This is a genomic window from Faecalicoccus pleomorphus DSM 20574 (genome assembly GCF_000420345.1).
Taxonomy (GTDB): domain Bacteria; phylum Bacillota_I; class Bacilli_A; order Erysipelotrichales; family Erysipelotrichaceae; genus Faecalicoccus; species Faecalicoccus pleomorphus.
The window spans coordinates 1-57,671 of the sequence record NZ_ATUT01000004.1; the positions used below are offsets into that span (position 1 = coordinate 1).

Annotated in this window: 48 protein-coding genes, 1 tRNA gene, 1 riboswitch and 1 other annotated feature (1 of these 51 running past the window's edge); of the genes, 9 read left to right on the forward strand and 40 right to left on the reverse strand. The window is 39.9% G+C overall.

Annotated elements, in window-relative coordinates; translation table 11 throughout:
* From G413_RS0103040 to G413_RS0103060, 5 genes are all read right to left on the reverse strand, one after another.
* The coding region (locus tag G413_RS0103040) for a transposase (protein ID WP_022789467.1) at positions 1 to 232 on the reverse strand (232 nt) is incomplete at its 3' end.
* Between the two features lie 725 nt (positions 233 to 957).
* Complete coding sequence (locus G413_RS0103045) at positions 958 to 1,497, reverse strand: DUF1697 domain-containing protein (RefSeq protein WP_022789468.1); 540 nt, start codon at positions 1,495 to 1,497, stop codon at positions 958 to 960.
* A 206-nt stretch (positions 1,498 to 1,703) separates the two neighbouring features.
* Positions 1,704 to 3,572 (reverse strand): PTS mannitol transporter subunit IICBA, encoded by a 1,869-nt coding sequence (locus G413_RS0103050; RefSeq protein ID WP_022789469.1) that lies wholly within the window; start codon positions 3,570 to 3,572, stop codon positions 1,704 to 1,706.
* Between the two features lie 34 nt (positions 3,573 to 3,606).
* Positions 3,607 to 4,368: a DeoR/GlpR family DNA-binding transcription regulator gene (locus G413_RS0103055; RefSeq protein ID WP_022789470.1), complete on the reverse strand. Its 762-nt coding sequence runs from the start codon at positions 4,366 to 4,368 to the stop codon at positions 3,607 to 3,609.
* 39 nt (positions 4,369 to 4,407) lie between these two features.
* On the reverse strand, positions 4,408 to 5,673 hold the full coding sequence (locus tag G413_RS0103060) for a zinc-binding dehydrogenase (RefSeq protein WP_022789471.1): 1,266 nt from the start codon (positions 5,671 to 5,673) through the stop codon (positions 4,408 to 4,410).
* A 165-nt stretch (positions 5,674 to 5,838) separates the two neighbouring features.
* Between G413_RS0103060 and pfkB the strand changes: the two genes are divergently transcribed.
* A complete protein-coding gene (gene pfkB / locus G413_RS0103065; RefSeq protein ID WP_022789472.1) occupies positions 5,839 to 6,747 on the forward strand; it encodes a 1-phosphofructokinase in 909 nt (302 codons plus the stop codon).
* A 56-nt stretch (positions 6,748 to 6,803) separates the two neighbouring features.
* Here the strand turns inward: pfkB and G413_RS0103070 are convergent, their stop codons facing one another.
* Both G413_RS0103070 and G413_RS0103075 read right to left on the reverse strand, forming a co-directional pair.
* Positions 6,804 to 7,130, reverse strand: a complete 327-nt coding sequence (locus G413_RS0103070; protein WP_022789473.1) for a branched-chain amino acid transporter permease — start codon at positions 7,128 to 7,130, stop codon at positions 6,804 to 6,806.
* Positions 7,127 to 7,837: an AzlC family ABC transporter permease gene (locus G413_RS0103075; RefSeq protein WP_022789474.1), complete on the reverse strand. Its 711-nt coding sequence runs from the start codon at positions 7,835 to 7,837 to the stop codon at positions 7,127 to 7,129. Before G413_RS0103075 ends, G413_RS0103070 begins: the two co-directional genes overlap by 4 nt.
* Positions 7,838 to 7,899: 62 nt before the next feature.
* Between G413_RS0103075 and G413_RS10810 the strand changes: the two genes are divergently transcribed.
* Entirely contained in the window at positions 7,900 to 10,404 is a 2,505-nt protein-coding gene (locus tag G413_RS10810) for a translation factor GTPase family protein (protein ID WP_022789475.1), read from the forward strand.
* 11 nt (positions 10,405 to 10,415) lie between these two features.
* On the opposite strand, the gene G413_RS0103085 is transcribed toward G413_RS10810, so the two are convergent.
* Both G413_RS0103085 and glgB read right to left on the reverse strand, forming a co-directional pair.
* Complete coding sequence (locus tag G413_RS0103085) at positions 10,416 to 11,012, reverse strand: class I SAM-dependent methyltransferase (protein WP_027969019.1); 597 nt, start codon at positions 11,010 to 11,012, stop codon at positions 10,416 to 10,418.
* Positions 11,013 to 11,069: 57 nt separating this feature from the next.
* Positions 11,070 to 12,896, reverse strand: a complete 1,827-nt coding sequence (glgB, locus tag G413_RS0103090; RefSeq protein ID WP_022789477.1) for a 1,4-alpha-glucan branching protein GlgB — start codon at positions 12,894 to 12,896, stop codon at positions 11,070 to 11,072.
* A gap of 203 nt (positions 12,897 to 13,099) precedes the next feature.
* Here glgB and G413_RS0103095 point away from each other — a divergent pair, with 203 nt between their 5' ends.
* The gene (locus G413_RS0103095) at positions 13,100 to 14,377 is read left to right on the forward strand and encodes an L-cysteine desulfidase family protein (RefSeq protein WP_022789478.1); all 1,278 of its coding nucleotides are present in this window, start codon (positions 13,100 to 13,102) and stop codon (positions 14,375 to 14,377) included.
* Positions 14,378 to 14,478: 101 nt separating this feature from the next.
* On the opposite strand, the gene G413_RS10815 is transcribed toward G413_RS0103095, so the two are convergent.
* From G413_RS10815 to G413_RS10825, 26 genes are all read right to left on the reverse strand, one after another.
* Positions 14,479 to 16,206 (reverse strand): leucine-rich repeat protein, encoded by a 1,728-nt coding sequence (locus G413_RS10815; RefSeq protein ID WP_276329714.1) that lies wholly within the window; start codon positions 16,204 to 16,206, stop codon positions 14,479 to 14,481.
* Between the two features lie 5 nt (positions 16,207 to 16,211).
* A complete protein-coding gene (locus G413_RS11700) occupies positions 16,212 to 17,084 on the reverse strand; it encodes an Ig-like domain-containing protein (RefSeq protein WP_022789480.1) in 873 nt (290 codons plus the stop codon).
* 239 nt (positions 17,085 to 17,323) lie between these two features.
* Positions 17,324 to 21,226 carry a DNA-directed RNA polymerase subunit beta' gene (gene rpoC / locus G413_RS0103110; protein ID WP_022789481.1) on the reverse strand — a complete coding sequence of 1,301 codons (3,903 nt, stop codon included), beginning with the start codon at positions 21,224 to 21,226 and terminating at the stop codon, positions 17,324 to 17,326.
* 3 nt (positions 21,227 to 21,229) lie between these two features.
* Positions 21,230 to 25,324: a DNA-directed RNA polymerase subunit beta gene (rpoB, locus tag G413_RS0103115; protein ID WP_022789482.1), complete on the reverse strand. Its 4,095-nt coding sequence runs from the start codon at positions 25,322 to 25,324 to the stop codon at positions 21,230 to 21,232.
* Between the two features lie 188 nt (positions 25,325 to 25,512).
* Positions 25,513 to 25,914 carry a GNAT family N-acetyltransferase gene (locus G413_RS0103120; protein ID WP_027969020.1) on the reverse strand — a complete coding sequence of 134 codons (402 nt, stop codon included), beginning with the start codon at positions 25,912 to 25,914 and terminating at the stop codon, positions 25,513 to 25,515.
* A gap of 61 nt (positions 25,915 to 25,975) precedes the next feature.
* Complete coding sequence (locus G413_RS0103125; protein ID WP_022789484.1) at positions 25,976 to 26,797, reverse strand: Cof-type HAD-IIB family hydrolase; 822 nt, start codon at positions 26,795 to 26,797, stop codon at positions 25,976 to 25,978.
* Between the two features lie 16 nt (positions 26,798 to 26,813).
* Entirely contained in the window at positions 26,814 to 27,449 is a 636-nt protein-coding gene (locus tag G413_RS0103130; protein WP_022789485.1) for a metallophosphoesterase family protein, read from the reverse strand.
* A 39-nt stretch (positions 27,450 to 27,488) separates the two neighbouring features.
* Entirely contained in the window at positions 27,489 to 27,989 is a 501-nt protein-coding gene (locus G413_RS0103135; protein WP_022789486.1) for a DUF1307 domain-containing protein, read from the reverse strand.
* A gap of 29 nt (positions 27,990 to 28,018) precedes the next feature.
* The gene (locus G413_RS0103140) at positions 28,019 to 29,113 is read right to left on the reverse strand and encodes an aminotransferase class I/II-fold pyridoxal phosphate-dependent enzyme (protein WP_022789487.1); all 1,095 of its coding nucleotides are present in this window, start codon (positions 29,111 to 29,113) and stop codon (positions 28,019 to 28,021) included.
* Positions 29,110 to 29,841, reverse strand: a complete 732-nt coding sequence (locus tag G413_RS0103145) for an amino acid ABC transporter ATP-binding protein (RefSeq protein WP_022789488.1) — start codon at positions 29,839 to 29,841, stop codon at positions 29,110 to 29,112. The genes G413_RS0103140 and G413_RS0103145 overlap by 4 nt, the downstream gene beginning before the upstream one ends.
* On the reverse strand, positions 29,834 to 30,517 hold the full coding sequence (locus G413_RS0103150; RefSeq protein ID WP_022789489.1) for an amino acid ABC transporter permease: 684 nt from the start codon (positions 30,515 to 30,517) through the stop codon (positions 29,834 to 29,836). The genes G413_RS0103145 and G413_RS0103150 overlap by 8 nt, the downstream gene beginning before the upstream one ends.
* A 19-nt stretch (positions 30,518 to 30,536) precedes the next feature.
* The gene (locus G413_RS0103155; protein ID WP_022789490.1) at positions 30,537 to 31,304 is read right to left on the reverse strand and encodes a substrate-binding periplasmic protein; all 768 of its coding nucleotides are present in this window, start codon (positions 31,302 to 31,304) and stop codon (positions 30,537 to 30,539) included.
* A 136-nt stretch (positions 31,305 to 31,440) separates the two neighbouring features.
* Positions 31,441 to 31,647: a binding site (T-box leader), on the reverse strand.
* 82 nt (positions 31,648 to 31,729) lie between these two features.
* Positions 31,730 to 33,085: a PFL family protein gene (locus G413_RS0103160; protein WP_022789491.1), complete on the reverse strand. Its 1,356-nt coding sequence runs from the start codon at positions 33,083 to 33,085 to the stop codon at positions 31,730 to 31,732.
* A gap of 8 nt (positions 33,086 to 33,093) precedes the next feature.
* Positions 33,094 to 33,363, reverse strand: a complete 270-nt coding sequence (locus tag G413_RS0103165) for an ACT domain-containing protein (RefSeq protein ID WP_022789492.1) — start codon at positions 33,361 to 33,363, stop codon at positions 33,094 to 33,096.
* Between the two features lie 11 nt (positions 33,364 to 33,374).
* A complete protein-coding gene (locus G413_RS0103170) occupies positions 33,375 to 33,860 on the reverse strand; it encodes a hypothetical protein (RefSeq protein WP_022789493.1) in 486 nt (161 codons plus the stop codon).
* Positions 33,861 to 33,922: 62 nt separating this feature from the next.
* Positions 33,923 to 34,897, reverse strand: a complete 975-nt coding sequence (pta, locus tag G413_RS0103175) for a phosphate acetyltransferase (protein WP_022789494.1) — start codon at positions 34,895 to 34,897, stop codon at positions 33,923 to 33,925.
* An 886-nt stretch (positions 34,898 to 35,783) separates the two neighbouring features.
* A tRNA-Glu gene (locus tag G413_RS0103185) sits at positions 35,784 to 35,859 on the reverse strand.
* Positions 35,860 to 35,931: 72 nt separating this feature from the next.
* Positions 35,932 to 36,348: an Hsp20/alpha crystallin family protein gene (locus G413_RS0103190; RefSeq protein WP_022789496.1), complete on the reverse strand. Its 417-nt coding sequence runs from the start codon at positions 36,346 to 36,348 to the stop codon at positions 35,932 to 35,934.
* A 127-nt stretch (positions 36,349 to 36,475) separates the two neighbouring features.
* Complete coding sequence (locus G413_RS0103195) at positions 36,476 to 37,024, reverse strand: folate family ECF transporter S component (protein WP_022789497.1); 549 nt, start codon at positions 37,022 to 37,024, stop codon at positions 36,476 to 36,478.
* Positions 37,025 to 37,082: 58 nt separating this feature from the next.
* Positions 37,083 to 37,179: riboswitch (THF riboswitch) on the reverse strand.
* Positions 37,180 to 37,230: 51 nt separating this feature from the next.
* Positions 37,231 to 37,395, reverse strand: coding sequence for a hypothetical protein (locus tag G413_RS12050; protein WP_022789498.1), 165 nt, complete (start codon positions 37,393 to 37,395; stop codon positions 37,231 to 37,233).
* Positions 37,385 to 37,558 carry a hypothetical protein gene (locus G413_RS12055; protein ID WP_022789499.1) on the reverse strand — a complete coding sequence of 58 codons (174 nt, stop codon included), beginning with the start codon at positions 37,556 to 37,558 and terminating at the stop codon, positions 37,385 to 37,387. The genes G413_RS12050 and G413_RS12055 overlap by 11 nt, the downstream gene beginning before the upstream one ends.
* Positions 37,559 to 37,700: 142 nt before the next feature.
* A complete protein-coding gene (locus G413_RS0103210) occupies positions 37,701 to 39,245 on the reverse strand; it encodes a hypothetical protein (protein WP_022789500.1) in 1,545 nt (514 codons plus the stop codon).
* Positions 39,246 to 39,538: 293 nt separating this feature from the next.
* Positions 39,539 to 40,444 carry an SPFH domain-containing protein gene (locus tag G413_RS0103215; RefSeq protein ID WP_022789501.1) on the reverse strand — a complete coding sequence of 302 codons (906 nt, stop codon included), beginning with the start codon at positions 40,442 to 40,444 and terminating at the stop codon, positions 39,539 to 39,541.
* 12 nt (positions 40,445 to 40,456) lie between these two features.
* A complete protein-coding gene (locus G413_RS0103220; protein WP_022789502.1) occupies positions 40,457 to 40,702 on the reverse strand; it encodes a hypothetical protein in 246 nt (81 codons plus the stop codon).
* Between the two features lie 84 nt (positions 40,703 to 40,786).
* Positions 40,787 to 41,497, reverse strand: coding sequence for a response regulator transcription factor (locus G413_RS0103225; RefSeq protein WP_022789503.1), 711 nt, complete (start codon positions 41,495 to 41,497; stop codon positions 40,787 to 40,789).
* A complete protein-coding gene (locus tag G413_RS10825; RefSeq protein ID WP_022789504.1) occupies positions 41,494 to 43,020 on the reverse strand; it encodes an ATP-binding protein in 1,527 nt (508 codons plus the stop codon). Before G413_RS10825 ends, G413_RS0103225 begins: the two co-directional genes overlap by 4 nt.
* An 87-nt stretch (positions 43,021 to 43,107) precedes the next feature.
* Between G413_RS10825 and G413_RS0103235 the strand changes: the two genes are divergently transcribed.
* The 3 genes from G413_RS0103235 (at position 43,108) to G413_RS0103245 (ending at position 50,220) form a co-directional block, all read left to right on the forward strand.
* Positions 43,108 to 45,669: a PD-(D/E)XK nuclease family protein gene (locus G413_RS0103235; RefSeq protein ID WP_022789505.1), complete on the forward strand. Its 2,562-nt coding sequence runs from the start codon at positions 43,108 to 43,110 to the stop codon at positions 45,667 to 45,669.
* Positions 45,659 to 48,778, forward strand: a complete 3,120-nt coding sequence (locus tag G413_RS0103240) for a UvrD-helicase domain-containing protein (protein WP_022789506.1) — start codon at positions 45,659 to 45,661, stop codon at positions 48,776 to 48,778. The genes G413_RS0103235 and G413_RS0103240 overlap by 11 nt, the downstream gene beginning before the upstream one ends.
* A 116-nt stretch (positions 48,779 to 48,894) precedes the next feature.
* A complete protein-coding gene (locus G413_RS0103245) occupies positions 48,895 to 50,220 on the forward strand; it encodes an NCS2 family permease (RefSeq protein ID WP_022789507.1) in 1,326 nt (441 codons plus the stop codon).
* Between the two features lie 50 nt (positions 50,221 to 50,270).
* Here the strand turns inward: G413_RS0103245 and G413_RS10830 are convergent, their stop codons facing one another.
* Both G413_RS10830 and G413_RS0103255 read right to left on the reverse strand, forming a co-directional pair.
* Positions 50,271 to 50,948, reverse strand: coding sequence for a cytidylate kinase-like family protein (locus G413_RS10830; RefSeq protein ID WP_022789508.1), 678 nt, complete (start codon positions 50,946 to 50,948; stop codon positions 50,271 to 50,273).
* Positions 50,949 to 51,073: 125 nt separating this feature from the next.
* Positions 51,074 to 51,373 carry a hypothetical protein gene (locus G413_RS0103255; protein ID WP_022789509.1) on the reverse strand — a complete coding sequence of 100 codons (300 nt, stop codon included), beginning with the start codon at positions 51,371 to 51,373 and terminating at the stop codon, positions 51,074 to 51,076.
* 170 nt (positions 51,374 to 51,543) lie between these two features.
* Here G413_RS0103255 and G413_RS0103260 point away from each other — a divergent pair, with 170 nt between their 5' ends.
* Both G413_RS0103260 and G413_RS10835 read left to right on the forward strand, forming a co-directional pair.
* A complete protein-coding gene (locus G413_RS0103260) occupies positions 51,544 to 52,557 on the forward strand; it encodes an SPFH domain-containing protein (RefSeq protein ID WP_022789510.1) in 1,014 nt (337 codons plus the stop codon).
* A complete protein-coding gene (locus G413_RS10835; RefSeq protein ID WP_022789511.1) occupies positions 52,557 to 52,802 on the forward strand; it encodes a type II toxin-antitoxin system antitoxin in 246 nt (81 codons plus the stop codon). Before G413_RS0103260 ends, G413_RS10835 begins: the two co-directional genes overlap by 1 nt.
* A 55-nt stretch (positions 52,803 to 52,857) precedes the next feature.
* Here G413_RS10835 and G413_RS0103270 read toward each other — a convergent pair whose 3' ends face one another.
* The gene (locus tag G413_RS0103270) at positions 52,858 to 54,999 is read right to left on the reverse strand and encodes a Tex family protein (protein ID WP_022789512.1); all 2,142 of its coding nucleotides are present in this window, start codon (positions 54,997 to 54,999) and stop codon (positions 52,858 to 52,860) included.
* A gap of 304 nt (positions 55,000 to 55,303) precedes the next feature.
* Positions 55,304 to 56,155 carry a type I methionyl aminopeptidase gene (map, locus tag G413_RS0103275; protein ID WP_037614337.1) on the reverse strand — a complete coding sequence of 284 codons (852 nt, stop codon included), beginning with the start codon at positions 56,153 to 56,155 and terminating at the stop codon, positions 55,304 to 55,306.
* A 151-nt stretch (positions 56,156 to 56,306) separates the two neighbouring features.
* Here map and G413_RS0103280 point away from each other — a divergent pair, with 151 nt between their 5' ends.
* Positions 56,307 to 57,062, forward strand: coding sequence for a Tim44 domain-containing protein (locus G413_RS0103280; RefSeq protein ID WP_027969023.1), 756 nt, complete (start codon positions 56,307 to 56,309; stop codon positions 57,060 to 57,062).
* 384 nt (positions 57,063 to 57,446) lie between these two features.
* Here G413_RS0103280 and prmC read toward each other — a convergent pair whose 3' ends face one another.
* Positions 57,447 to 57,671, reverse strand: the final stretch of a protein-coding gene (gene prmC, locus G413_RS0103285) for a peptide chain release factor N(5)-glutamine methyltransferase (RefSeq protein WP_022789515.1). 627 nt of this gene lie beyond the right edge of the window; only the last 225 of its 852 coding nucleotides appear in the window; its start codon lies off the right edge, out of view; its stop codon occupies positions 57,447 to 57,449.

Here is a 57,671-nt window from a genome sequence, read left to right on the forward strand (position 1 = left end):
TTCCATATTTTGTATCAAACTTTCTTTGATAGGAACCATTTCTAGAATTTTCGTTATTGGTTCTAGCGTATGGTTCATAATCAAGAAAAGCCGTCAACTCATATGCGAGTATTTCATTGAGAGATTTCTCCAACTCTGAACGAAACAGTTCAGTTACAGCCTGTTCAAAAGCTGGAAGATTGTTGTCATTAGAAAATAGGTTTTTCATTAAAGATGTAGTAAAATAGTTCATGGGTATATTCCTTTCGTAAATTGTTTTTGGTCGAACTAATTTTACTAAGGATATACCTTTTTTTCTATATTTCCAGAAAAACGAATTTACACAAGATATTTTATGCTATCAAAATTAGTAGAATTAAATAAATTGACAGAATTTCATAAGGATTAAAAGAAAATATTAACAACATATGCACAAAATTTTTTTCTATCAGTTATATATGATATAGGATTATTCAGATCCTAATTTGGATTTTTTCATTTATGCGACCACCAGCCCTTTATTGAAGGCTATAAAAAACAATCAATACGAAAATCACCATGATTCTTTTTCTTTACTTGATCATTCAAGCATGGTCTTAACGACAATCTACTACATAATCCATATAAACTTTATTTAATTATTACGTGTAGCGGCATAAAGTTATACCCGAAAAGGTATAACTGAATAAAATCAGAGATAAAATATACCCGATCGAGATGAAAAGTCGGAAAGTTTTATCAACTGTACTATTAAATTGGGGAGATAGAAATTAAAGAAATTCATGTTTCCCCTTTATTTATGCGATTTTCTAAAAAAAATCCAAATAGATTGGAAAATTATTTTTTATACTTTTTAGTTATTCGAATTGAGCTGTTCATAACTTGTTATATGCTTATGAAAAAAGAGTGGTCAATCGTAAAGACTGACCACTTTGTGCGATACTGGATATACCTGTTAAAACAGGCTTTGAAAAGCAACTACATACAAACGATTTTTCTAACTGTATTTGCTGTCCTTATCGTTAATTTTTTACTGATATTTACATTTGCCGTCTTAGACCACCAATTTGTCTTTTGATATTCTTTTCGACTAAAAGACCAGAATACAATTTCTTTGTATTCCTTTATTTTTTCCAATCCCTCTTTAGGCTCTCCGATTTCGTTATATACATCTTTGTATGTAGCAGGTGGAATGATAAAAACCAAATTGTCATAAATCTCCTTATTTTCATTTCCCCACCAGTCAGGCGCATGATGTAAAATGTCCTCAAGCTTTTCCTTCGATGTGATAAAAACAGGAATATCTAAATGAAACTGATTTTTAATCATTTCCTCAATTTGACTTGTAATCTTAATTCTATCAGTTTCATCACTTGAAAAAATCACATTGCCACTGTTCAAATAGGTTTTAACCTCTGTATAATCAAGTCTTTCAAAACATTGTTTTAATTCTATCATCGAAATTTTATTTTTACCGCTTATATTGATACCTCTTAATAAGGCAACGTATCTTTTCATGTTTACATACTCCTTCATAACTTCTAATTTATAGAGATATTATACCTTTTTTCAATATTACCAAACGGGTTTTAGGGCAAATATACAAAATGTTATTTTGCCAAATTACTAAAAAGTGTTATCTTACCAATTCATTAGTACAGTTTAAAAGCCAGAATCCTATGTCCTGGCTTAAAGTGTATATTATGATTGATTGTTTAAAATCTTTACTTTGTTAAAATCTGTAAGATCCAGTCTTTATCCTGTGTAGTCTTCATTTTTTCTAAGACCGCTTCATCTTCCAGTGCAGTACAAACTTTGGATAAAACTTCCATATGTTCCCCACCTTTACCGGCAATGCCAATGACTAGTTGTGCTTTTTCTTCACCGAATGTTACACCATCTGGATACTGCAACAGCACGATACCGGTTTTCTTGATGGTATCATCTCCATGTGTTGTACCATGCGGAATAGCCAATCCCATACCGATATAGGTCGTGACAATTTTTTCACGCTCTAACATTGCAGGTACATAATCTTGCGTAACATAACCTAATTGAACTAACAGCTCGCCGGAAGCAGTAATAGCTTCTTCTTTAGAAACTGATTTTTGTCTTAACAAAATACCATCTTTGATCAATACATCTGATGCGAATAAAGAACTTGTTTCTTCTTCTGGTTCTTCCGATGTTGCCTCTGTCACTAAGGCATCTCCTGTAGAAAGCTGGAAATACAATTCATCAAGGGCCGGATCCGCCAGGAAATTCTTAATAGTAACCAAAACCGCCTGTGGCGCACAGACTTTGGCCCGATCCTGCAGTACAGTTTGCACAACGGCAATGTCACAATCTGAAGGTATATTATCGACAGAAGTATTTGTCACTACAATATCCGGACGAACCGATTTTAATCGATTTCTAAATTTTGTTGCACCCATTGCACTGGATCCCATACCGGCATCACAGGCAAAGACAATTTTCTTCGCATTGAAAATATTTTGTGCACTGATCAATCCTTTTGCCTGTGCTTTCATTCCACTGACTTGATTTTTGGCTTCTTCCAAAGACTGTGATTTTGTACTTGTCATTTTAATGATCGGACTGGCAACCGCAAAGGATACACCGGCGCCAAGTATAACACCTATTGCGGTAGGAATGATCGCATCCTTGGGAGCCATCGACATAAACGCAATGATCGATCCCGGAGAAGCCGGTCCCTGCAAGCCACATCCCATCAATGCATAGAAGGCAATTGCACATATGTTTCCTAAAATCGGTGCAACGATCACAATCGGATTCATTAAAATATAAGGGAAATAAATCTCATGAATTCCACCAAAGAAATGAATGATGATCGCACCCGGTGCGGAATCTTTAGTTGCCTGATCCTTGGAAAAGATCCAATAAGCTAACAACACGCCGAGTCCCGGCCCAGGATTGGCCTCCAACATATACATGATCGAGCGACCGGTTTGGGAAGCTTGTTCAATACCAATCGGTGTAAAAATGCCATGATTGATCGCATTATTTAAGAACAGTACTTTGGCCGGTTCCACAAAAATTGCGACCAACGGTAAAAGGGCATGATTGATGAGAACGTTGACCCCCATCGTTAATATTGCTAAGATAGCTTCCATCAATGGACCAATCAGATAGTATCCAAAAATCGCCAGGATCATACCGAAAATGCCGACCGAGAAATTATTGATCAACATCTCAAAACCGGCTGGCATATGGCCTTCCATCATCTGATCGAATTTTTTGATGATCCATCCGGCCAATGGCCCCATAAACATCGCTGCCATCAACATCGGCTGTCCATCGACACCGCCTACACCGGCAATACATCCCATGATGGCAATCGCACCCATAACCATTCCACGATCTTTTCCAATCATTCGACCGCCTGTTGCGGCAATTAAAACCGGTAATAGATACGTTAACATATATGGTTGAATGGATGCCAGCTGCTCATTAGGAAACCATCCATCCGCTATAAAAAGGGCTGTGATAAATCCCCAGGCAATAAAAGCGCCAATATTTGGCATGACCATCGCCGATAGGAACTTACCAAATCTTTGAAGTGCATTTTTCATATTATTCTTCCTTACTAGAAAGTTGGGGAAGAGCTTATAGAATCGTTACCCCCATACTTTCACATTCTTCTTTAAATGATTCAGGAAGATGGAAATCACTGACTATGATATCGGCTTCTTTCATCGAACAGAATTGATAGGAGCCATCTTTATCGATTTTAGAAGAATCCATCAAGATCACGACCTTGCGAGCATTTTGAATCGCAATTCGTTTGACCTGTGCATCCTGATACGATTCACAAGTAAAACCAGAGTTTTTGCTGAAACAAGTTACGCCCATAAATACAGTATCAAAATTGACATGTTCCAAAAATTGAACCGCATCGACACCTGTCACTGACAAAGAATTTACATTGATGGTGCCCCCAGCTAACATACAATGAGCCTGTTTCAAACGAGACAGCTCTACTGCACAGGAAATCGAATTAGTAAAGATGGTGCAAGGCTGATCCTTTAAAACATTCGACAACATGGTTGTTGTGCTGCCAGAATCAATAAAAATTGTTTGATTTGGTTTCACCAGTTCTAACGCCTTACGGGCAATTATCTTCTTTTCTTCTGTATTTCGAATATAACGTTTCTTTAGTACATCATCATTTCCTGTAACGATTTCCAGAGACTTAGCTCCTCCATGGATACGAACCAGCTTTTGTTGTTCATCCAATGCTTTTAAATCGGTTCTTAATGTCATATCCGAGACTGAGGGAAAATGTTCCTTCAATTGATTAAACGTTACATTTCCTTGTTCATTGACATAGCGAACGATATCATTTCTTCGCTTTTCCATACCTTCCATATATAAACCTCCTGCAGCCTATCTGCAGGAGCAGACAGACTAAGCTTCTTCTTTAAAATGATGCAACAGGTATTCTTCAGCTTCCGGGCACCATAATCCTTTATTAGCTTCCACAATGTCCGCCAGCTTTCCATAACGAGAATCCTGTGCCTCTTTGGAACGCAGATCTTCCAATGCAATTAATGGCATAGAGATATGCGTATAGATCAATTTCTTTCCTCCGGGGATCTTTGGCAAATTTAATGTCGTTTCGGCAGCCGCATCCAAACCGCCAATATGTGTTACCATAACAGCCGGGTTGATTCGTCCTTGTGCCGTCAACTCCAAAGATTCTATCATATCCGCTGTATTTCCACCGGTTGTTCCCATCACATGCGTAGAATTATAATGCACATCATAGAAATTCATCTTTGCGCTAAACTGATTATCCGTTGGACCGGCAAAGAAATTCAAACAGCCATCTCTGCCTAATACGCCGCTGGATTGTTCGACAACAGCCGCAACCGGTGCATAACAGAATACATCATCAAAGCCTGTTCCACCTGTCATTTCGCGTAAATATGCCACTGGATCTTCTAATTTACCTGTATTCACAAAGTGCAAGTCAATGCCGTCTTTTTTGGCATCTTCGATTGGAAATAAATGGGCTGCCCGATCCAAACGTTCCTGATTTACATCCGTCACTACAATCATACTAGGACGAATATCACGATGCAAAGCATAGGTCAATGCGCCTAATCCCATCGGTCCGGCCCCAGCCATGATGGCAAGCTTTCCACCTTTTTTGATGCCCATCTCATGGGTATAGACGCCCATTTTTGTATGATAGGCTGCATTAAATGCCCCAATACTGCATGACATCGGTTCAGCCAGGGAAGCTTCGTAATATGCTTTTCCTTTATACTCTAACAGACATCCTAACTCCATAACTTCGGCAGGAATGATACAATATGTCGCATCACCTCCGAAAAACTCATAAGAATAACCCGGTGACCACATTGTTCCTTTGTAGTTTAGCGCCGGCTGCAGTGTAAATTTCATGCCCGGTTTAAACTTGTCTTGGTGTTTGGCGCCGACCTTGACGATATCACCGGCCATTTCATGTCCCATAATAGCCGGATGATCGGCTACATCTTCATGCACTCTCTTGTGTTTCGTTCCTAGAATAGCACATTTATAAGTGGACATACAAATGCTATCGGAGACAACCTTGACCAAGATTTCATCTTCTTTAATTTCCGGTAATTCAAATTCATCTAACCGTAAATCATTCGCACCATGTAAGCGTACTGCCTTAACTTTCATTTTAACAACTCCTTTCCCTTTTTATTGTCGTTTCAAAAGTTACAACCCTATATTATCACGATTATTCTTGTTGTCAACTGTTAAAACAACAATTTTTATTTGACTTTCAACAATTCTAATGCTATTCTGTACTTGTCAATCAGATAGATGAAAAGGAGACACATTATGATCTATACCGTTACTTTTAACCCCTCATTAGATTACATTATTCAAGTCGATCATTTTACCACCGGTCAAATCAACAAAACCACCTATGAAAAGATCCTTCCCGGTGGAAAAGGAATTAATGTAGCTATCGTTTTAGCCAATTTTGGTCATGAAAGCACAGCTTTAGGCTTTATGGCTGGTTTCACCGGAAAAGAAATTGAACATCGTTTGGAAAACTTTGGTTGTTCTTCATCCTTTATCCAAGTCAAAGAAGGACTTTCCCGTATCAATGTCAAAATGAAATCCGATGAAGAAACCGAAATCAATGGAATGGGCCCTGCTATCCAGCAGGAAGATATTGATAAACTGTTTGATCAACTCAAAGTATTAACCGATCAGGATGTTTTAGTTATCTCCGGAAGCATCCCAAAAACATTACCCGATACAATGTACGAACAAATCATAGAATATGTACAGCCGAATCACTGCAAGGTTGTAGTCGATGCCACGAATACGTTATTGATGAAAGTCTTGCGCTATCATCCATTTCTAATCAAACCCAATAATATTGAATTAGGTGAAATCTTTGATGTAACCTTAAACACGCAGGAAGAAGTCCTCCCTTATGCACATAAACTGCAGGAACTAGGTGCTCGTAATATTCTAGTATCGATGGCTGGTCAAGGAGCCGTTTTATTGGATGAGAATGGTAAAGAATATCGATTGCCGGCTCCGAAAGGAAATGTGATCAATTCCGTTGGTGCCGGTGATTCTATGGTAGCTGGTTTTATCTCCGGTTGTATTGAATCTAATTATGATTATGAATATGCATTTTTAAAAGGTGTGTGCAGTGGCAGTGCCAGCGCTTTTTCAGAAAACCTTTGTACCAAAGAAGAAGTAGAGACTTTAATGAACATCATGAAATAATAAAAAAGAAGGAGCTGTGATGGATAGTATCAAATCCATTCCAGTTCCTTCTTCGTTTAAAATACTATTTGTACCAATAACATATAAAATACTGTTCCTGTCGCAATAGACAACAACATATTTCGTTTCCAAAGATGAATACCAATCACCACAAGGATTGCCAAGAGTTCCGGAATCGCATGATTGCCACTCCATAAGCTGACATTTCTTAAACAGTAAATGATCAAAAGTCCAAATAAAGCTCCCGGTAACACTTTTCCTAAATATTGAATATATTTTGGGGTTTCTTTGTGGGCCGGAAAGACTAAAAAAGGAAGAAAGCGGGTAATCATCGTTCCCAAGACACACATGGCAACCGTTATGATTTGTTGTACAAGGCTCATACTATATCCTTCTCCTTTTCTTCCATGCTTTTTCTGGCAACACTCAAACAAACTAATATGCCGGAAATGGCAGGAATCATAAAATTATCCGCACCAAAGAATATCAACATCAACAAAGAAACACTCAATCCAATATATGAACTCAAATGGTTCTTGTCTTTTAGATACTGTTCTAAAAAGATCACCACAAACATAGCAGTCATCACAAAATCTAAACCTTCGGTATTAAACATGATCAAAGAGCCAAATAAACCACCTAACGTAGCTCCCAATACCCAATAAATCTGATTCAGTAAAGTCACAAAGAACATGAACCAGCCTGAATCCACATCTTTGGGAATATCGGCTGTATAGTTCACAGAAAAAGTCTCATCACACATACCAAAGATCAAATAGATCTTTTTCCAACCCATTCCTTTAAATCGATCCAACATGGAAATTCCATAAAAAATATGGCGCGCATTTAAGATCAAAGTGACAATAAATGCCTGCAAGGGATTAAAAGCCCCCAACAAAAAATTGACACAGACAAATTCCACACTTCCCGCAAAGATCGTCATGGCCATCAACATCGGATACCAGAAGCTAAAACCGGATACATGCATATAAATTCCATACGACATCCCCAAGAATAAGAAACCCGTCATAATCGGAATGGTATGGGGAAAAGCACATTTCAACGCTTTCATTTTTACATTTGTTTTCATGCACAATACCTTACCACCAAGTTTTTATTCATTCAATATGAAACCATGATAAAATAGAAACCATGAAACAAGTAACCGTAGGTATTTTAGCCCATGTCGATGCCGGAAAAACCACCAGTATCGAAAGTATGTTGTATATAGCCGGAAAGCTGAAAAAGACCGGGCGTGTCGATCATCAAGATGCATTTTTAGACTACGATTCCCAGGAAAGAGAGCGTGGGATCACGATCTATTCCAAGCAGGCCTTTTTCCACTATAAAGATACTGATATCACCATTATAGATACACCCGGCCATATTGATTTTTCCAGTGAAATGGAGCGTTCTTTACAAGTGTTAGATCTGGCCGTATTGTTGATCAACGGGCAAGATGGAGTACAATCCCATACCAAAACCATCTGGGAATGTTTAGAACACTATCATGTTCCTGTTTTGATCTTTGTCAATAAGATGGATATATCCTATCAATCTCAAGCTGATCTATTACAAGATCTACAGACGCATTTATCCTCGAATATCATTGATATGACATTAGATGATGCCCAAGAACAAATCTCTTTATGTGATGAAGCGCTATTGAATGAGTATTTAGAGAACAACACATTATCCAAAGACAGCTTACAAATCAGCTTTGCCAAACGAACATTTTTTCCGGTTCTTTTCGGAAGCGCCTTAAAAAATGAAGGCATCGATGTATTAATGGATACGATCATTGATTTATCTCTGGAAAAAGAATATCCAGATGAATTTGGTGCCCGCGTCTTTAAGATCACAAAAGATGAACAGGGAAATCGTTTAACCCACATCAAGATCACCGGAGGAAGCCTAAAGCCAAAACAAATGATTACAGAAACAGAAAAGGTCGATCAGATTCGATTGTACAATGGTCAAAGCTATCAGCTGCTTACACAAGCACATGCCGGTATGATCGTCAGCTTAAAAGGAATAGAAAATCTTTCTATTGGCCAGGGACTTGGTTTTGAAAAAGACAGTCTTGCCCCTTCTCTATCTGCCTATTTAAATTATCGTCTTTTGTTGCCGCCGGATAAAAAACCGATTGAAATGATGCCGGTCTGTGATCAACTGATGAAAGAAGATCCCAGTCTTGAAATCGAATATAATGAAAATACCCATCAGATTTCTTTACGCCTGATGGGCGAAATACAAATGGAGATCCTCCAAAAGAGGATTCAGGAACGCAGTGGTGTAACTGTCGGATTTGGTTTGGATCATGTACTCTATAAAGAAACCATTGCCGATAGTGTCATAGGTATGGGGCACTTTGAGCCTTTGCGTCATTATGCCGAGGTTCATGTACGACTTGATCCATTACCTCGAGGAAAAGGGTTGCAGTTTGAAAACGAAGTCAAAAGCGATGATTTAGCTTTAAACTGGCAAAGATTGATCCTAGGCCATCTACAGGAAAAAGTACATCGAGGGGTGTTGACCGGTTCACCAATCACCGACATGAAAATCACACTGATTGCCGGCAAAAGTCATTTAAAGCATACCGAAGGCGGTGACTTTCGACAAGCCACATATCGCGCTGTACGCCAGGGATTAAAAATGGCACAGTCCATCCTGCTAGAGCCGTATTATCGATTTATATTGACTTTACCATCGGAGCGTTTAAGTAAAGCTCTCTATGATTTAGATCTAAGAAAGGCAAAGGTAGAAATCAAAGAAGTCGGTTCACAACAGATGGAAATCACAGGGATTGCCCCGGTACGTACCATGATGAACTATCAAAATGAAGTCATTGCCTACACAAAAGGACTAGGAAAATTCAGTTGCGCACTCGATGGCTATTATCCTAGTGAAGAACAGGATAAAATCGTTGAGGAAATTGGATATGACAGCGAATCCGATCTCAGAAATCCAACCGGATCTGTTTTCTGTGCCCATGGTTCCGGTTTCTATGTTCCTTATGATGAAGTCCAGGAATATATGCATATTCAAACCAAGAATCAAAACACTTCCTCTTATCAGGCAGTTAAGCATACAGTCAAAGAAGAGGAACTGAAGAAAGTCTTCAACAGTCTTGGTGGGCGAAATAAAAAAGAAGAAAAGAAACCGAGAAAGCCTAAAAAGAAAATTGATTTTGATACACAGCCAAAAGAAGTTGTGCAAAGAAAAGAAGACTGCTTGATCATTGACGGCTATAACATGATCTACAGCTGGGACAATTTAAAACCTTTGGCTGCTCATAATATCGAATCGGCTCGTGATGCCCTGATCGATGCGATTTCTAATTATCAAGGCTATCGACAAATTAAGATCTTGTTGGTGTTTGATGGATATCGGGTTCCTAATAATTATGGTTCATCTTATCGACAGGGTGGATTGGATGTCATCTATACAAGAACCGGACAAAGTGCCGATCAGTACATTGAAAGAAAGGTTCATGAGCTAAAGGATAAATATCGCATCACGGTCGCAACCAGTGATGGCTTGATTCAAAATTCCATCTTAGCGAACGGAGCTCGTCGTATGTCCAGCAAAGAACTGGAAAACCAGGCATTATCGATCAACAAAAAAGCATTGCATCATCTGCAGCAGAATCACTAAATTCTGCTTGCCTACGCAATGCTTTTCTTTTGTGCCGCAAAGACCCAAAAACCTTTATCACGATTTACTTTTCGTACTGCGCATCCTTTTTCTTCCAAATACTGAATAGCGCTTTGAGCACCATGTTGTTTACGCATCACCAGCCAAAAGCGACCATCATTTTCCAAATGTTCCAAACATTCATCAAACAAGCGATAAATCACTTTTTTCCCGGTGCGAATCGGTGGATTCAATAAAATACATTCAAATTGACCTTCGCACACACCATCCTGACAAAACACATGCGCTTGTACATGGTTTTCGACTATGTTCTTTTTCGCAAGTTCAACAGCCTTTTCATTGATATCGATCATAGTCACCCGGGCATCCCATTCTTTTTGGCAAACGATACCAACAGGTCCGATACCACATCCAAGATCCAACACCGAAGAAGGTCTGTTCTCTTCTTTTAACACCGTTTCCAACAAGATCCTTGTTCCGGTATCCAATTTATCCTTACTGAAAACTCCGGAATTTGAATGAAGTCTATAAGATTTTCCGTTTATCTGAAAAGAAAGAATTTGTGGCTTATCTTGTAAGGTCTTATCATTTTCAAAATACTGACTCATGCGTTTATTATACATTGGAAAATAAAAAAGCGCCAACACTAAGTCAGCGCAATTTCTTTACTTTTCTACTTCAAAGACAACAGCTCCTAAAGCCGGTACATTCACTTCAATCATGAATGGTTGATTATGTCTAGGAATACGGATAGAGTGACATGTCTGTGGTGTCTCATTATCCCAGGTACCATGGTATTTCTTCCATTGCGTATTCAATATTTCTTTATAGACCCCTTTATCCGGCACACCGAACTGTTGGTGATCATAACCATTGGTAGAGAAGTTTAAAATAATGACATAATCTTTCTTCTCTCCTCGACGAATATAGGAGAACATATTTTGCGATTGATTATCGGCATCGATCCATTGAAAACTGGACCAGTCATAATCTTTATTCCAGAAGGCATCATTTTCGTAATATAACTTACCTAAGTCTTCAAAGAAATGTTCAAAGGCATCATGCATCGGATATTCACGCAAGAACCAGTCACAGCTCTTTTGTTCATCCCATTCACGCAGCTGTCCGATATCATTTCCCATAAAGTTCAGTTTCTTACCAGGATGCGTAAACATATACGTATATAAAGCACGTGCCTGAGCAAATTTATCATCATAGCTTCCCCACATCTTATCTACGATCGTACACTTTCCATGTACCACTTCATCATGGCTAAACGGCAAGATAAAACGTTCTGAATAGAAATAAGCCATAGAGAAAGTCACATCATAATGATGCCATTGACGATAGATTGGGTCTTTCTTTAAATAAGCTAAGGTATCATTCATCCATCCCATATCCCATTTATAGTCAAATCCAAGTCCACCATCCAATGTAGATTTTGTAACATTTGGAAAATCGGTAGAATCTTCCGCAATCAACATAATGTTTCCGTTATGTGCTTCATTCAGCATATAATTCATCCGCTTCATGAAATCACAGGCGCCTTCATTAACCCCATTGTTTTTATTGCCGTGCCAATAGATCGCATTAGAGATCGCATCCATGCGCAATCCATCAAAATGATACACTTCCAGCCAGAAATTGGCAGCACTCATTAAGAAAGAACGTACTTCTTCTTTCCACAGGTTAAAGTTTAATGTATCCCATTGGGAATTGGCATCTTCTTCTCGATCGTACTCATACGTTGGTGTTCCATCAAACAGACGAAGTGCATAATCATCGCGTACAAAGTGAACCGGCACAAAATCCATGATGACACCGATACCCGCCTTATGCAGTTCATTGACAAAACGCATCAGCTGTTTATTTGTTCCATAACGTGATGTGCTGGAGAAATATCCTGTACACTGATAGCCCCATGAACCATCAAACGGATATTCATTTAAAGGCATAACTTCTACATGAGTATAATGTTTTTGCTTACAGTGAATAATCAATTCTTCAATGATCTGGTCATAATGTACGAAGTCTTCCATATCTTCGTCCTTAATCCAGCTTCCTACGTGCATTTCATAAATATTCACTGGTGAATCAAAACCTTTGTTTCGCTTCTTCATCCATTCGTGATCTTCCCATTCATCAAATTTCAAAGAAGAAATGATACTGGCATTATTGGGTCTTAACTCACTGTAAAAGGCATATGGATCGACTTTATCGATCGTATCTCCATTTGCACGCACGACACGATATTTATAAGAATCTCCTTCTTTGGCATTTCGTATCGTGCAAGACCAAATACCCTGATCGTCTTTCTTCATGACATTCTTTTTTTCATCCCAGTTGTTAAATGTTCCGATAACGGAAATGGATTGAGCATGAGGTGCCCAAACTTTAAATTCAACAGATTTTGGTTTAACATGCGCTCCGAAAATATTATACGCTCTTAATTCTCTTCCTTCAAAAAAGGCTTTTGTCTTTTTATGGTCCATAAAACCCGAACCTCCTTAACTTCATCTTCTATTTTACAACGCTTTAAAACGTTAGAAAAGATGCTTTTTAGACAAAATGATAACGATTACACAAATAAAACAAAATGTCTAATAAAAATTGGACTCTTTTTAAGTTTCGTATAATCGTATTGAAACTCTTAAAAATCTATGGGAAAATATCTCTTGCGAAAGGGTGTTTAACTATGAATCAATCCGATATCAATTACCAAAATTATGTGAACGCATTAAAAAATGAACTGGTTCCTGCCATGGGATGTACCGAGCCGATTGCCATCGCCTATTGCGCTGCCACAGCCTTTAAAAACTTAGGTGAAAATTGTGATCAGGTTCTTATTGAAGCCAGTGGAAATATCATAAAGAACGTTAAAAGCGTGACAGTGCCGAATACGGATGGATTAAAAGGAATTGAAGCGGCCGCTGCTGCCGGCATCGTTGCGGGAGATGCCGATAAAAAGCTGGAAGTCATCAGTCAGGTAACCAAAGAACAAAAAGAAAACATCCATTCTTTTTTGAAATCGATTCCTATTACCGTTAAACCGTTAGATTCTGTCATTCCTTTAGATCTGATTGTGACGGTGCATAGTGAATCACATTCTGTTTCAGTTCGTATTGCCGGTGGGCATGATCATATCCTATGGATCAAAAAAGATGGAGAGCTCATTTTTGATGGGAAAACCATTTCTGAATCAAGTACTGTTGATCATTCCTTTATGCGCGTTAAAGATATCATTGATTTTGCCAACTGCGCAAATTTAGAGGATGTCAAAGAAACCTTGGATCGTCAGATTTCTTACAACATGGCGATTGCCCAAAAAGGAATAACAGAAAGCTATGGAGCAAATATTGGTAAGATCCTTTTAGAAAGAGATCCTGATAATCTTCTCAACAAGGCAAAAGCCTATGCGGCAGCTGGCAGTGATGCGCGAATGAGTGGATGTGAGTTGCCTGTTATTATCAATTCCGGAAGTGGCAATCAGGGAATGACTGCCAGTATTCCTGTTATCGTCTGGGCAAAAGAAAAGAATCTAAGTTCGGACAAATTATATCGAGCACTTTTGATTTCCAATCTGATTACCATGCATTTAAAATATGGCATTGGAAAGTTAAGCGCCTATTGTGGTGTTGTCAGTGCCGGTGTAGGGGCCGCCTGTGGTATCTGTTATTTGGAAGGCGGCGATCTGCATGCGATATCTCATACTTTGGTCAATGGTATCGCGATGATTTCCGGTACAGTTTGTGATGGAGCCAAACCGAGCTGTGCAGCCAAGATTGCCAGCGCTTTGGAAGCCGGTTATTTAGGCTATGAAATGTATAAAAATGGCCAGCAGTTTAAAGATGGGGAAGGTATTGTGACCAAAGGTGTAGAAAATACGATCCGAAACATTTCTTTATTAGCCAAGGAAGGTATGAAAGAAACGGATAAAGAAATCATTGAGATCATGACCGGTAATCGTTGTTGATAAAAAAACATTTTAAAATAAAAGGAACCTCTGGTTTTACTCCCAGAGGTTTTGTTGTTTTGATATGAATCAAGGAAAACTTTGTTTTGTCTTGCAATGACTTATGATTGTCTTCTTTTTAGCACAACTAGAATGCCAGCTGATAAAACCGATACAACACCTGCCACACTCGCTAGCTTTGCCCCAAACGAAGTTGCGGTGTTTGTGCCTTTGGCTTTATCCGTGTTTTTATGCGATGCAGGTTTTTGTGCTAAAGAAGATTCTTCTTTCTGATCTGATTCCTGATTATTTTGTTTATCTTGAACAGTTACCGTAATGGTCTTAGAAGCACTGGCCCCTTGAGAATCCGTTACCGAATAGGTCAATTGGTATTTGCCGGCTTTTCCCGGTTCAATGCTGCCTGATACCACCACTTTATCAGTAAGATTTCCATCTTCTGCATCCGTGGCTGATACACCATTCATTGGATCAAAACAATCTCCTACTTGCATAGTGACATCCTGGACATGGAGCACAGGAACCGTATTCGTGATCAAAGAAGGTTTAGTAAAGGCAGTATAAGAAATTTTTGCCTTGTCTAATGTTTGTTGTGTTTTTGATCCTGCCTGCACATAGATTGTATCGATGCCTTTTAACGCATTGGTTCCTACATACGTGATGTTGTTTGGAAGTGTGATTTCTGTTAATTGATTACAACTGTTAAAGGCATTTGGACATAAACTTGTCAGACTTTGTGGCAGTTTTACACGGACTAAATTGTGACATGTATTAAAAGCTTCTCTTCCAATGGAAGTTACACCATCGGGTATTGTAATTTCTTCCATGGCCGTTCCATAGAAGGCTCGTGCCCCAATTGTCTTTAAAGTGCCTGGTAATGTGATTTTTGAAAGATTATCATTGCCATTGAACGCATAATCACCAATCTTTACTACGCCTTCAGGAATCACAACACTGGTCATTTCATCATTGGACCAGAAGCTATAACTACCGATTTCTGTGACTGGTTTTTGAGCAATTGTAGATGGAATGACAAGATCTTTATCATCGCCTCGATAATCGGTAATCGTTACATTTCCCTGATTGACAGTATAAACGTAATCCCCTTCCACTCCCTCTACATGAATTGTACAAGTCGCAAAGGCCGGAGCATCTTGCCCTTCATTCTTTCCAACACTGGTTGCCGTGATGATAGCCGTTCCTTCATTCACAGCTGTCACTAAGCCATTTTCATCAACCGTGGCAACAGCATCGTTGTCTGTTGTCCAAATGAGATCTGTATTGGTTGCATCTCCGGAATACGAATTTAAACGCAACTGAAATGTATCCCCCTGTACCAATTCTTTTTCATCTTCATTCAGTCCAATACTGATAGGATAGACTTCCGGATCTATTTCCTGGTAATTGTATTTTGTTCCAATTGCTTCGATTGTTGTCGATCCTTTATTCACTTTAAGCTGAATCGATCTTTCAAAGCTGGTAGAAGTTAAACTGGTAATATTGTCGGGTAATGTGAGTGTCGTTAACGCATCGCAATCGGCAAAAGCATTTGAACCGATTTTATATAAAGACTGTGGTAAATCAACAGTACTTAAACTTGTACAATTATTAAATGCATCATTGGCAATTTCTTTTACACCTTCCGGCAATGTGATAGAAGATAAACTCGTGCAATACGCAAAGGCCCCTTGTGAGATAACCGAGATGTTACCGGATATACTCACCTGTCTTAAAGAACGATTGGCCCGAAACGCATTCTTTCCTATCGAAGTGACACTGGAAGGAATCACTACAGAGGTTAACTTTTTACTCATAAAGGCATTGTCCTGAATCGATGTTACCGTTTTCCCTGGATCGTACTTGGAATCTGAAGATCGGTTTTAGTTCCTGTGTATCCGATGATCATAACTTGATCATTCTCGATCTTATACTTTAATCCCTGATACAAACCATTAACACTGACTACACAAGTTGCGGAAGCCGGTTCGGATTGTCCTTCATTTTTTCCAACACTGGTCACCGTAATCTTGGCTGTACCGGCCCCTACAGCAGTAAGGGTCCCATTCTCGACTTTCACTACGTTTTCATCACTGGAAGTCCAAACCACTTCCTTATTTGTGATATCGGAGCCTTTATAACCCACAGAAATTTTTTCAGTTTCTCCTTCATCTAGTGTAAGTGTTGATGAAATAGATAATCCCGTTGGATAGATTTCTTCTGGCTTTTGATCTGAAACAATAATCGTACAAACCGCTTGTATAGTTGGCGATCCTGTAACAGTAGCTGTAATTTCTGCCTCTCCTTTTTGGTGGGTTATTAGATTTCCGTTGGCATCAACAGAAACAATCGAAGGGTCACTCGAACTCCAGCTGATACCCGTTGTCTTGTCCCAATTTTGTGCACCGGTAACCGCAACGACATTAAGAGCAGCAGTTTCATTCACACCCAGATTCAACAAGGTCGCATTAAGTGCAATTTTTGTTGGATATACAACCTCGTTCTCATCCAGTGTAACTGTATTTTTTGATGCGACTTCTTCTGTTTCTTCCTGTATCGTCTTTCCTTGATCTAATTCTTGTGGAATCTTTGCAATTTCTTCTTGATTCACATCAGTTTCTTGCGCTTGAACGTTCCATGGTATGCCAGGAGCGATAGAACTGAGTGCAATTAAACCCGCAAAAATGACTTTTGAACACTTTGATCTTTTCATGTTTGTCTCACAAGCAACAAAGTATCTTGTGATTCCCTCCTCTTCTTAAATACAAGCAGATTATATCGCCTCTATTTTCAAGAACAATGGACATAAAGCGTGTTTAACAGACATTTAACTCAGCATTTGATTCATCTTATTATTTATTTCAAACTTATTATATTCTCATAACATTTTTATAACATTCCTTAAGGCGATGTTTTAACCACAAAAAAAGAGAGCGAGTAGCTCTCTTTTTGTTATTCTGCACTTAATGTTGAATCGGATTCATGAATATCGATTGATTCCACATCCAGACTTGCATCCCCAAGAATGCTTTCTGCCTCAGCGGCATCTTCATGCAGGCTTGCTTCTTCATCTAAAGAATTTGCCCCTACGATCTTATCGAATTCTTCATCTTCATTTTCGTGCATACGAGCTAAACGTTTATCACGCAGCTCTTTTGCCTTTTCTTTAACCAGTTCATTTTGAGGTCGATTACCGGTACATCCCGTTCCTGCCGGAATCAGTTTACCGATAATAACGTTTTCCTTCAAACCGATCAAATGATCGACTTTACCTTTGATTGTCGCATCGGTAAGTACTTTTGTCGTTTCCTGGAAACTTGCCGCAGAAAGGAAAGAATCCGTTTCTACCGAAGCCTTGGAAATACCTAACAATACCGGTTTAAACTGTGCCGGTGTTTTTCCTGTCAACAACGCATCACGGTTGATCTTAGTGATGTTGTTCAAGGATAACTGCACACCTACATTCAAGTCGGTATCACCACTGTCGGTTACGATGACACGTTTCATCATCTGTTTAATCATAACTTCCAGGTGCTTATCGGAAATTTCGATACCCTGAGACTGGTAAACCTTCTTAACTTCCTTCAAAATGTAGTCTTGTACTTCACGTACACCGGCTACACGAAGCAGTTCTTTTGGATCTAATGGTCCTTCTGTCAAAGCTGTACCGGCTTCGATATGTTCACCGACCTGTACCCACGGACGCATGGTCTGGTTGGCATTGATCTTGTGTGAAATGCTTTCGCTTTCACTGGTAATGATAACCTCCTGACGCATTGTACCTTCAATACGTTCAATTGAAGTAATCTCACCGCTGATCTGGGCAATGACCGCTACCCCTTTTGGACAACGGGCTTCAAACAACTCCTCAACACGAGGCAAACCTTGTGTGATATCCCCGGTTCCGGAACCGGCAACACCACCGGTATGGAATGTACGCATGGTCAGCTGTGTACCTGGCTCACCGATACTTTGTGCCGCCATGATACCAATAGCTTCACCCACTTCAACATCTTTTCCGGTTGCCATGTTACGTCCGTAACACTTACGACATACACCGGAACGAGATTTACAAGTAAATACTGAACGGATATACATACCTTCGATACCTGTATCGACGATACGTTTTGCCAATTCTTCGGTAATGAACTCATCACTGGCAATGATCAGTTCGCCTGTTTTTGGATCGGTCACATCTTGTTTTGAGTAACGTCCGATCAAACGATCCATCAATGGTTCGATCACTGTATTGTTCTTGCGATCGACTAATGCTTCTACCCAATAACCGCGGTCAGTTCCACAGTCGTCTTCTTTGATGATAACATCCTGGGCAACGTCAACCAAACGACGAGTCAGATATCCAGATTCGGCTGTTTTCAAGGCGGTATCGGTCAAACCTTTACGCACACCATGTGTACTGGTAAAGAATTCGGATACGTTCAATCCTTCACGGAAACAAGAGTAGATCGGTACCTCGATAATAGAGGATACATATTCGCCCCCGCTGGATTTACCATGACCCGGTTTAGCCATCAATCCACGCATACCGGCCAACTGTGTAAAGTTAGAACGGTTACCACGGGCACCGGAACGAGCCATCATGTTGATTGGGTTTTTACGAGGCAGATTGGCTAACAATTCGTCGGCAATCTCATCCTTTACATTTTCCCAAAGTTTATTCAAATGGCGTTCCCATTCTTCCATCGTCAACATACCTTTTTTCTGCAGACGTTTTAATTCTTCGGCTTTATTACGACCATATTCGACATGCTCTTCTTTATTTGGTGCTACCTCGATATCACTTAAAGATACCGTAATACCCGCAACTGTCGAATATTTAAATCCCATGGATTTGATCTGGTCCAGAATTTCAGCTGTTTGATCAACAGAATAACGGTTGAAGACTTCGGCAATAACTTTTCCTAAATCTTTTTTCTTTACAGCCGGTGTGATTTCTAAATTTGCGATGTATTTCTTCACATCCATGCCCGGCTGTACAAAATATTTATCCGGTGTTTTTTCAAAGTTTTCCTTTGAGACTTCATTCAAATATGGGAAGTCTTCCGGGAACATTGAGTTAAAGATCAATTTTCCGACCGTTGTCACTAAATAATCATTTTCATGAATCAGATCGAAGCTTGTTTTCTTTAAGCCACGTACCGGTAAAGCAATACGTGAATGCAGATGTACCTGTCCAGTCTGATAGGCCATCATCACTTCTTTTTCATCTAAGTAAACATGTCCTTCATTAGCAGCATATGTTCTCCATTGCGCGGCTTCTTTTGGACAGTCTTTGTCTTCATAACGCTGGGCTTCTTCTTCCAACTCTTGTTTGGTTTCTTCCATGGTTAGATAGAAGTTACCCATAACCATATCCTGCCCTGGAGTAACGATTGGTTTACCATCCTTAGGACCTAAGATATTATGGCTTCCTAACATCATAACCAGGGCTTCCGCACGAGCTTCTTCACTCAATGGTACGTGAATGGCCATCTGGTCACCGTCAAAGTCGGCATTGAAGGCTGTACATACTAATGGGTGCAAACGCATAGCACGTCCTTCAACCAGTTTTGGCAAGAAGGCCTGAATACCTAAGCGGTGCAATGTCGGCGCACGGTTCATCAATACTGGATAGCCATCAATAACCTTTTCCACGACATCCCACATCTTAGGATCACGGCGTTCAATCAGTTTTTCCGCATTTTTAGGATTTGCAGCTAAACCCTGGTTCACGATTTCATTGATGATGAATGGTTTAAACAGGTTGACTGCCATTTCACGTGGAATACCACACTGATACATCTTCAGATCCGGTCCAACGGCGATAACACTTCGTCCAGAGAAGTCAACACGTTTTCCTAACAAGTTCTGACGGAAACGGCCCTGTTTACCCTTTAAGGAATGAGACAGAGATTTCAAGGCACGTCCACCGGCACCGGTAATCGGTTTGGAACGACGTCCGTTATCAATCAGCGCATCCACTGCTTCCTGTAACATACGTTTTTCGTTTTGAACGATAATGTTTGGTGTTCCTAAATCCAACAGCTTACGCAGACGGTTGTTTCGCGTAATGACACGACGATATAAATCGTTTAGATCGCTGGTTGCGAAACGTCCACCATCCAGCTGCAACATAGGACGCAGATCCGGTGGTATTACCGGAATATTGGTCAGGATCATCCATTCCGGTTCGTTTTCACTTTGACGGAACGCATTGATCGTATCCAAACGTTTGATCAACTTTTTACGTTTTTCACCCTGGGCTTTATCCAAAGCTTCCTGTACGTTCTGATATTCTTCTTCCAGATCAACATCCTGTAACAAACGAAGTACGGCTTCGGCTCCGGTCTGTGCCGTAAAAGCCTGACTTCCGTAAATCGCGATATTTTCACGATATTCTCTTTCCGAAAGAATTTGTTTATAGGCTAAGTCCGTATCCTTTGGATCAGTTACGATATAGCTGACAAAATATACAACTTCTTCCAACTGTTTTGGTGTCACATCCAACAACAAAGCCATACGGCTGGGGATTCCACGCAAGTACCAGATATGAGCCACAGGTGCTGCTAAATGAATGTGTCCCATACGTTCACGACGAACGCTGGCCTTTGTGATTTCTACCCCACAACGGTCGCAGACAACACCCTTAAAGCGCACTTTTTTATATTTTCCACAGGCACATTCCCAGTCCTTGGTTGGACCGAAAATGCGCTCGCAGTATAAACCGTCACGTTCTGCTTTTTGTGAACGGTAGTTGATTGTTTCCGGTTTCGTAACTTCACCATGCGACCACTTTAAAATGGTTTCCGGCGAAGCTAAACGTACCTGAATTGAGGCAAAATTATTGATTGACATGTATTACTCAGCCTCCTCTTCTTCTATTTCATCGGTATTTTCTTCTTCCATATCGTTGACAAGTTCTTCTTTTGGAAGCGGTTGATGTGCTACTGGCACATCATCGTCATCATCCGGGTTCAGATCAACTTCATTGTTGTTTTCATCCAACAGACGAACATCGATAGCCAAACCTTGCAGCTCGTGTACCAATACACGGAAAGATTCAGGAACACCCGGTTCCGGAATGTCCTTACCTTTGATGATGGCTTCATATGTCTTGATACGTCCCTGAATATCATCGGATTTGATTGTTAAGATTTCCTGCAGTGTATGTGCAGCCCCATAAGCTTCCAAAGCCCAAACTTCCATCTCTCCGAAACGCTGACCACCATTTTGTGCTTTACCACCTAACGGCTGCTGCGTTACTAGTGAATATGGCCCTGTAGCACGGGCATGCAGCTTGTCGTCAACCATGTGTGCCAGCTTGATCATATACATGACACCGACACTGATTCGTTCATCAAATGGCTGACCGGTCTGTCCGTCATACAATACTTGTTTACCATCGCTTGTCATCTGTGCTTCTTTCATGATGTCGGCCAATTCTTCATTGGATACACCATCGAATACCGGTGTGGCAAATTTGACACCAAGCTTTTTAGCGGCATAGCCTAAATGGATTTCCAAAATCTGTCCAATGTTCATACGTGATGGCACACCAAATGGGTTCAAAATAATATCAATTGGCGTTCCATCAGCCGTAAATGGCATATCCTCGATCGGAAGGATCTTAGAGATAACACCCTTGTTTCCATGTCGTCCAGACATCTTATCCCCTTCAGAGATCTTACGTTTCTGAACAATATAGACTTTCACACGCATATTCACTCCCGGTGGAAGTTCGGATCCATCACCGCGTTTAAAGACACGGATAGAATGCACGATACCGGCTCCACCATGAGGAACCTTCAAAGAGTTGTCACGAACTTCACGTGATTTCTCACCAAAAATAGCCAATAACAGTTTTTCTTCCGGTGATACTTCACTCTGTCCTTTCGGCGTTACCTTACCAACTAAGATATCGCCCTCTTTTACTTCGGCACCGACCATGATAATTCCGTTTTCATCCAACTTACGAACCGCACTTTCACCCACGTTTGGAATATCACGGGTAATTTCTTCCGGTCCTAACTTTGTATCACGGCAGTCAATATCGTATTCTTCAATATGAATGGATGTATAAACATCATCGCTGACCATACGTTCAGACATGATAATGGCATCCTCGTAGTTATAACCATACCAGGTCATGTAGGCAATCGTTACGTTTTGTCCTAAGGCCAATTCACCGTTTTCCATCGAAGGACCATCGGCTAAAATATCGCCTTTTTCTACTTTTTCACCAACTTCTACGATTGGACGCTGGTTGATGCAGGTAGAAGCATTGCTTCGGGCAAATTTACGCAACTGATAGGTATGTTCTTTATGATCTTCCGTTTCCACAACAATGCGAAGACTATCGACATACTTAATGGTTCCATCTTCCTTGGCAACGATTCCGACACCGGAGTCTTTGGCAATCTTGTGTTCGATTCCAGTTCCGACATATGGTGAATGCGGCTGCAACAAAGGTACGGCCTGACGCTGCATGTTGGCACCCATCAGGGCACGGGAAGCATCGTCATTTTCCAGGAATGGGATACAAGCTGTGGCTACCGATACGATCTGTTTTGGACTAACGTCAGCCAGTTCTACATCCTCACGATTGGCAATGATCGTTTCCCCACCTTTACGCACAACGACATGTTCATTGATCAAACGACCATCACGAACCTCGTTGGCCTGGGCAATCAGGTAATCACTTTCTTCATCGGCGCTTAAATACACCGCTTCTTCCTGTACGGTACCATCTTTATTGACAATACGATATGGTGTCTGAATGAATCCATATTCGTTGATCTTAGCATACGATGTCAAGTTGGAAATCAAACCAATGTTTGGACCTTCTGGGGTTTCGATTGGACAAATACGACCATAGTGAGAAGTATGAACATCTCGAACCTCGAAACCGGCACGATCACGTGTCAAACCACCAGGTCCTAAGGCAGAAATACGACGTTTGTTTGTCAATTCAGCCAATGGGTTCTGCTGGTCCATGAACTGTGAAAGCTGTGAACTCGAGAAGAATTCCTTGATAGCCGCTGTTAACGGACGAATGTTTGTCAGCTTTCTTGGTGTCAGGTTCTCCAATTCCTGAATGGACATACGCTCTTTGACAACACGTTCCATACGAGATAGACCGATACGGAACTGGTTTTGGATCAGTTCACCAACTGAACGAATACGACGGTTTCCCAACATATCGATATCATCGGTCGTACCTACACCTTCCATAACATTCATATTATAAGAGAAGAAGGCATACATATCCGACATAGTGATCGTGTGCTTATTGGCCAATGGATCATTTCCGCAGATCTTGATTTCATCGCCTTCTTTATCGATGACATAGACTTCCTGTACACAGGCACCGATCAACCATGCGGTGATTTCTTCCTGGTTGGCACGAATACGCAAGGCCTTCACAACATCCTCTTCCAGAGTATCCGGCTCTACACCTACGGTATAGCGTGGTGCTACTAATTCCATCTGCGCATCCACAATATCCTGTCCTTTGGCATTGGTCAAACGACCCAAAGCATATAAACGCTGTCCATAGTTAAATACAGACTCACTGTTTTCAGCTGTCAAAACAACCGGGCGAGCGATCAATCCACCGTAAACGGCAATTTCTTCCACTTCCTGCAGTTCTTTAACATCTTGTGCGGTCAGTACAGTTCCCTGTTCGTAATATACGCCATCCACTTCTACATCTTTCGCCAGAATTCGTCCGATCAAGCCACTGTTATAGCTTGTTGGAACGCTGACGATGTCTTCTTCATGGAATTCAGAACGGAACGGATAAGGCGTACAATATGGTCCTTTGGCAAGCTGTTCACGTAGTGCATTTCGCTGGTCACGATGAATCACCGTACCCTTTTCCATAAACACATTGCCATCGACATCCACGATATCATGCGCAAGCGTTGTACCATCCATTCGAGCAATCGCATTCAATTTTTTACGCAGCTTATAACGTCCGGCTTTTGTCAGATCATAACGACGATGATCAAAGAACTTTGCCTGCATTAACGTAATGGAACCATTTAACGTAGGAATTTCATCACTTCTCTGGTTTTCATAGAAAGACAATAAAGCTTCCTGTGTCGTCTTCACTTTGTCATTCAACAATGTGTTTTCAATTTCTTCATATTTTCCAAAGAACGCCGTATATAACAACAAATACAAGTTCATGTATTCACGATTTTCCGGATCTGTTGCGACTTCATCCCAGTTTCTTCCCATGGCCTTTAAGAAGATTTCCATCTGTGTTGTATCTGTTGTATTTTCATTCACTTCCAGATTCAAAGACATACCGATTGCTTTAAAAAGGATCGTAAATAAAATCTTACGGCGACGGTCGATTGATACATTGATTGTTCTTCCGTTTGATGTCTTCTTTTGTTCAGTCATGAATTCCAGCCAAGTTCCACGACTTGGAATCAATTCACAAGCATAGTTTTGTTTTCCGGTTTTTTCATCGTAACTTTCCGAGAAATAAGCCCCCGGACTACGCACGATCTGCGAAACGATAACACGTTCCGCTCCATTGATGATAAATGTTCCGGTTTCCGTCATTAACGGGAAGTCACCTAAATAAACTTCTTCGTTTTTCGTAACAACTTCTCCGGTGTCCGTATCAGTAATTTCCAGTTCCATTTCCGCATACAAAGGTGCTGCATAATTGCACTCTCTGTACATGGATTCTTCCGCATTATATTTTGGCTGTGCAAAATGATAGCGAAGAAAGTTCAATTTGATATTTTTTCCGTAGTTTTCAATCGGATAAATTTCTTCGAATACTTCCTGAATTCCCTGTCTGGTAAACCATTTAAATGAATTGGTCTGAATCTCAACAAGGTTAGGTAATTCCAGTTTTCCACTTACTTTGGAATAATCTCGACGTGTTGCTTTTTTGCCACATTCGAGGATGTGATACGCTTTGTTTGTGTCCATGCATGCCATCCTTTCGTTGATTTTTGTCTTGCGTCGTAGCTAAAGGCGCACTACCCCCTTAGACTATTATGCAATTTATTATATTAGCTTATAGAATGCAAACTGTCAATTCTATATTAACACATTTTCTTGACAAATTTTAAAAAATGTTCTTTCCCCGAAAAAATCGGCCTTTTTCCATACTTTCCTTAAAATTGTTTACGCACCATAGCTGAATAATTCACATACTCAAAAAAACCATAGCGTGTGTAAAAGATTTTTGTGGATGGATCGGAAGAAATCACTTTTATATAGAGCAGCTCATCAAAAAAGCTTAAAATCTGTTTCATCATCTGGTCCGCAATATGCATTCCCTGATATTCGGGATCGACTAAAAGATAATGAAGAAACGCAACGGTTTGACCATCATCTAAAGCACGTACCAGTCCGACCAGTCGATCTTGATCCCAGGCTGAAATCACATGTGTCGAGTTTCGCATTGCTTTTTCCAGCTTTTCCGGATAATTGCCCGACTCCCAGTTTACAGATAAAAACAGTCTTTGCAGCTGCGATGCGCTAAATTCCTTTGTATCCTTGTATTCAATAGGCATCTTTTTTCCTCTCACTTTCCCTGTATCCAAAAATAAAGAAAAAGATCTCATCACAAGATCTTTATTCTGTTTCCAGTACATGCTCAAACAAAAAACGTCCTAATGCACTTTCATCATTTGTATATTCACTGACCACATTGGCAGCCGCTTTGGCACCATCCGATCCATTTTTCATGCAGACACCCATGCCTACCTTCTCTAACATCTGAATATCATTGGCTTCATCGCCAAAGGCCACACAGTTTTCCAGATTCACCCCAAAGTGCTTGCACAGCTTTTGAATTCCATACCCTTTATTGATAGCCGGATCACAATATTCAAACAAGTTATTGGCCGTATTAAAACCAACACAGTCTTCTCGTTTAAACTTTTTAGAGCGCTCTAAAACTTGTGGCATATATTCTGGATCACAATAAATGATCAGCTTGTTCACTGTTCGATCCTTCAAGAAACTTTCCAGATCGATTTCAATTTCGGTTTCACCAAACAACTTCGCATGCGCTCTTGTTTCCGGAGTGGATTTACTGGTATAGCGAATATCCCCAACCAACACATGAAAAATGACATCCATATCCTGATAAAAATGTATGATATCCAGTATGATCTCTCCATCCAATAAATGATATTCTTCTTTGGTACGACGACGTATATCATAGATCACACCGCCATTCATCCCCATGATAAAGCTGACACTGTCCGCAATCTTCCATTGTTCAAGCATCGCATGCACAGTTTCTACCGGACGTCCGGAAGCGATACCGAATAAGATTCCCTGATGTTTTAAAGCGCTGATGGCCTTACGATTAAGATCGGATACTTCCTTTTGACTGTTCAAAAAAGTTCCATCTAGATCAGTTGCCACTAAAGTCACTGTATTCTTCATACGTTCTCTCCTTTAATTATTTCATTTCCAAAGCTTGCTCGTTCTTTCTTCGCTGTTGATCGATTGCGATCCATTCATCCAATGTCATAGGCTGATAATCAGAATACATGCAGAAACAATTGATAAATTGACATGATACGTGTTCCATACTCCCCGCAATACTGCGATGCATCTGCTTTTGGACAAAGTTTTGATACGCATCCAGGTACATTTGATCCTGCGTTTTATGAATATGCCCATGCAGCATAAACGTTTTGGGATTGCCGCTTTCATCTTTTCTATATTGTCCATTGTAACAGGCAATCGGATAATGACAAAGAACGACCTTTCGTTTATTTTCATTCAATTCCGCATAGTCTTTGATCCATAAAAAGCGGGAGGCATCAAAGTCCTTATCGTTTAGAAAGTGGTCATGGTTTCCCTTGATCAAGTACAGACGTCCATGAAGCTGCTTCAAAACTTCCTGGGTTTCATCGGCCTTTCCCCAACTGAAATCACCTAATATGACAACTTCATCATTCTTTCGCACTTTCGCATTCCACTGCTCGATCATATAAGCGTTCATCGCCTCCACCGATTCAAAACCTCTTTGATCCATATGTTCATTTAATGCACGATGAAAAAAATGACAGTCCGCAATATAATAGCGCATGATCTCACCTCCCTAATGAAAAAAAGCGGTCAAGCCGCTTTACTCTACTGTACATGTATAACCAGAAGCTTCCTGACTTTTACGAGTCTGTTTTAACGAGATATGCTCGCTATCCCTTTCTCCTTCCTGTAAAAGACCGGCTTCTACAAGTTCTTTGTCATTGGCAATTTCATAATTTACACGCAATGTGATCTCTACATGATCTTCTACTATCTTTCCGGTTGCCTCAACACCTTTCAGGTCATATAAAGACTGTAGCGACTGATTGATCTTATCTTGAATACTTTGTGCATCCAGATCCTCTCGTATTCCCAGATCCGCAAAAGACATCGTAAATACCTGTGTCATATTTTGAATCTGATCTCCTTTTGCCTCAAACGTTAACGTATCGTTTTTATCACTGGTACATGTCATTGTGGCCGGCGTCTGATCTTCTTTCTGTTCTTTTTGTGTACGGCTATTATCCGTATTAAAATCACTTAATCTGGCACACCCGCTAAGCAATGTCACCGCTACCAGGATCATCCCCAATTTTTTCATTTCATCAGCCCCTTAACGCCTACAGTGTATCATAAGCCTTTTTTAGATTTCAAGATATCAAAAAGGCGGATCAAGCCTTCTTTAAATTGATCTGGATCTTGCCCCAGACCTAAACGCATAAAGCCTTCCTGATCAAAACAAGCGCCGGGCACAAAAAAGATGCCGTGCTCCTTTAATAAATATTGCGCTGTTTTCACGCTGTCTTTCATCCCTTTGATTTCTAAAAAACATACGGTTCCGTTTTCGGGAATCACACAATCAAATAGATCTAGATCCTTTAACCATTCTTTTAGGAAGGACCGATTTTGATCCAGGATCGCATTTGTTCTCTGCAGGATCGATTCTTTGTTTTCTAAAGCCGCTGTACCTAAGGCATCTAATAAAGGGCCCGTTGAGATCATCGTATAATCTCTTCGACTGTTGATCTTAGTGATGAGGTTTGAATTGGCTTTGATCCATCCTAAACGAAGTCCCGCAAGACCATACATCTTGCTTAAAGAAGATGTACTGATTCCCCTTTGATACAGATCACTGATGCTTGGCAAACGATTTGGATCCCGATAAACTTCATCGCATAAAATATAGATTCCTCTTTGATCACAAACCTTGATCAATTCTTCTAAAAAAGGAAGATCATATTGTGTACCGGTTGGATTATTCGGATTATTTAAAACGATCAATTTTGTATGCTCCTGGATCGCATCCAAAAAATCCTGCAGATTAGGCTGCCATAAGCTTTCCGGAAGAAGTTGAATCGTAGAAACTGTACACCCTAAAGACTGGGGATAACTGACAAACTGCTGATATCCCGGAACACAGGCAATCACATGATCCTGTGGCTCTAATAGGGTTTCCATCACAAGCACATTGGCTTCCAGACAACCGTTGGTGGTGGTGATATTTTCTTCACTTCCGGTTTTATATAAAGATAAAATCTGTTGCCGAAATGCCAAACTTCCCTGAATTTCTCCATAATCCAGAACCAGTTTGGATAAATCTGTCTTCACCATTTGCAAGAGTTGCTCCATAGAAAAAGAAGAAGCACAAGTGTCCGTCAAATTGTACCTAGCTTGTCCTTCATTCTCATTCATCCATTGTTCAACTTTAAAATCAGCTAATTTCATTCGTAGAATACCTTACTTAGAAAATCTTTAGCACGATCCGATTGTGGATTGGAGAAAAACTCTTCACTCGGTGAATCTTCCACGATCTCGCCATGATCTAAGAATACAACACGACTTCCCACTTTGCGGGCAAAGCCCATTTCGTGTGTGACCACGATCATCGTCATTCCTTGTTTTCCTAAATCTTTCATAACTTCCAGCACTTCCTTGATCATCTCAGGATCTAGAGCACTGGTTGGTTCATCAAACAACATCATTTCCGGATTCATACATAAAGCACGGGCAATCGCCACACGCTGTTTTTGTCCTCCGGAAAGATTGTTGGGATAGGCATCTTTCTTGTCGGCCAGTCCAACTCTTTCCAAATACGTCAAGGATGTTTTTTCCGCTTCTTCCTTAGAACGGTTCAATACTTGAATCTGTGCCAAATTACAGTTTTCCAGTACCGTCATATTTGGAAACAAATTAAAGTGCTGGAACACAAAACCCATCTTATTGCGCTGTTGACGATATTTCTTTTCATCCTTGGGATCCATCAACTCCCCATTCATATAAATTTTCCCCTGATCTACTTTTTCAAGACCATGAATGCACCTTAACAATGTACTCTTACCGGAACCGGAAGGACCAATCAAAGAAACGATTTCGCCCTGATTGACTTCCAGCGATACATCTTTAAGTGCATGCAGTTGTCCGAAATTCTTTCGAATATGTTCTACTTTAATCACTGACAGCCAACCTCTTTTCTACTCGTTTTCCAATATAAGAAATACTGATTGTCATCACCAAATAGAAGATTGCCGCTAAAAAATAAGGCGACATAACTTCATAGTATTCAGCACCTACGATCTGGGCGCTCTTTAACAATTCAATAGCACCAATGGTACTTGTCAGAGAGCTGTCTTTAATCAAAGTGACAAACTCACTGATGATCGGTGGAACGATCAACTTAAAGGCTTGCGGCAATACGACAAACCGCATGGTCTGCCATGAGCTTAATCCTAAAGTTTCACAGGCTTCCCATTGTCCTTTATCCACACCGTTGATCCCACTTCGAATCAGCTCCGTTGAATATGCACCGGAGTTAATGCTCATGGCAATGATACCAATTAAATACACATTGATTCGCAATACTTCGCCGGTAATGGCGGTATAGATCGAAGGAATCACCGAGAAGATGATCAAGATCTGTAACAACATTGGTGTTCCTCGAATCACTTCTACATAAAAGTTACCGATCGCACGCAATACGATATATTTAGAACGTTTGGCACTGGCTCCTAAAACACCGAGTATCAAACCAATAAATAGGGATAGTATGGCCATCCCTAATGATACTAACGCTCCTTTCGCAAAGTATAGCGCCGTCTCAAGTGTAAATACTTGCTCAAAGGCTGAAAACATACTATCCCTCTTCTTTCATTTATTCTACTGCCGTAAGACCGTATTCTTCACACATCTTGGCATAATCATCACTGGCGATGAATGCTTCGATGCATTTATTGATCAAATCGATCATATCTGTATTGCCTTCTTTGGCAATGATGTAGTTCTTTTCATCCATCAAGACACCATCTAATACAGTAAAGTTTCCACTTTCGGCATAGCTCTTGGCAACACCGGAGTCGATAACGGCCGCATCATACTGATTAGCACTCAAGGCATTCATGATATCCTGTACGTTTTTCAAACCTGTTACTTCTCCACCGGCATCTTTGGCAGCCTGTTCTCCGGTTGCCCCGGTTTGTGCCGCAATTGATTTTCCGGCCAGCTGATCGATGGAAGTAATATCAGAACCAGCCGGTACAACGGCTACCTGTGCAGAACCAAGATATGGTTCGCTCCATTCTACTTTTCTGTCTTCATCGTAAGTGAATCCAGAAATTCCCAAATCGATCTGATCACCCTGAATCTGTGTAACGATGTTATCGAAGTCCATCTGTTTAAACTCGAACTTATAAGAAGTTTCTTCATTTTCATTCAGGTAGTTTTCAAACCAGTCAACCATGTCGATATCAAACCCTACCATCTCATTATCTGTATTCAGACTTTCATAAGGTTCATAATCCGGTGAAATACCAATTGTGATCGTTTTTGTATCTTTGTCTTCTGTAGCCGGTTCACTGCTTGAACATCCAACCATTGTGGCAGCCATAGCAGCTGCTAATCCCATTTTTAATAATTTACTCATATGTTTTCTCCTCATCTTTCTCTCTTCTAATTTTTCTTTTTTTGTTTACTTGTTTTTAGATGCGAATCTATCGCATCGTCGTCGGTCTTCTTTACTCATTCGCATCTTCCTTTCTATAAAAAAAATCGCCCTTCTTACAAAGGACGATTAACTCGCGGTACCACCTTAATTCCATCCGCCATACGGATGACACCTCATTCTTAACGCGAATACACGATCATTGCCTCACACTTTCGACAATGCGACTCCAAGACACGTTCCAGATTTCTTCCTGCGAATTTTCACCAGCCATTCGCTCTCTGTAAAGAAAACCATCTGTACTCCTTCTCTTCTTTGTCTTTATGGACATAATTATACACACGAAATCCTTTTTTGCAACAAAAAGTTGAAAATTTTTGAAAGCATTTTCTGAAAACGACTTACATTTAATTTTTCAAAGACTGTAACGGTGCCGGAATACGACCCCCACGATTGATCATGACATCGTTTTGGGTCTGACGAATCGGCATAACCGGACCGGAGCCCAAAAGCCCGCCAAAATCTAACTCTTCCCCGACCTCTTTTCCAATAGCCGGAATAATACGAACCGCTGTTGTTTTTGAATTGACCATACCGATGGCCGCTTCATCCGCAATCACACCGCTGATAATCGAAGCTGAAGTATCACCGGGAACAACGATCATATCCAAACCGACGCTGCACACAGCTGTCATGGCTTCCAATTTTTCTAACGATAAAACACCGGTTTTAGCCGCATGAATCATGCCGGCATCTTCGCTGACGGGAATAAAAGCACCTGATAAACCACCGACATTAGAAGTGGCCATGACGCCGCCTTTTTTGACCGCATCATTCAACATCGCAAGACATGCGGTGGTTCCATAAGCTCCGCAGGTTTCTAAACCCATTTCTTCCAATATATACGCTACACTGTCGCCAATTGCCGGTGTTGGTGCCAAAGATAGATCCACAATACCAAAAGGAACACCGAGCTTTTCTGAAGCTACCGTACCTACAAGCTGTCCCATACGAGTAATCTTAAAGGCTGTACGTTTGATCAAATCAGCAATCTTATCCATAGGCAAAGTTTTATCGGCTTTGGCAAGAACCGCACGTACCACGCCCGGCCCGCTGACACCGACATTGATGACACAATCGGCTTCGCCTACACCATGAAAAGCACCAGCCATAAAAGGATTATCTTCCACAGCATTACAAAAAACAACAAGCTTGGCAGCGCCCAAACAATGATCATCTTTGGTCAATTGTGCGCATTCTTTAATGATACGCCCCATCTGTTTTACGGCATCCATATTGATGCCGGCCTTTGTCGACCCGACATTGACACTGGCACAAACGTGCTGTGTTTTCGCCAAAGCTTCAGGAATGGCCTCGATCAACTCTTTATCCCCACTGGCATAGCCCTTTTGTACTAAGGCACTGAAACCTCCGATAAAATCAACACCCAGTTCCTGTGCACATTCTTCCAGTGTCAGTGCGTATTTGACCGGATCTCCACCAGATACTGCCACCAACATCGATATAGGCGTCACACTGATTCGTTTATTAACGACCGGAATCCCATATTCCTTCCCAAACTCATTGCCCACCTTGACAAGATCTTTGGCTTTGGAGCAAATTTTCTTTTTAATTTTTTCACAGCTTTTATCAATATCGGTATCCATACAATCCAACAAAGAAATTCCCATGGTAATGGTACGAATATCCAAATATTCTTCATCGATCATTTTTATCGTTTCTAGTATTTCTTTTGTCTGCATAGTCCCTCCTAGATTTTATGCATGGAATCAAAGATATCCTGATGCATAACACGGATCACAAGATCTTTTTCTTTCCCTAACTGATCCATATGATCACTAAAAGAAGACAAAGAAGTTTCCATGTTTTCTAAATCTACGCTCATGGTCATTGTGAAAAAGCCATCTACGATCGTTTGACTCACATCCAACACATTGATGTTGGCTTTGGCACATTCGTTGGCGATCATTGCCAAAATGCCAACTTTATCTTTTCCGATCACGGTAATAATTGCTTTCATGTTCTCTCCTCCTAAAACGGCAGGCTGACTACCGCATACTTTTCCAGCTCAAATGGTTCATAGGCATCCTGCAGTCCCTGCACATTGACAGCAAATTCATCCGGCATAAATGTCACAGTATTTTGGTGATGCAGTCGATCCAAGATCTTTTCACTCTGTTCTTTGGCCAAGGTCTTCCTTTTCTTAAAGCATACCTCGTTAGCGGCATTGACCAAAAGAAGTTCCACATCTAAGATTTCTTGATTCAAAAGCGAATCTTTGGCATCGCAATCCTGTACATTAAAATAAAAATCACTGCTGTCGATATCCCCACCCTCAAAAATGAATATGGCAATATCCATCGTGTAACAAAAATGAAGCTTTGCGCCTTTTTGTAAAAGCGCAATCTCTTCATCACTCCAGGATTCATCTTTGATCACCAGCATAAAACGATCATCCACATAATCCATAATGGCACCAAAATCTACATCATAAGGAAATTTTTCTACTGTTTTCATAATTCACAGTATAACAAAAAAACTGTCAGTCCAAAAGAACCAACAGTCAAATTCGAGGTTAACTAGATACCTAATGCTTTTTGAGCAGCGGTAACGATAGCCATTTTATAGATTTCCTGTGAAGTACATCCACGAGATAAGTCATTGATCGGTGCATTCAATCCCTGTAATACCGGTCCAATGGCCTGCCATCCACCTAAACGAGCGGCAATCTTATACCCAATGTTTCCACTGGAAAGATTTGGGAAGATAAACGTATTGGCATGTCCGGCAACCTTTGAATTCGGAGCCTTTAAAGCAGCAACTTCCGGTGCTACGGCACAGTCAAACTGCATTTCCCCATCTACTTCAAAATCGATTGGCATACGTTTTAAACGTGTAGCCGCTTCCGCCATCTTGGCAACACATTCACCCTTGGCACTGCCCATGCTGGAGTAAGACAACAAGGCTACTTTAGGTTCGATACCAAACTGACGAGCTGTATGGGCTGTCTGTACAGTGATTTCAACCAATTCATCCGGTGTAGGATTAATATTGATAGAACAATCTCCCATGATGTATTGTTCAGAGCCTTTGACCAATAAGAAACAAGAACTTACTAATGGCTGGCCCGGTGCTGTTTTGACAAGCTGCAATGCCGGACGAATCGTATCGGCTGTAGAGTAAGTCGCACCTCCTAACAAACCATCGGCAATTCCCATCTGCACTAACATAGTTCCAAAATAGTTGGAAGACTGTAATGCCTTACGGCACTGTTCCAGATCCATTTTACCACGACGAAGTTCAACCATTTTTACAGCCATTTCTTCAATACCATCATAGTTTAATGGATCGATTTGTTCGATGTTTGAAACATCCAGTCCATTTTCTTCAGAACATTTCTGAATTTGTTCCGGAGAACCTAACAAAATCGGATGTACAACATCGTTAGCCTGCAAATCAATGACAGCTCTTTGTACACGTGGATCCCATCCTTCTGTAAATACAATACGGATTCCTTTTCCTTTTACTTTTCCTTCTAGTTCATTAATTATCATTTTTCACAACCTCTTTCGTGTCTAGTATAAAACAAAGTGTCCTACAATGCACGTAAAACGTTGTGAAGTTTTTATCAATTGTAAAATGAAAAAATCCATCCTAAAATTTATCATTTTTGACAATATTTCTTTTTAAACTATTTCTTTCATTGCATAAAAAGAAAACGGATAAAATAACTTTTTTCCACTACTATCTATATCTCTATCACAAATGTTTTTTGTTGATTTTCACTGGTTTCAACATTTTTATAAACAAGTTGAAAAGTCTTCGTGATTTTATTCTTTAATTTTTCTAACACTTTATCTTCTATAAAGGTATGTATAAAAGTTTTCGTTCCTATTTCATGGCAATACTGTATTTAAGCAACATTTCAAATTAACAAATCATATAAAATAAAAAGACCATCATCAATTCCTTAGCCTATGGCCGAAGGAGGTGAATGGCCAAATGGAAAAATTAATAAATACAATCATCACTTTATTAGTACAGTCTTTACTACATCTTATAAAAAGATGCTGGATCGACTGTTTGATGGTGGTAAAACGAAAAGAGGGAACTAGCACTTCCCTCTTTTCTTAATGAATGGCCTAATAGAATGACCAAATAGCAATCATCTCGGTTAGCACAATGAACTTCCTAACCTAGTCACATTATATACAGTAATGAAAAGTATGTAAACAAAACAATCTTCTTTATGCTACCACTTATGATTATGGACAGACATACTTTTATATCTACAACTTTGGACAGATACGGGCACTTATTAGATGTTGATGGAGATGAAATTTTAGGAGCAAAAAAAATTAAAAAAGTTACGCACAAATTACGCATTATCACTTCTAACACATAAAAAAAGTGCCTTACATAAAGCACTTTATTGACTATTGGTAGTGCGTACGGGGTTCGAACCCGTAAATGCAGCCTTGAGAGGGCTGTGAGTTAACCATTTCTCCAACGCACCATTTGATGTGTATTCATTTTACCACCAAAGCTACAAAAAAGAAATAAAAAAGTTCCCATTGCGGGAACTTGATTAAAGAATTGGGATATACTTTGTTTCTTCCTCTTCTTTTTTAGCTTGTGTAGGAACCGTGATCTTTAATTCACCATTTTCAAAGCTGGCCTTGATATCCTGTTGTCTGACATTATCTCCGACATAGAAACTACGTGAACAAGAACCGCTGAAACGCTCCTGACGAACGATGCGTCCCTGATCGTCTTTTTCTTCATTATTAGAGTTTCTTGTTGCGGTTACTTTCAAATAACCATCTTTTAACTCTAACTGAATGTCTTTTTTATTGATGCCCGGCACTTCCATATTCAATTCATAATATCCATTCTTTTCGGTAATATCTGTCTTCAATAAATTAGCCGGTGTCTTGGATGCATAATTATCATTAAACAAGTCATCAAACAAATCAAATGCTCTATATCCTGGATAGAATTTCATACATATCACCTCCGCATTAAACGTAATGAATATTCTATCGAGTTAGCACTCTATTTCTAACTCTGCTAATATTATAGCACGATTTTTAGCACTGTAAAGTAAAAAGTGCTAAAAAATAAAAATCAGGTTACATTTTCACCTGATCTTTAATGCGAAGGCACAATTTCATTGTCAAATACAACACAAATGCCTCGATAGGAAACATAAGCACATTTTTTAAGATACGTTCACTGACAAGCACCCAGAAAGCATTGCCATACATCATAGAAAGCCATAATGAGTTTAAGACAAGATTGACGATCAGTATGACAGATAAACGCGCCAATGCACAACGTATGATCCCTATTTTTTCCTGCTTATAGAAAAATAGAGAATACAGCACCGCAATCACGACCGCACTGATCATAAACCATGGCTGATAAGGCCCTACCGGACGAAGCATGTAATTGATCGTATCTAATACAAATGCAGCAATCATATTGGGATAAGGCCCATAAAAATAACAACTGGCTGCGACGGCAATACTTCCAAAAGAGATCTTCAACATCGGTGTTAATTGAATAGAAAACATATTGAGGATCACATTCAGAGCGCAAAATAAGCTCACGCCAACCAAAACACGTACATCTTTTAAAGATTTCGCATTTTCTTTAAACATAACAAAGTATTGATTCATATAAAAATACCTCCTTTCCCATCGTGCAATGGAAAAAGAGGCATAGTTTGTCCATTACAACAGCGGGATGCAAAATATGTATCGCAAGAACTCTTTTCGTTTTCAGACCAACTCCCCGTGTCTGAAACACTTAACGCACATATTTTTACTCTGCTATAAAATGATTATACTGCAATCCAGGATACATGCAATAAAAACAGTAAACTTTAATCGTTTTGTTTTCCGTAAATCTTACCGTTTGTCGCATCCACCAGTGTTTGCATATTTAAATTGTCTTCTTTGGCTAAATCGTAAATCTTGCTCATAGCTTTCAAAAATTCTTCTTCGGATTCATACTGCATAGCCAAACTTTGTAATCGTTTAATACTCATAACGTTTTTTCTTTTTCATCCCTTCTACAAATTCATTGGCACGTTTTGTGAATCCATCTTCACCTTGCGTATGACATGCCTTATAAAAATCAGACATATCTTTTAAAAACTGCTCCTTGCTGTCATAGCCCCAGATCAGGCCGGTAAATATTTGAATACTCATGTTTATAAGATACAAAGAACAACATACAAAGTAAAGACATATGCACCATAGGCTTTACATGGCAGCCCATAATAAAAAGCGCATTCTTAATAAATACGCTTTTTATACTGATTTTAATTTTTAGTCATTTAATGAGTAAAAATTATTTTCTGTTTTTACGACGAAGTAATGCGATCATTCCACCTAATGCAACACTCATTGTTCCAAAGATTCCGGCTAATGGCATCGCAACACCTGTATCAACGCCCTTATCTTCTTTCTTGGAATCTTCCTTTGCATTTGTCTTTTCTTCGTCTTCTTTACCTTCGTTTTTGTCTTCAACAGCTTTTACTTTAACGAAGACTTCAGCGTTCTGACCGTATTCAACATCTAAAGATAATGAATCTTCATCCTCAACCAATTCATAACCCTTAGGCGCTTTCAAGTCAACAGTGAAAGTATGCACTTCGCCTTTTACACCGTCAGCTGTATAGGCCTCATCTTCGCCAACAACTTCATTTGTACCTTCTTTTACATATTTGACAACCAATGTGGCTGTATCTTGTTCTACTTCATGAGTCTGAACTTTATGTAAAGTAATAGTATATGGGTTATTGGCATCCACAAAGAAATCTCCGGTTTGAATCAATTCATAGCCTTCCGGCAACTGTAATTCGGAATAGTTGGCAATTCCATCATCATCTAAGTCAACGAAATAGTCTCCGCCACCTAAGTTGTTTCCTTCTTCATCAACGAATGTAACATTGATGATCGTTCCTTCTACTTCTTTCTTCAATGTGATTTCATAGTCTTTATTTGCATCCACAAAGAAATCACCGGTTTCTGTCAAATTGTATCCTTCCGGCAACTGCAGTTCAGAATAGTTGGCAATTCCGTCACCATCTTCATCTACAAAGTAGTCTCCGCCACCCAGGGCTTTTCCACCTGTGCTCTTATAAGTCACGTGGATGATTGTACTTGCAGCTTTTACAACTTTAGCCTGATATGATCCACCGGCTACTACATAGAAATCACCGGCTTCGGCTAATTTATAACCTTCCGGTACATATTCATTCAATACAGATAAATTCTGTACACCGGCAGGTAAGAAATAATCACCGCCGCCTACCGCATTTCCGGCCGCATCCACAAACTGTACATTTGTGATTACATTCTCTACTTCTTCAACAGCTTTATTAACTTTTGCCTGATAAACCCCACCGGCTTCCACATAGAAATCACCGGCTTCAGCCAACGTATAGCCTTCTGGTACATACTGACTCAAAATGGATAAATTCTGTACACCGGCAGGTAAGAAATAATTTCCACCACCTGCATAGTTTCCGTCTGCATCAATAAATTGTACACTGGCAATAACAGTAGCAGTTTCTTCTACAGCTTCTTTAGCCCGGACTGTAACCGGAATAATGTCAGCAGAGCTCACAACAGTAAATGAGCCATCACTAACCAATTCATATCCCTGTGGCAAAGTCAGTTCAGAAAACTGATGAGCTCCTGTTGTCAGATTTACAGTCGTTGTTTGAACCACTGTACCATCAGCCAATACGAACTCAATCTGCTGCAGGATTTGTTTTTCTTCTGCAGCTGGCTGCGTTCCTTCTGCATTGGCCACCAAAGGTGCTGCGACTGCAGGGATCATTGTCACTGCGACAAGACCGGATAATGCACTCTTAGTTATTTTTTTCATTTTCACATCTCCTAATTTTTTCAAGTTTGCTTTTTTTGTACAAAAAAAATAACTTTATGACCCATATTTAATATAAGTCACATAAATAGCGCCCCCGTATGCAAAAGTCAACTAGAAGTTATTATTTTGTTACAGAAAACAATCTCAAAGTTTTAGTTATCGTATAAAAACGCTCTGTACATAATTTGAATCTTCATCGTCTAAACATCAAAAAAAGCAGAGTTTTTTACCTTTTATTTCATCAGGTATACAAACTCTACTCGCTTTTCTTTTCTCAATTTTAAAAGGGGTCTCTACTTTGTTGGATTCTCTTCGATCGGTGTCTTTAACATCTCCGCAAAGATAGATTGCCTTGTCGTGCTCTCGGCAACCGATGTTGGAACAATGATCTTTGTCGCCTTGCCATCTGCTACTTTTTGTAAGGCATCAAATGATTTCAACTGAACGACGCGTGCATCTACATTAGCTTCTTTTAACCGTTTCAGACCTTCCGATTCCGCATTGTATGTCAATTCGATAGCTTTGGCCTTACCTTGGGCAATCGCAATGTCCGCATCACGTTTGGCCTGAGCACGTTTGATCATAGCCTGGGCTTCTCCATCGGCTTTTTTGATTTCCGATTCCTGGAAAGCTTCTGCCTGTAAGATCTTCTCACGTTTTTCTCGTTCTGCCTTCATCTGCTTTTCCATGGCATTTTTAATCTCTGTTGGCGGATCAATGTTTTTTAATTCTACACGGCTGACATTGATACCCCATGGATCGGTAGCTTCATCCAAGATGTCTTTTAACTTCACATTGATCGTATCACGGGATGTCAAAGCTTCATCCAAGGTCATATCCCCAATCAAGTTACGAAGCGTAGTAGCCGCTAAATTTTCCAGGGCGAATAAAGGATTGGCTGCTCCATAGGCAAAAAGCTTTGAATCAAAGATTTTGAAATAAACAACCGTATCTACATAGATAGAAACATTATCCTTTGTGATAACGGACTGTGGTTCAAAATCCGCACATTGCTCCTTTGAAGTGGCTTTACAGGCAACTCTTTCAAAGAATGGAATCAAGAAATGAATACCTGCACTCCATGTCGTCTTGTATCTTCCTAAAAATTCAATAACATACTCTTCGGTCTGCGGCACAATACGCACTGTATAAAATATACAAATGCCAACAATGATCAAAATCGGTATCAATATAAACATAATAGCTCCTCTCTATCCATTTCCAAATACGAACACGATCAGAAAACTCAAAATGCAGATCATCACTACCATGGCCAAAACCATGATCAGCTTGTTTTTATCAGACATTCGAGAATCCTTTCGCCATTTTTGAACGGTTGTCCGATGCTTAAATACATGGCTTTGATAACGCATCTTTTTGGCATTGTCATACCCATAGAGTGGCTTCCCATTCAAAATCGTTCCTTTGTTTTTACTGGACTGTCCATTCAGGTTCATATGCTCTCCTCTACTTTGATTTCATTGTAGCACAGTTTAGGTTAAGAAATTCTATAGGCTTTATAAATTTATGTTAATTTTGAATTAAGATTCCTCATCTACCTTCAACATGCGATAGCCTACACCGATATGCGTTTGAATATAACGTGTGGAAGAACCTTTAGGTTCGATCTTTCTGCGCAAGGTAGCCATAAAAACACGTAAAGAGGCCACATCACTTTCCCAGCATGTTCCCCAGATTGCCTGGGTAATATATTTATGCGTCAATACTTTTCCCATATTTCGTGATAACAGGCAAAGCAGTTTATATTCGATCGGCGTCAAATGCAGCTCTTCGTCTTTTAAATAGGCACATCCTGCCGCATAATCAATATGAAGATCTCCATTGGTAAAGCTGGAGGCTTCACTGAGCGATGCATTCTGCAGGATAGAAAGTCTTCTTTGTGTGGCACGAAGTCTGGCCAACAATTCTTCCACGGAAAAAGGCTTGGTCAGATAATCATCAGCCCCGGCATCCAACGCTTCGATCTTATCGCTATCTTCACTTCGCGCACTGACAACGATGATCGGCATATTGGACCAGGAACGCACCTTTTTGATGATTTCCACTCCATCCATATCCGGTAATCCCAAATCTAATAAGATCACATCCGGATTATGACTGGAAGCCTCTAAGATGGCCTCCTGCCCATCTTTGGCACTCAAATACTGATATCCGTGTGCCTGAAGGGTCGTCACGATCAAATTCTTTACAGATATATCATCTTCTACTACTAGTATTTTCATCTTGTTCATTGTATTCCTCCTGCTGGCAATGTAAATGTGAATATGGCCCCATGTGGCACGTTATCTTCCACTTTGATCGTTCCATGATGCGCCTGAATCACATTTTGACAAAGCGCTAATCCAAGACCTAAGCTTCTTCTTGAATCCGCAATTTTGTCTGCCCCTGTATAAAACATTTCAAAAATCTTTTCTTTCTTTTCATCCGGAATGCCCGGTCCATCATCTTTGATCCTTACCTCAACTTGTTTATCGTTGGTACAAGTTTCGATTTGAATACTGGAACCAGGTGGTGTATATTTGATCGCATTGTTGATCAAGTTCACCAGGACCTGCACGATCAGACGCGAATCCATCTTCGCCACTGTGATCGCATCCTTGGTCAAAAATTCAATCGAATGTTCTTTTTCATGTCTGTCGATCCGATTCAACGCTTCATCAATCACGTCTTCGATCACATCATCACTAATATGAAGGTCCAAACCACCCTCTTCCAAGCGTGTAATGGCCAAAAGGTTTTCCACTAAATCGATCAACCATTTGGAATCATCATAAATATCCGTATAAATATTATGGCGAACAGAATCGTCTAAAAGCGCCTCATGATTTAAAAGATTACTGGCATTGCCGTAGATCGAAGTCAACGGTGTTCTAAGATCATGCGAGATCATTCGCAATAAGTTGGAACGCAGGCGCTCATTTTCAGCCAATATGGCCGCTTCCTCTTTTTCTTTTAAAATCTTCAGATTCTTTAAAGCCATGGCCGATTCCCCCAAAATCGACAACAAAATATTTTCTTCGAAGGAATCAATCTGCTCCTTTAAAGTTTCTATCCCGGCAATCCCAAAATAACTGTCATCCATATGAATCGGCGCGTACACACCATGTTCAGAGGCGATCAAACCGGCATAGGCTCCCTTTTTCAGCACTTTATCTACGACATTTTTCTCATTTTTATATAACATATCCTGCGAGATCGTCCCATATGTGATCGAAGGCTGCAGGTTTCCATCCTGTATCGGATAAATGATGATCCCTGTATTCATCAGCTTATGAAGCTGTACCGCCGTACAGGAAAAAACCTGTGATGCATCCTTAGCCTTGGAAAGCTGTTGGCTGGTATTAAATAACACCTGTGCGCTGTAAGCATCCTGTGAATACATACGCGCATGATTCTTTAACTGAATCGCCAAAGCACCGGCTAAAAAGGAGGCCGCAAAAAAGATCAAAAAAGTGGCAATGTGATTCTTATTATAGGCCTGAAAAGTAAATTGTGGATAGGTGAACAAATAATTAAAGCTCAACACGCTGACAATAGAAAAGATCACACAATATAAACGATGACTTGTCAGTATCGCAAGGATCATCACGCCCAAAAGATACAACAATATGATCGTCGCATCGTCTAACCCCATTCGATAAAACAAGCTGCCGATCCCGCTGACCACCAACAACATCAAAAGTGTCATCGATAAGTTATACAATACATTTTTCTTTGTATTTAAAAAATGATACATCTTATTTTTTCGATTCATATCATCATTTTACCAAAAAATTAAATCCTGCGAGCAGTTTTCTTACAGCACATTTTTATTCCTTCGTTTTTACGATATAATGAAACCATGTTGAAAATTCCAGAACAAGGCATACTGATTGCACCGGCCAGTCTGCATCTGCCTTTATACCAAGCTATACATCAAGCCAAAGGAAACACGATTGGTTTGGAAGTGTACAGCCTGCATTCCTTCATACAACAATTCTTCCAGGGACAAACTGTCGATGAAGTGGCGTTATTGTTTGAAACCATGAAAAAATGTCAGGCTTGTTCTTCGACCAATGTGTTTTATTCCAGCCGGAAAAGTTATGATTTTATCCGCGACACCCTACAATTTGTGCGTCATGCCAAAACCTATGGCATCGATTTTCATACACTGCATGAAAACAGCCAAAAAGAAAAAGATCTCAAAGAGATCCTTTGTCTTCTGGAAGATTTGGATGTACGCGAAAAACAAATCCCGGGAATTTTAAAGCAGCCGTTTCATGCAGAGAATATTTATATCCTGCAGTATGAATATAGTGAAGAAGAAAGCCTCTGGATCGACTTCTTACTCCAAAATGGGGCGCACACATTGGAAGAGGCAACAGAAACAGCTGTGCAGTATGTATCCGTGGCCAATGTCCGCAAACAGGCAACTTTGATCGCCCAGACCATCGTTGATCAATACGATGCCGACGATGTTTTTATCTGTTGTCACCAGGCAAGCCAAAGGCAGGTATTGGCACAAATGTTAGAGGCTTATCAGATTCCCTATACCTTTTTAACGGAAGATACGCCTTCTTTGCTACAGTATCAGTTGATTTGCTGCATAAAATGGATCGCCTTACAAGATATCGAAAGCTTTATCACGATGATCAATGCCCTGCATCCTGATACCAAAGAAAGCATACAGCCAACCTTGCGACAGTTCCCAGATTTGTTTACGACCAGAAAATCGCATCTTCCGGATCTATATCAGGACAATGTTTTTATGGATCGTTATAGCTTTGAACATCTTCAAAAACAAATAGAAACGACATTGACATGGCTAGAGGAACACGATGCACTCTGCCATTGGACATTACAGGATATAGAAGATGTCTTACAGTATATACAGGCACAAAATACCTGCACGATGGAAAATCTTCGGACATTCCATCAAATACAAGACGTGTTAAGAAAGTGCCTTCCTTCTTTGAAAACCAGGGAAGATCTCTTGTTTTTATGTGAATATTTAAACGCTAAAACAAATTCTTCAACGGCTTCTCAGATCCAGGGCGTTTTGATTGGAAAGCGCAGCGAGATCACAGCATTGCGAAAAGTTTGTTTCCTAACTGATGTCCATGCGCGCTCTTTCCCGGGTCTTTCTATGCATAGTGGTATTTATGATGAAACCTATTTAGCCGATCTTTCAGTTCCATCCTTAGCCACAAGGCTTAAAAAACAGCGTGATCAGCTTTTCACATGCCTTTCTTTGCCAAAGACTTTATATATCCTTGTACCGGAAGCTTCGTACGATGGAAAGGAAAATCCGGAAAGTCATGAGCTTGTACAGTGGATCGGCCAAAAAGCACAGTTTGTGGATGTCAAAGAAAGCTCTGTGTACGAAAAACCACAGTTTTCCCTAAACCCTTCTTTGGCAAGCTCGCTTTTCTTTCCGGAGGATCGTTTTACCGGTTCGATCTCTCGCCTAGAGTCCTTTGCCCGTTGTCCTTTACAACACTTTCTTCGTTATGGGTTGCATTTAAAAGAAAAACGAGAAACCATGGATATTCGTATGCAGGGTTCGATCTATCACCATATTTTAGAAATCTTGATGGATACGTATCAAAAAGACTATACCAAGGCCGATACAAAAACAATCAAAAACCTCGTTCAAAACGAATTTACTTTTATTTGTAATGTTTATCCGCAACAGGCACCTTTCTTTGAAAGACACGTATGGGAGACAACCGATAAAATTTTAAAGATTTTAGAACAGTTAGATGATTTTGAACACGATTGGCATATGCGTACTTCGCATCAGGAGTATAAAGTGCAGATGCAGCTGGATTGGCAAGGCACACCGATTCTTCTCTATGGGTATATCGATCGTATCGATGCCTCGCAAAGCTCTTTTGTGATCTTTGATTACAAAAGTTCGGATAAAGATTTGTCCCTGCAGGATTTTGATGCCGGACTAGCCCTGCAGCTGATTACTTATACAATTGCCTATGAAACAACCAGTGGCAGTCTGCCGGCAGGCTGTTACTATATTTCACTAAAGACATCGCCGCAAACCGCTCTGGCCTATAAGGTCAACTATCGAAAAAAGGTTCCGGAGGCTACACCGTTAGATATCAAAGAACAGGCACAGGAGGCTGCCCAATCCAGGAAATTTACCGGTCTGATGTTTCAGGATCTATCCATATACAGCGATCATGAGCATTTCGCCAGAAAAAAAGAACAGCCGGAATATCCTGAAATCAAAACACAATGGCAAACGATCCTCTTTTCCTTATTGGAAGACATGAAAAATGGTGTGATTCAGCCCGATCATGCCAAAGGTGCCTGTGATTATTGTGCCTATAAGGAGATTTGTCGAAACGCGGCCAATGAAGTCACAAAAGCCAATCGATTAGAACAGGAGGAAGAACATGCGCTTTAGTTTTGCCCAACAACAAGCTATCGATATTCGCGATAAAAATGTGCTGGTGTTTGCCAGTGCCGGAAGCGGCAAGACCAGTGTTCTTGTCCAAAGGCTTTGTCAGCTTGTGCTACAGGATAAAATTTCCATTGATTCGATTTTGGCCATGACGTTTACCAATGATGCGGCCAATGAAATGAAAAGTCGTTTAAAAATCTCTTTGGAAAATGCACCTTCTTCTCCATATATTGAAGAACAGCTGGCGCTTTTGGAAACCGCAAGCATCTGTACGATCGACAGCTTTTGTCTTGGCATTGTACAAAATTATTATTATCGAATTCCCATCAGCTATAAAATGTCTCGAACAATTGATGACACGATTCAAAAGCAGGCCTTTGATCAGGCCTATCAACAAGCCTGCTTTAGCTTACCTGTAAAGGAGATGGCCAATCTTTCTCTTTTCTTTTCCGGCTTTGGAAAAAAAGAAGATGACATCAAAAGAAGCTTGGAAGCCCTGATTCAAACCGCATGGTCCAAGCCGGAACCGGAAGAGTGGATTCAATCCCTGACAAAACAAACTTCTTCCCTGATGGAAAGCTGGTTCTTTCAATATTTTAAACAATGTACTCTTTCCATGGAGCAGATTCTTCAAGAGTTGATCTTAAAGACGGAAGACAAAGATCTTATTACCAAAAAAGAAGCCTTGCGCCCATGTCTGGAAGAACTGGATCGAAAAGACTATGCCCTGTTTAAAAGTTCTTTTTTGGTCTATCTTTCCAACACGGTACGTCTTAAAAACAAATATGATGATATCGATACAAAAAATGATAATGATGCCTATAAAAAGTTTGAAAAGAAGATCACCGATGTATTATTTGATAAGAATCTGTATGAAACAGAAACCAAGGAAACACAGGCATTAAAAAAGACGTTTTGTACCTTGGCACTGACAACACAAAAATTCTATGCCCAGATCAAAAAAGAAAAAGAAGTGATGGATTTTGGTGATATGGAACACTTTGCCTATCAGCTTCTCAGTCAAAGTGATATTGCCAAAGAAGTGCAGAATAAATACAAAATGATCCTGGTGGATGAATTTCAGGATACCAACGATCTGCAGGAAAGCATTTTGTCTTGTTTTGCCCGTAAAAACAATGTCTTTCGTGTAGGAGACATCAAACAAAGCATTTATGGCTTTCGTCATGCCAAGCCCGAGATCATGAAACATCATATGGAAAAGCAGGATGAATTTTCCTGTACATTGGTGCTGGATGAAAACTATCGTTCCAATGCCTCTATCATTGATTTCAACAATCATTTTTATAAAAAAATCATGAATGTAGCGGGAATGCCGGCACAGTTTGATCAAAAAGATATCGCAAAACCGGGCACAAAGGCCCAACGCGAAAGAGAACAATATCCGATTCGCTTTCTATATATGGAATCGGATGCACTGGCTGATGAACTCGACATTTCTAAGCTGGAGGCAAAAACAAAAGCCAAAGAAAACAAGCTGGATATCTTAGCCCATGATATCTTAAAACATAGAAAACAAGGTACTTCTTTCAAGGATATCTGTATTTTGACCAGAAGCCATGGTCCTCAGGAAGAGATCAAAAAAGCATTGGAGGCTTATGATATACCTGTACTGGCCGAGATCGATCATGGTTTTTATACCAATCCCAGCATTCAGATCGTTCTTTCCTGCCTGCAGGCCATTTTAGATCCTTATAACGATATCGCCTTATGCGCTACTTTATTCTCTCCATTTTGTCAGACTACACCTAACCAGCTGGCACAAGCCTGCCTTGGAAAAGAAAAAGGAGCATCTCTATATGTTCAGCTAAAAGATACTGATTTGATGCAGGATTACTTCACGATGCGAGAATGGAAGAACGATCCGGTTCCTTTACTGATTCGCAAGCTCTACGCCTGGCATGATTTTTATGAATCACATACCAGTGCACAGGATAAAACCAATTTAGATTTATTCTTACAGTTTGCCAGTCAGTTAAACGATCCCATGGACCTGGAGGGCTTTCTGCAGCAGCATGTACAGGCCAGTCGTTTTGACAATTTATCAGAAGCCTACCCTTATGGACGAGAAGCCGATGTCGTATCAATCAAGACCATGCATCATTCCAAAGGGTTGCAGTTTCCAATCGTGTATATTTATTCACAACATGAAACGAAAGATCGTATTTCTAACGAACCAATCCTGATCGATGAAAAACTGGGCTTAGGCTTTCTACAGCTCGATGCCACAGGAAGGATCAAGCTTCCCAGTAAAGCCCATCTTGCGATCCGTACCAAAAAACTGCAGGATGAACTGGAAGAAGAAATGCGCGTTTTCTATGTGGCCACTACAAGAGCAGAAAAAGAATTGATTTTACTGGATTCCATTTCCAGCGCCAAAAACTATGAAGCCCCTTTATCTTTACAAACGCTCTTGAAAAGACAAAGCTATACCAGCTGGATCTTTCATGCGTATTATCATTCGACCACAAGTGAAGTTCACTTTGAAAAAGTCCAAAAGCTTTATGATCGACCAACTTCAAAGAAAAACACAAAACGAAAAATGGAGCATACGGCATATGATAAAGAATCTCTTTCTTTTTCCAATGCGACCGCAACGCTAAACAAGCAATTGCTTCAGTGGCCGGAAGTTGATCTTAAACCTTCTACATCGGCACAGCGAGGAACCTTGTTTCATGAAATGGTTGCACAGTTGGCTTATCCATATCAAAAAGAAGATTTGATACAGTTTGCCAAAGTACATGGCTATGATTTAACTCGTTATGATCTGCAGCTTATTCAAGAATTGAATCAGAATACAGAATACGCTTTGTATATGAAGGAAAAACATCGCTTTGAATGTCCATATATCATCAAAGAAAAACAAAACATCGTACATGGCTTTATGGACCTTGTCGTTTGGCAAAAAAAGAAGATCGTAATCATCGATTTTAAAACCGATCATTTAGAAAGTGATGAAGAATTTATAGAGCAATATCATAAACAGCTGGAAACGTATCAGAACGCTATGAAACAAATCGAGAATACGTCGATCGATACAAAAATCTATTCGTTTTACTTAAAAAAATTTATCGACATTCACAAAGAAGCCTGAAAAGGCTCTTTTTGTTTTTCATTTCCTATATTTTCTATAGCGAATATCTTGTTCATATCCAATTTACAAGTTACAATAGATGCGTCTTTGTTTCATAAAAGACAAAGGAGAGGAAAATGGAAAAATTATTTAAGCTCAAAGAAAAAGGGACTTCCGTAAAAACGGAAATTCTGGCAGGACTCACCACATTTTTGGCAATGGCCTATATCCTTGGTGTCAACCCTATTATTTTAGGGGATGCCGGTATGGATCAAGGCTCTGTATTTATGGCAACAGCCATATCTGCAGCATTCGCCAGTATTGTCATGGGACTTGTGGCCAACTATCCGGTTGCGTTAGCAGCAGGAATGGGGGTAAACGCTTTATTCTCTTATACGGTTTGTTTGGGAATGGGATACAGCTGGCAGGCTGCCTTATGTGCCGTATTCGTTTCCGGTGTGATCTTTGTGTTGATTTCTGTGACCGGTATTCGTCAAATGATCATCAATGCCATACCGATCCAGCTAAAGCTTGCGATTGGTTCAGGTATCGGATTCTTCATTGCGTTTGTCGGTTTAAAAAATGCCGGTATCATCGTATCAAATACTTCGACAGCGGTAGGTATCGGTAATCTGACGGATCCGGCGGTACTTTTAGCAGTTGTCGGATTATTAGTAACGATTGCTCTTGTGATTAAAAATGTGCCGGCAGCCGTGTTTGTCGGTATGGTCATCACCGCCATCTTAGGAATCATTGGCGGTATGATGGGACTTGCCAATATGCCATCTTTACCAACAGATTTCACATTAAATCTTTCTATGCATGGAGCCGGCGCTTTCATGGACGGCTTTGGCGAACTCTTCAGTAATCCGATGGCTGCTTTTGTGATCATCTTCTCTTTCTTGTTCGTGGACTTCTTTGATACAGCTGGAACTTTGATTTCCATTGGAAACCGCATCGGTTTGGTCAATGAAAAAGGTGAACTGGAAAATGCCGAAAAAGCCTTGTTGGCTGATGCGATCGGTACGGTATTTGGAGCTGCCATCGGTACCAGCACCGTGACCAGCTTCGTAGAATCCAGCTCCGGAGTCGGTGTAGGCGGAAGAACGGGTCTTACAGCCGTTACGACCGGTGTTTTATTCCTTCTATCGATCCTGATTTCACCAATCATTTTAAGCGCTGTCACAAACGCGGTTACGGCACCGGCTTTGATCGTTGTCGGCGTTATGATGGCACAACAGCTAAAAGGTATCGACTGGGATGATATGGTCTATGCGACAAGCTCTTTCATTACAATTTTAATGATGGTCTTGATGTATTCCATCTCCAACGGTATTGCCTGTGGATTTATCGTCTATACTGTGGGAATGTGTGCTGCCGGACGAATCAAACAAATTCATCCGACAGTCTGGGTATTGATTGTAATCTTTATCATCTACTTTGCGACACCATACATGATGTAGCCAAAAGAAAAGATGGGGAAAATTTCATTCCTCATCTTTTTTTGTACCCTTTACTGTGCTTCTTCTTCAAAAGATACATTTTTATGTGCCAAATACTGATCAATATAAGCTCCTTTTAGTGTTTTTGTTCCCATCTTTATATCATAAAGTTCTGACAACATCTTTATGATATCATCGGTTTTCATTTTAGAGGTATTGATCATCATATCGTAATTGGAACTGGCACCCCATTTCTGACCGGTATAAAACTCATAGAAACCGGCACGTCTTTCATCTTTATCATGAACAAACTTTCTTGCCTTTCGAGCCGGCACCTTATATTCGCTGATGCTCCAATTGATTCGTGTCTCCAAATCCGAATAAATAAACAGCTTTATCGTATTGGGATGATCTTTTAAGATATAATCGGCACAACGTCCTACGATCACTGCACTTTCTCTCTGGGAAATCCCCTGAATCAATTCACAGGCTTTTTCATACACTTCGGAATTCACAGAAAGCTCTGTAATTGCCGATAACTTATGCCTTCCGGCTACTGAAAATAAGCCTTGTTCATTTCGGTTTTCTTCACGGAAAAAATCTGGATCGATTCCAAAATCATTGGCAATCACTTCCATGATTTCTTTATTATAATAGCCAATGTCTAAATACTCTGCCAACTGTCTTCCTATTTCTCTTCCGTTAGAACCAAACTGTCGAGAGATCGTAATAATTACATTTTTATTCATATGATGTACCTTTTGTCTATATTATACATGATTTAATGGAAAGGAAAAATGGAAAGTAAAGGGATCCAAAGCATAAGTGCTCAAGATCCCTCTTTCTCTTTCAAAGAGTTTTTGTAATGCTATAACTAGTTATTGACTTCTGAATACTTTCTACGTCCCGGATGCAGATTGTCAACATAATAGCGGATCGTTAATGTTCCTGCTACTTTCGTTTTAACTTTTGGTTCAACGATAAATCCGTCCCCTTCTAACATCGCATCCAACATAGCTTTACAGCAGGTAGTTGTATTACCTTTTACACCTGGTTCACATTCATTCATGAATTCCTTGGCATTGACTTCAATGTACAACCACATCTTGTCATGTGCTTCTTGTTTCATTTCCTGTAAACGGGCTGCATACTGTTCCTGAGTCCATTTTTCCATGCTGATACTTCCTTTCCTTTCGTTTTCATTTTACTCCTAAACACCCTATAAGACAAGATTTGGGGACTGACCAATGTGGTCATAGGTCCTATTTTTATGCATTATCCTTTACTTTTTATCGTTTTATGATATCATAATGATATCAAATAGATATTTATGGAGGACAAGTTATGCATCAGGAAGTTGTTCAAAAAGAAATAAATCCCATCAACGGATTTATAATGTTGTTCATTGGTTTGGTCGGTATGATCGGAAGCATCTTCTTATTTGTATGGGGCTGCATTATGGCTGCTGAAGAAACCAATGTCGGGCTCGGTGTGACTTTTATCATTGGCGGTGTGATTCTGTTTATCATATTTTTGATTGTATTATGTGGTCTAAAAGTAGTAAAACCAAATGAAGCACTAGTCTTAACTTTATTTGGAAACTATTATGGTACGATCTTGAAACCAGGTTTTTTCTTTGTAAACCCGTTTGTTTCTTATGTCAATCCGGTGTATCAAAACCGCATCACTTCACAAACTAAAAAAGTAGGTATCAAAGAAAACTCGATTGAAGTTAGCGGCATGACTTTAGGGAAAAAGACAGTCTCCCTCAAAAGCATGACCTTGGATAACGGTGTTCAAAAAGTCAATGATGTGCAGGGAAATCCAATCATCATCGGTGCCGTTGTGATTTGGAAAGTAGTCGATCCAACCAAAGCCGTCTTTAATGTAGAAGATTATGCCGAATTCTTATCCATTCAGGCGGACAGTACGATTCGTAATATCGCAAGACTGTATCCTTATGATGATCTGGATCAGGAAGAAAATGCAGATAATACAGAAAGAACGCTGCGCGGCAGCTCTGTGGCAATTGCCAACGATATGAAAGAAGAATTAGATCGTCGTGTTGCCTGTGCCGGATTGGATATCGAAGAAATTCGTATCACGCATCTGGCTTATTCCGAAGAAATTGCGGCTGCCATGCTGCAAAGACAACAAGCCAATGCCATCATTGCTGCACGTCAGAAAATTGTAGATGGCGCCGTCGGCATGGTGAAAATGGCCATCGATAAATTAGGGGAAGAAGAAATCGTTCTTTTAGATGAGGAAAGAAAAGCACAAATGGTTTCCAATCTGTTAGTCGTTCTTTGTTCCAATAAGGATACACAGCCTATCGTCAACAGTGGATCGATCTACTAATGGATTTAGATCAAAAAGAAAAAAAGCTTCAGGAACGACAACAAAGATTAGCGCAATTGGAACAGGAAATTCTCGAAAAAGAAAAAGCATTAAAGCTCAAAGAAAAGCAGAAAAAACAACTCATCCTGCGACTTCCGGCTTCCTTATGGCAAGATATTGCGATTTGGGCGGAAGAAGATCTAAGAAGCATCAATTCACAAATTGAATATATTTTGAAACAAGCTGTGAATCAACACAAGAAATAGAAAAGCTATATTTTAAAACCAGAAGACGAATCTTCTGGTTTTTTCAACGATATAATTAAGGAATCAGCGTTAGCTGCACTTTCTGTTTTTCTTCATCAATTTTATAGACCCAAACTGTGATCACATCTCCTACAGAAAGAAGCTCACCAGGATTATGGATTCTCTTTTTTGACATCTGTGAAATATGGATCAGTCCATCTTCATGTAATCCGATATCGACAAAAGCACCAAAATCCACAACATTTCTAACAGTTCCTTCCAGTTGATCATGCACATGCAAATCTTCCATGGTAAGAATATCTTTGCGTAATAAAGGTGCATCATTTTGATCGCGATAATCGCGTAAAGGTGTGCTGATCGCATCTAAAATGTCTTTTAAAGTATAAGTATCACACAAAACCTGATCCTGTATCTTTTGAAGAGATGTTTGTTCTAATGCTTTTTTTGCCTTATCTGTACCCATATCCTCTGTGTGCAAATCTAAAATTTGCAGCACCTGGCGAGCTATCTCATAAGACTCTGGATGAATGCCCGTTCGATCCAGTGGTTCGATACCATCTTCAATGCGAAGAAAGCCGGCAGCCTGTTCAAAAGACTTGGCACCGATTTTAGGGATTTTTTTAATTTCTTCTCTGGATGTGATTTTGCCATGCTCCTGACGGTAAGAAACAATACTGTTAGCCATGGATGTTGTGAGTCCTGATACATTTGTCAATAATACCGGACTAGCGGTATTGATATTTACTCCGACAAGATTAACAGTCTTTTCCACGACAAAGGAAAGGCGTTCGCCTAGTCTTTTCTTAGGAAGATCGTGCTGGTATTGACCAACACCAATCGATTGTGGATCGATCTTGATCAATTCTGATAAAGGATCCAACAATCTTCTCGCAATCGATATGGCACTTCGTTGTTCGACTTTTAAATCCGGAAATTCTTCAATGGCCAGCTTACTGGCACTATATACACTGGCACCCGCTTCCGAGACGATCGTATAAGCTACCGAAAGATCATATTCTTTGATTACTTCTGCCACAAAGGCTTCACTCTCACGACTGGCTGTACCATTGCCAATCGCAATCAGATCGACATGATAGTCCTTACATAGCTGCACCAATTTTTTCTTTGCCTCCGGTATGCGAGCATTCGGTTGATGAGGATAGATCACGTCGACATATAACTTCTTTCCCGATGCATCGATCACCGCTAATTTACATCCCGTTCGAAAAGCCGGATCAAATCCCAGGATGATCTTATCCTTCATAGGTGGCTGTAATAAGAGTTTTTCCAGGTTCATAGAAAAGACATCCATACTGCTTTCCTGTGCTTTTTGCGTCAGTTCCGAGCGCACCAAACGTTCTATCGAAGGATAGACCAAACGCTTTAAGCCATCCAACACAGCTTCCTGCACATAAACGGCAGTTGGTGATGAAGGATATCGAATCACTCTTTTCCATACCCAGTTTTCTATATATTCTTCATTAAATACAATCGAAACGGAAATGACCTTTTGATCTTCCGCTCTATCGATAGCCATAATGCGATGTGCTGCCAAGGTCGATACTCTTTCTGAATAATCATAATACATGCGATATACTTTCGCTTCATCGTTATGATTCTTCTTGGCACTCGTTTGAATTCTTCCATATTGCACCATTGAGTCATAAATCTTATTTCGTATCTTTTGATCTTCGCTGATCTTTTCCGCAATGATATCTTTTGCCTGTTGTATGGCATCCTTTACATCGACCACTTTTTCATTTAAAAATTGACTTGCGACAATTTCATCAAAAAAACGAGGAAAGCGTAAAAGCAGATCGGCCAATGGCTGCATTCCATTTTCAATGGCAATGCCGGCTCTTGTTTTCTTTTTCTGTTTATAAGGACGATACAATTCCTCGACTTCTGCCAGTTTGGTACAAGAAAGAACGCTATTTTTGATCGTATCATCCAACTTACCTAAAGTTTCAATACGTTCCAAAACCTCTTCCTTTCGTTTTGAAAGATGCACTTGATATTCATACTGTTCCTGAATCACACGAATTTGTTCTTCATCCAGTCCTTTTGTTCTTTCTTTTCGATAACGGGCAATAAAAGGAACGGTACTGCCTTCTTCCAATAATTCCAATGTATTATAGATTTGTTCCGGCTGCAGGTGATGTTCCTTTGCGATTTGTTCAATAATTGTTTGTTCCATATTTTCTCCTTGTCGAGTTTTTATTATAACAGGTATTTTTGATCTTCTCAAAAGAGTTCTATGTGGACTTTTCTACTTTATAAAAGCCCGGCGTCTGAAAACAGTACCGAGCAAAAAACATCACTATTAATCCTTATTCTCATTCAAAAACAAAAAGGAGATTGCCACAAACAACATAAATATCACCTCTTTATAAAATTCCTAAATAATCTTATCTGAATTATAAATATCAAGTGAAAACAAGCCTATCCTTTACAATAATTATATACGACCGTTTTGCCAATATAAACTAAAAAAAGAGATTCTAATAAGCTAAAATCTCTACTCCTTTTTCTGTGACATAAATGGTATGTTCCCATTGTGCAGAAAGCTTTCCATCACTGGTGTAAGCCGTCCATCCGTTTTGTTTATCGATATATAATGTACTGACACCTTGATTGATCATTGGTTCGATTGTAAAGACCATGCCCGGTGCTACGACCATGCCTGTATTTTTGATTCCTACATGATGCACATAAGGATCCTCATGGAAGGCATTTCCTACACCGTGACCGCAGAAATCAGTAACCACACTGTATCCGTTTTTATGAGCATGTTCTTGAATGGCAGCACCGATATCACCGAAATAGCCCCATGGCCGTACCGCTTCAATACCGATTTGTAAACACTCTTTTGTCACATCCACCAATCGTTTAGCCTCATCACTAACCTTACCGATGCAAAACATACGGCTGGCATCGGCATAATGACGATGTACGATCGTTGTACAATCTACATTGACGATATCGCCTTCTTTTAAAATTACATTTTTATCCGGAATACCATGGCAGATTTCGTTATTCACCGATGTACAACAACTTTTCGGAAATCCCATATAATCTAAACAGGCCGGAATCGCTCCATGGCTAACGGTGTAATCATAAACCATTTGATCGATTTCTTCGGTGGACATGCCAGCATGGATCTTTTCACCAACCATATCCAAGATTTCATTATTGATCTTAGCTGCTTTTTTGATCCACTTGATATCTTCCTCATTTTTGATCAAGTCATGACCAGGTACAATTTTCCCCTGTAATTTTAAAACATTGATATTGTCATCCCATTCCTGATGGCAATGTTTATACTTTTTGCCGGATCCACACCAGCAAGGCATATTTTTACTAATCACACTATCACTTCCTATTTGTTTTACTGAATCATTATACACTTTTTCAACAATCATTCAAAAGTAATACCTCATTTCTCTAAAATTGCGTACAATATACATAACAATGCTTAGGTATCCCTATAGAAAGTGTCGTGCTATGAAGAAAAGAAATCTGTGTATCCTTTTATTATTGTTTTGTTTCATTTTACCAACCCCCGTATATGCACGTGCAGGAGGTGGCGGTGGCGGAAGCAGCGGTGGAGGCGGAAGCGGTTCTTCCGGTCATTCATCGACTTCACAAAGATCGTCCGGCCCCTATTCCCCTTTAGCTAATGTCATTCAAACCGGTGTATTTTGCCTGGTTGCCGGAGCAGGCGGTATTCTCTTTTCGATAAATCTCTATAAGAAAAAAAGAAAATCGCAAAACTTATTAAATAAGATCGATGATCTGGATCCATCCTGGAATCAAGATCAACTAGATCAACGCATAGAGGAAACTTACTATTCCGTACAAAAAGCCTGGAGCAAAAAAGATCTTTCTACGCTTCAGAAATATTTAAGTCCTCCACTATATGATCGATGGCTGATCAAATTAAATTTCATGGATCTTCGACATGAAGAAAACGTTTTGAAAAACATTCAATTACTCGATCACAAAATCGTCAGTGTCCACGACTTTCAAGAAAATGAAAAAGACAGTTTTTGGGTTTATATTAAAGGAAAGATGATTGATTATACAGTGGATATGGAAACAAGAGAGATAAAAGAAGGTTCCACCAAACCCAGCGAATTTATTGAATATTGGCGTTTTTTGCGAGACAAAGACACATTTGTATTAGATGAAATTGCACAAAAAGAAGATAAAAGTTTAGATGTGTTTACTGATTTTAGTGAAAATAATTCCATGCGATAAGTCGAATTATAAATTCATAGTGAATATATAGGATATATATTAAAATAAATCCAGACAGATCAACACAGGTAGTCCTGGTCGCTAGACCGGGGAAGCGTTAAACCTCGTTACTATAAATGGCCTATTTTTTACGGCCTATAAGGAGGTGAGCGCTATGAATTCATATGAAATACTGACCTTAGTCATCTTCATATTGAATCTAGTTGTTCTTTTTCTCTTGGAAATCATCAGAAGGAAATGACAAATAAAAGAACTACCTGAACGAATTTTGGACAAGATTAGGCAGTTCTCTTATGAAATATCTAAATCCAGGACTTCTTGTTGACCTGTCTTTTTACATGTTTATTATAACACATGCTCCAATACATACAAGTAAAATATGTTTTAGAATCCAATTTCAATCGTTAACATTCTGTCTTTTCCGGACATATCTTTGTGAACACAAATCTTAGCCTGCGGAAAATACTCTTTAGCTAAAGCACTTAAAGCTTCTCTTTGATCATATCCCATTTCGAAGGCTAAAAATGCTTTCTCCTTTAATACAAAATGGGCCTTCTCAAAAACATCCCGGTAAAACTTTAAACCATCTTCACCTCCAAACAAGGCTAC

What these genes read in the sequence shown, in the direction of transcription:
- G413_RS0103045 (WP_022789468.1), bottom strand. Translation starts at nt 1,497, where the DNA reads ATGAAAAGATACGTTGCCTTATTAAGAGGTATCAATATAAGCGGTAAA.
- G413_RS0103050 (WP_022789469.1), bottom strand. Translation starts at nt 3,572, where the DNA reads ATGAAAAATGCACTTCAAAGATTTGGTAAGTTCCTATCGGCGATGGTC.
- G413_RS0103055 (WP_022789470.1), bottom strand. Translation starts at nt 4,368, where the DNA reads ATGGAAGGTATGGAAAAGCGAAGAAATGATATCGTTCGCTATGTCAAT.
- G413_RS0103060 (WP_022789471.1), bottom strand. Translation starts at nt 5,673, where the DNA reads ATGAAAGTTAAGGCAGTACGCTTACATGGTGCGAATGATTTACGGTTA.
- pfkB (WP_022789472.1), top strand. Translation starts at nt 5,839, where the DNA reads ATGATCTATACCGTTACTTTTAACCCCTCATTAGATTACATTATTCAA.
- G413_RS0103070 (WP_022789473.1), bottom strand. Translation starts at nt 7,130, where the DNA reads ATGAGCCTTGTACAACAAATCATAACGGTTGCCATGTGTGTCTTGGGA.
- G413_RS0103075 (WP_022789474.1), bottom strand. Translation starts at nt 7,837, where the DNA reads ATGAAAACAAATGTAAAAATGAAAGCGTTGAAATGTGCTTTTCCCCAT.
- G413_RS10810 (WP_022789475.1), top strand. Translation starts at nt 7,900, where the DNA reads ATGAAACAAGTAACCGTAGGTATTTTAGCCCATGTCGATGCCGGAAAA.
- G413_RS0103085 (WP_027969019.1), bottom strand. Translation starts at nt 11,012, where the DNA reads ATGAGTCAGTATTTTGAAAATGATAAGACCTTACAAGATAAGCCACAA.
- glgB (WP_022789477.1), bottom strand. Translation starts at nt 12,896, where the DNA reads ATGGACCATAAAAAGACAAAAGCCTTTTTTGAAGGAAGAGAATTAAGA.
- G413_RS0103095 (WP_022789478.1), top strand. Translation starts at nt 13,100, where the DNA reads ATGAATCAATCCGATATCAATTACCAAAATTATGTGAACGCATTAAAA.
- G413_RS11700 (WP_022789480.1), bottom strand. Translation starts at nt 17,084, where the DNA reads ATGAAAAGATCAAAGTGTTCAAAAGTCATTTTTGCGGGTTTAATTGCA.
- rpoC (WP_022789481.1), bottom strand. Translation starts at nt 21,226, where the DNA reads ATGTCAATCAATAATTTTGCCTCAATTCAGGTACGTTTAGCTTCGCCG.
- rpoB (WP_022789482.1), bottom strand. Translation starts at nt 25,324, where the DNA reads ATGGACACAAACAAAGCGTATCACATCCTCGAATGTGGCAAAAAAGCA.
- G413_RS0103120 (WP_027969020.1), bottom strand. Translation starts at nt 25,914, where the DNA reads ATGCCTATTGAATACAAGGATACAAAGGAATTTAGCGCATCGCAGCTG.
- G413_RS0103125 (WP_022789484.1), bottom strand. Translation starts at nt 26,797, where the DNA reads ATGAAGAATACAGTGACTTTAGTGGCAACTGATCTAGATGGAACTTTT.
- G413_RS0103130 (WP_022789485.1), bottom strand. Translation starts at nt 27,449, where the DNA reads ATGCGCTATTATATTGCGGACTGTCATTTTTTTCATCGTGCATTAAAT.
- G413_RS0103135 (WP_022789486.1), bottom strand. Translation starts at nt 27,989, where the DNA reads ATGAAAAAATTGGGGATGATCCTGGTAGCGGTGACATTGCTTAGCGGG.
- G413_RS0103140 (WP_022789487.1), bottom strand. Translation starts at nt 29,113, where the DNA reads ATGAAATTAGCTGATTTTAAAGTTGAACAATGGATGAATGAGAATGAA.
- G413_RS0103150 (WP_022789489.1), bottom strand. Translation starts at nt 30,517, where the DNA reads ATGTTTTCAGCCTTTGAGCAAGTATTTACACTTGAGACGGCGCTATAC.
- G413_RS0103155 (WP_022789490.1), bottom strand. Translation starts at nt 31,304, where the DNA reads ATGAGTAAATTATTAAAAATGGGATTAGCAGCTGCTATGGCTGCCACA.
- G413_RS0103160 (WP_022789491.1), bottom strand. Translation starts at nt 33,085, where the DNA reads ATGCAGACAAAAGAAATACTAGAAACGATAAAAATGATCGATGAAGAA.
- G413_RS0103165 (WP_022789492.1), bottom strand. Translation starts at nt 33,363, where the DNA reads ATGAAAGCAATTATTACCGTGATCGGAAAAGATAAAGTTGGCATTTTG.
- G413_RS0103170 (WP_022789493.1), bottom strand. Translation starts at nt 33,860, where the DNA reads ATGAAAACAGTAGAAAAATTTCCTTATGATGTAGATTTTGGTGCCATT.
- pta (WP_022789494.1), bottom strand. Translation starts at nt 34,897, where the DNA reads ATGATAATTAATGAACTAGAAGGAAAAGTAAAAGGAAAAGGAATCCGT.
- G413_RS0103190 (WP_022789496.1), bottom strand. Translation starts at nt 36,348, where the DNA reads ATGAAATTCTATCCAGGATATAGAGCATTTGATTTGTTTGATGACTTG.
- G413_RS0103195 (WP_022789497.1), bottom strand. Translation starts at nt 37,024, where the DNA reads ATGAATCAATACTTTGTTATGTTTAAAGAAAATGCGAAATCTTTAAAA.
- G413_RS12050 (WP_022789498.1), bottom strand. Translation starts at nt 37,395, where the DNA reads ATGAGTATTAAACGATTACAAAGTTTGGCTATGCAGTATGAATCCGAA.
- G413_RS12055 (WP_022789499.1), bottom strand. Translation starts at nt 37,558, where the DNA reads ATGAGTATTCAAATATTTACCGGCCTGATCTGGGGCTATGACAGCAAG.
- G413_RS0103210 (WP_022789500.1), bottom strand. Translation starts at nt 39,245, where the DNA reads ATGAAAAAAATAACTAAGAGTGCATTATCCGGTCTTGTCGCAGTGACA.
- G413_RS0103215 (WP_022789501.1), bottom strand. Translation starts at nt 40,444, where the DNA reads ATGTTTATATTGATACCGATTTTGATCATTGTTGGCATTTGTATATTT.
- G413_RS0103220 (WP_022789502.1), bottom strand. Translation starts at nt 40,702, where the DNA reads ATGAACCTGAATGGACAGTCCAGTAAAAACAAAGGAACGATTTTGAAT.
- G413_RS0103225 (WP_022789503.1), bottom strand. Translation starts at nt 41,497, where the DNA reads ATGAACAAGATGAAAATACTAGTAGTAGAAGATGATATATCTGTAAAG.
- G413_RS10825 (WP_022789504.1), bottom strand. Translation starts at nt 43,020, where the DNA reads ATGAATCGAAAAAATAAGATGTATCATTTTTTAAATACAAAGAAAAAT.
- G413_RS0103235 (WP_022789505.1), top strand. Translation starts at nt 43,108, where the DNA reads ATGTTGAAAATTCCAGAACAAGGCATACTGATTGCACCGGCCAGTCTG.
- G413_RS0103240 (WP_022789506.1), top strand. Translation starts at nt 45,659, where the DNA reads ATGCGCTTTAGTTTTGCCCAACAACAAGCTATCGATATTCGCGATAAA.
- G413_RS0103245 (WP_022789507.1), top strand. Translation starts at nt 48,895, where the DNA reads ATGGAAAAATTATTTAAGCTCAAAGAAAAAGGGACTTCCGTAAAAACG.
- G413_RS10830 (WP_022789508.1), bottom strand. Translation starts at nt 50,948, where the DNA reads ATGAATAAAAATGTAATTATTACGATCTCTCGACAGTTTGGTTCTAAC.
- G413_RS0103255 (WP_022789509.1), bottom strand. Translation starts at nt 51,373, where the DNA reads ATGGAAAAATGGACTCAGGAACAGTATGCAGCCCGTTTACAGGAAATG.
- G413_RS0103260 (WP_022789510.1), top strand. Translation starts at nt 51,544, where the DNA reads ATGCATCAGGAAGTTGTTCAAAAAGAAATAAATCCCATCAACGGATTT.
- G413_RS10835 (WP_022789511.1), top strand. Translation starts at nt 52,557, where the DNA reads ATGGATTTAGATCAAAAAGAAAAAAAGCTTCAGGAACGACAACAAAGA.
- G413_RS0103270 (WP_022789512.1), bottom strand. Translation starts at nt 54,999, where the DNA reads ATGGAACAAACAATTATTGAACAAATCGCAAAGGAACATCACCTGCAG.
- map (WP_037614337.1), bottom strand. Translation starts at nt 56,155, where the DNA reads ATGCCTTGCTGGTGTGGATCCGGCAAAAAGTATAAACATTGCCATCAG.
- G413_RS0103280 (WP_027969023.1), top strand. Translation starts at nt 56,307, where the DNA reads ATGAAGAAAAGAAATCTGTGTATCCTTTTATTATTGTTTTGTTTCATT.